The organism is Rickettsia endosymbiont of Halotydeus destructor, assembly GCF_049278075.1.
Classification (GTDB): Bacteria; Pseudomonadota; Alphaproteobacteria; order Rickettsiales; family Rickettsiaceae; genus Rickettsia.
The window spans coordinates 1-57,671 of record NZ_JAPNPB010000006.1 but is presented as its reverse complement, the minus strand read 5'-3'; the positions used below and the strand labels follow the sequence as shown (position 1 = coordinate 57,671).

The following is a 57,671-nucleotide window of genomic DNA, read 5'->3' as shown; positions in this document are numbered from 1 at the left end:
TCTGTCATTGCGAGGCGCTGTAAGCGGTGTGGCAATCTAGAAATAATAAATTTTATAATATTTCTTGCTCTTTTTCTTAGATTGCTGCGGAGATAGCAAGCATCTCCTCTCAATGATGGGGCAAGGTCGATCCACACAGCAATATTTTCTCATTTTCAAGGTATGGTACAAAATATAATCGTTTTATGAATTTATCTTCTTCTTTGCTTAATAATTCCGTACTAGGTAAAAAAACCAATTATGGTAATGACTACGATCCTACTTTATTATTTAAAATCCCTAGAATAACTAATAGAGAAGCATTAGGACTCAATAATAATATTATTCCATTTTTTGGCGTAGATATTTGGAATGCTTACGAAATTTCCTGGTTAAATCCAAAAGGCAAGCCTTGCGTGGCAACGGCTATTTTTTATATTCCTACTAACTCCCCTAATATTGTTGAATCAAAATCAGTTAAGTTATATTTAAATTCTTTTAATAATGCTGTAATTTCTTCTATGGAAGAACTACAGCAAATAATACTACAAGATTTAAGCACTGCAACTAATGCTCAAGTATCAGGGCGACTATTATCTTTAAATGAAAAAATAGAATTTGAGGACGTAAGCAGTAAAAATATCGATGATTTGGATGTAGAATGTAATATTTACGATCATCCTGATAGTAAGTTAATCGAATATGAAGATATTGACATTGAGGAAGAAATTAATTCAAATTTGTTAAAATCTAATTGTTTAGTCACTAATCAGCCTGACTGGGGGACAATAATAATAAAATATAAGGGTAAAAAGCTAAGGCATGATAGTATGCTAAAATATTTAGTATCCTTCAGAAACTGTAATGAGTTTGCTGAGCAATGTGCCGAGCGTATTTTTATGGATATTAAAAATGCAATAAACCCTACTTATCTATCCATATATATTAGATATACCAGACGCGGTGGAATTGATATTTGTCCCTATCGCTCTACGGACTCAAATTATACATTGCCAAGTAACAAAAGGCTGATTAGGCAGTGAATTAAGGCGCCTTGTTGCGTGGAACGAATTTTTGGTGTCACACCAGCGAAAGCTGGTATCTAACTTTTGTTATATTGTTAAGTATGTTCCCTCTTTCGAGCATTGTTCCGTGGATCGGTTTTTTCCGTCATTGCGAGGAAATTGCATAGCAATTGACGAAGTAATCTAGGCTCTGTAAACAAAATTTTAGTCTACAGAATTTTTATTATTTTTCTGGATTGCTTCGTCAAAATTTTTAATTTTTCTTTAGCTTAAGTGTAATAATATTAATCATAAAGATTAAATTCTCCTACGACTTCCATAGATTCATACACATCTATATAACCTAGGCACAAATTAAGATCATTTAGTAATTCTTGTTTATCTGAGACACTAACTTTTTTTGTCGTTATAGTATCTTTTACCGAATCAAGTTTATCATCAAACAGAGGTGGTTTATGCTCTAATAATTTTTTAAAGAAAGGCGCAACCTCTTTTGAAAGATTTGCTTTGCTACTATTTGTTACTAACTTATCTAATATTCTCAAATTCTCATTTTTATTATTTGGATTTAAATATCCTTGAGCTGCTAAATATTTTAAACAATCCATTTTATAATCGGCAAGCCATTCTGCTACTGAAATATTACTGCTATCTTTTACGTAAAAATTAAGTTTCATCCCTTTATCATATTGTTTTATAAGATTTTCTAAGTTTTTATTACCAAGCTCTAGTAACCAGTGCAAAAATGTAGATTCATATCCATTATTTGCTGTAATTTCTTTTTGTAATAGTGATTCAATATCTATTTTTTCTTGTTCAAATATTTTAGTAATTACTTCATTAGCTTCTTGCATGTATCTTATAAGCAAACTATCATCACGAGAAGGTGCGTTTTTAAGAGCGCTGAGTAATGCACCGTATTTAGTAATTATTTTATCCGCAACTGGAGAAAATATTTCTTTAGAATTTTCATCTATTTCTTTTAATATTATATCTTTTAACTTAGCATTTTTAAGTGCATCAAAAAATGTTTGTAAATTATTTAAAAATATTCCCTTAGAAATTAAAACATGACTTATTGCTTCTTTCTCTGTTATATGCGGTTGTTGCATAGTTACATCAAAAACATTTCTAGAAGCTTTTTGTTCTATTTCAGTAAGTTCTGGAAAATTTGGCAGGTTACTAAAATCCTCTACTAGTTTTGGGCTGTTTGCCCATACTGCCCATTGGAATAAGGTACAATCTGCAGAATCTTTTAATGTCCAGTTAGTAGTGGAGAAATTTTTCATTTTCTCAAATATTTTTAAAGTATATTCTTGTACAGCACTTTTTGGATTTACTGCTTGATATAATGCAGAAATTGCAGAAAACGGAGTAAGGTTTGTATTACTCATTACCTGCGTACCATTAATAATTAAAGCTTCTGTAGTTCCATCATTTACATTATCTTCATTCAATACATTATATGCAGGATCCAACTTCCCTGATTTTATTGCTCTAAGTGGGGTAGCTATTTTCTTATCGGTTAAAATTTTGTATATTTCTTCTTTCTGCCCGGCAGTCAAATGAGGCACTTCCATAGTTACATTAAAAGCGTTTCTAATAGTTTTTTGCTCTATTTCGATAAGTTCCGGCTTATTATCTAATAATTTTTTTAATGACTCTGTTGTTCCGCTCCACGCAAGCCACTCTGCAGTAGTATTACCGTTACCGTCTTTATCTTGCCAATCAGTTTTCTCCCATAAGAGCATTTTATCAACTGCTTTGTTGATACACGCTGTTATATTTTTTAATATAGGGCTTTGAAGAGGATCAAATATTCCATTTGAAGCAAAAGCAATTTGATTATAGGTATAATTACAACTATAGGCATAACATAAAGCTTCTAATATAGTTATATTTGGGGTTTGGAAGCGAATTATCTGACCATTTACATTCAGATCAAATGTTAAATCCGCTCTCAAATTCGCACTATCTTCAGTAATTCTAGAAACAGCATGGGTATATTTCCCTTGTTTTATAAAATCAAATGCCTCTTTGAATTCTTTCTCTCCTTTACTCATAAATCCCCTCTAATTTTTTATAAAATGCATTATACATGTATATTAACTATTTGTCAAAAGTATTTAATAAATTAAGATTTAATTAGGGAATAAAATTGTGATATGGACGAGTTTACAGCATATAAAATGGTATCATCCCGTGAGAGCATTGTTACGTGAATACCCAAACGTCATTGCGAACGACTGAAAGGAGTGCGGCAACCTAAAAAATAATAAAAACTTCGTCATTGCGAGGAGGCGTTGTTGCGTGGATCGAAAATTAACCTTTTTATGTCATTCCCGCGAAAGCGGGAATCCAGAAAAGCAAGATAAATCAAGCTTTTAATTTTAAAATCTAATACGTTTAATTATTAATTACTAGGTACACAGAACCTAGATTCCTGCTTTCGCAGGAATGACATAATCTATCCACGCAACAACGCCTTGCGAGTGGAGTGAAGCAATCTAGTTATAAGATTGCCGCGCCCTGACTATGTCTCTCCTTCAATGATGGAGTGAGGTCAATCCGCGCAACAATGCCTTCCTTGACTACGACCACAGGATCCGAAAAAAGTTTTGTTGAAAAGACTAGAGCCCGTGATTAAGTCACGGTATGACCCCGGAATGTTCTACACTTTTTGATCCGTTCTAATAGAAACAACGGTAGACATGCCGGGCATTAAGTTACTATTACTGGGAGATTCAAAGTCTATTAAGATAGGTACGCGTTGGACGATTTTGGTAAAATTACCGGTAGCGTTATCAGGCGGAATTAGAGTAAATTTTGAACCGGTCGCTGGTGAGATATTACGAATCTTTCCGTATATTACCTTTTTTGGTAAAGAATCAAATTGTATTTTTACTTTTAACCCTGGGCGGAATTTTTCTATTTGTGTTTCTTTAAAGTTAGCCTGTATATACATGGTTTTATCCTGGACAATCGAAAATAATATTCTGCCAGGAACTATATAATTTCCGACCTCTAAGCTACTGTTACTAAATATACCGGTTACAGGTGCAATAATTTTCGTATTCTCCAAACTTCTTTCCGTGATTTTTTTATTTTCCAATAATCCTTTAAAATTTTCCTCTTCCGCCGATTTTTCTAGCCCTAACAACAACAAATTTTGTTTAGCAATCTGTAATTCTAATTTTGCCTGATTATAATCGGTTTGTGCTTTTGCAAATAGATTTTTTGCATTGTCGAATGCTTTAGCACTAGCAAATTTTTCTCTATTTAATTCTTTAGTTCTAGCAAAATCGATAGACATAATATCAAAGCTTGTTTTTGCTAAACTTAATTCTTCTTCAGCTTGTGCTAATTGAATTTGTCCTATTAAAGTTTTTTGATCGATAATTTCTATATTTTTTATAGAAGAATTAATAGAAGCATTCAGAGAATTAAGCTTTGCTTTATAATCTCTGTCGTCAATTTCGGCAATTAGGTCACCTTTATTAACTTTAGTATTATTAGAAATTAACAGATTAGTCAAAACACCGTTAATCTCGGAACTTACATTTGATATATCAGCATCGATATAAGCATTATCGGTAGATTGTGTATTGACCCAAACATAAATACCATAAATAGTACTAATTAATGCTATAATAACTATCCCGAATAAATATTTAGCCAAAGGATGATTTTTGTATTTTTCAATATTCTGGGTGAAACTAAACATAATTATTTGTTACCAAGTTTTTGCTTAAAATAATAGCAAATCGGTATGGAAAAGAAATATATAATTGCTATTAACGGCAATGAATACCATGGATATATGATAAGATTTATAATAATGACTGCAAATAAAATCATTGCAAAGGATAAATATTCAGGTTTGATTTTTAAGTTTTTTGTTGAAATAGTCGGTAGTCTACTAGCGAGTAAAAAAGCTATTATCGCTAGATAGATATTAATGGTTATAGTGTGAATGCGGATATTTATATTTAGTAACGTACTAATCTCAAAATCTAACATCATCGGCATTAAAGCAAGTAATGCTCCGCAAGGTGCCGGTACGCCAGTAAAGAAATATTCTGCTCCTTTGTCAGGCTTAGGCTGAAAAATACTAGTATTAAAGCGTGCAAGTCGCAGTGCCATACATACGATAAATAGCAGCATCACAGCCCACGAGAATACTTTATACTCATATTGCTGAAAGGACCATAGATATATGAGATATGCTGGAGCCAGACCGAAATTAGCAAAATCACATAATGAATCAAGTTCTGCGCCAAATGGGCTCGTAGCATTCAACATCCTTGCAACCCTGCCGTCAATGCCGTCAATAATTGCCGCAGCTATAATGCAATATACTGCAATCTCCCACCTACCGTCCAAAGCAAATCTTAAAGAACTCACGCCTATAATAAGCCCTAACAGAGTAATAAAATTAGGAATTAATTTTATAAACGGAATAGGCTTACTTATTGTGACTTTACGTATTTTTAACAATTTACTACTCAATAATAATAATCGACGTCATACCGTGGCCCCGCCACGGTATCCAGAAAAAACCTTAATAAAAATCCTGGATCTAATTCATAAATCACGGGAGGCGTTGTTGCGTGGATCGAAAATTAACCTTTATGTCATTCCTGCGAAAGCGGGAATCCAGAAAAAGCAAGATAAATCAAGCTTTTAATTTTAAAATCTAATACGTTTAATTATTAATTACTAGATTCCTGCTTTCGCAGGAATGACATAATCTATCCACGCAACAACGCCATCACGGGATGACAGCATACTTATAATACTATTTTGATCTCTGCACAAATGACAAAGCTGTATAACCTTATATCCTTTCAAATTTAAATTCCGAGGTTTTTTTACGGCTGAAATCGGCAATAATTGTTTCACCGCCGATAGCAGTTTGACCTTTTCCCACAAGTAAAGCTGTCTTTAAAGGTAAATAAATATCTGCTCTACTGCCGAAGCGAATTATCCCGTATCTCTCTCCGGCTTTAACCTCTGTGCCTTCTTCTAAATCGCACACTATTCTTCGAGCTATTAACCCGGCTATCTGTACAAAAGCTATTTTCTGCCCGTTATTAGTTTCCATTAACACCGATTGACGCTCATTATAAACACTGGCCTTATCAAGCGAAGCATTAAAAAACTTACCAGGATTATAATGCAATGCTAAAATTTTTCCGCTAGCCGGCACTCTATTAACATGCACATTAAAAATATTAAGAAAAATACTAACCCTGATCATTTCTTCATCACCAAGACCTAGCTCAGCCGGCGGAATTGCTTCTTTTATTTCCTGAATTATTCCATCAGCAGGGCTTATTATTAAATCATCATTTATCGGCACGAAACGATCAGGGTTACGGAAAAAATATATACACCAGGCGGTTAGGATAAATCCTATACAACCGAGTTTACTATTAAAAGAAGCCAGTAAAAAGCTAACTACTGCAAAGCTTGCAATAAATATGTACCCTTCACGATGAATAATTTTAAAAAAATCGTTATATTGTTTCATTTTAATCTCTAAAAAGTTGTTGATGTTATTCCTAACTAAGGCGTTGCCGCGTGGATCGATTTCACTTCATCATTGCGAGGAGCTGTAAGCAGCCTGGCAATCTAAAGATAATAGATAGATTGCTTCGCTTCTCTCGCAATGACGATTAAATGCAATCATTTATCTTCTTCCTCTAAATCCTCTTCACCCTCCATTGTTTCCGAAGGTGTATTTTGCACCTCTTGAGCTGATCCAAGTGCATATACCGCTAAATCTTCAAGAGAGACATTGTTTTTTTTAGAAAGTTCGTGGAGTTTGCTTATTGCATCCATCACTTCTGCAGGTACGGTGCCACCTCGCTCTTTTGACAACCAGTCCGCTTGAAAGTGTAATGGATGATGGCCCTGTTCGGGTTCGCCTATATAAAATTTAAATTTTGACTTTTGACCGCCAAAATCACAATCAAACTCAAATACCTTAGTCATAATAAAATAAATTTGGTTATATTATTAATTATTAATGGTTTGTTACTAAAAACGCAAATCTAAAATGCTTTGTTACCAATAAAACTTTCTACCTAAACCTGTACAGCATATTTCAGATAGCTTGATACAAACAAATTTTTTAGGTCTCGCCTGTGTGCGCATATTTTAGTACGCTAGCTAACTCGCCTTTAAATTCATCTTGTTGAAACTAGGCGATCTAGAATCTTTCTTTGTCATTGCGAGCGAAGCAATCTATTTTTATTTAGATTGCCGCACTTTTTCTCGTCGCTTGCAATGACGAAACGAATTATCTTAAATTGCCGCGTCGTTGCTATCGCGGCTCTTCGTAATGACGTTGCTTTTTGTAAGGATTTCTATCCACGCAACAATACCTGTTTAAGATAATCGTTTGAAGCAATAAATTTATTGCCGTTATTTGCTACTGCGCCTCCCGCTTCCTTAATTATCAATTCAAATCCATGATATAAAGTATAATTTAACGAGGACAAATATATTATATCAATTTTACCTGATGCTAAAAGGATAGCAGAGTAACATGACGAGCCGAAATCTCTGGTATCATTTGCTGAAAAAAGAGGGTCGCTTAAATTATCGCTTATTATTAAAGCATTCTTTAAATCATTAATACCGGAAACTCTAAGCCGCGCACTTTTGTTACTTATGGAATTAAAGTTATCTCTTTCTACCCATGCCCCTTTACCTTTTTCGGCATAATATATTTCACCTAGAGCCGGAAAATGTATTATTGTAGATAAAGGAGTTAAACCTTCTCGTGTTCTTTTTAAATACGTTATCGATAAAGCAAAAAACGGTATGCTTCTTGCTAAATTATCTGGGCTGTCTATGGGTTGTACTAAAAAAGCAACTTCGCCGTTATTTTTATCGATCTCAAATAGATCATCCGGAAAAAATAGAGATTCCGAATATCTCTGCAATTCAGTTTGTAATAAAGTTTTTAATTTTGAATAAGATTTTTCGCAAAACCCTTTATTACCGACGCTTGTTCTTTGTAGCATTTCAAGTTCCAAAAAATCTCTTTGTAGAAATTTAACAGCTTTACGTGTAGCGCTTATTAGTAGATTTGTTATCGGTTGCATTTATATACTCGTTGTATTTCAAGAATTGCTCTTTCATTTTATCAGGGTCTCGTGTACTCACGTACTTATTGTACGCTCCCATCCTTTAGTTATCCATTGGCTCGCCCATCAAAATAAAATTCAATTCTTGAAATACTTAGAGTATACTATACATTAATAATTTATTTGGCCCGCTCGACAAAACTTATATCCTCAGTTTTGATAATAATTTTTTCGCCTGTTGTAAGATATTGCGGCACCATAACCCTAACGCCATTTGATAGAATTGCCGGCTTATATGAAGAGGTAACGGTTGATCCTTTAATTACCGGATCGGTTTGAATAATTTCAGCCGTAATTGTTGGCGGAAGCTCAATATTCAAAGGAGTATCTCCGTAAAACTCTATTTTTACCAGCATATTGTCGGTTAAAAGCGGTAATTTTTCACCTAAAATTTGTTTATCTATATTAATTTGTTCAAAAGTTACACTATTCATTAATACCAGCTTATTATCTTCAAAATAGAGAAATTGAAAATCTTGATACTCAAGCTCGGCTTTTTCAACATAATCGGATGAGCTAAAACGTTCATTAAGTTTGTTGCCCGTTTTTAGGTTTTTCATTTCCACTTGCACATAAGCACCGCCTTTACCGGGTTTAGTATGCTCGGGTTGCTTAAGCACGCTCCATAAATCATTGTTATATACTAATATATTACCAGTTCTGATTGAATTTGCCGAAATTTTCATATATATAATTACTAATAGATATCTTGAAAAATTATAAATATACAAATTATTCTTTTTAAAGACAAGAATTTAAATAATACTATTTTAACAACTTGGTTCATAAAATTTATGACGGCAAATATATTAGTAGTAGACGATATAGAGACAAATGTTAAATTATTAAAAGCAAAACTTTTAAACGAATATTATACAGTTTTCACTGCAAGCAGTGGTAAGGAAGCATTAAATATGCTTGAAAAAAATAAAATAGATGTAGTATTACTTGACGTTATGATGCCTGGAATGGACGGTTTTGAGGTATGTAAACAAATTAAAGCAAATCTCGATACCACTCATATACCTGTAGTGATGGTTACAGCACTTTCGGATGTAGAGGACCGCGTTCGAGGGTTAGAAGCAGGTGCTGATGAGTTTTTAACAAAACCTATAAATGATACGGCTCTTTTTGTAAGGCTTAAATCCTTATCTAGAATGAAAGTTTTAATCGATGAATTGAAACTTCGAAATGATACAAATGCTTTATTAGGTAGCCCGGCTATAGAAATGCAAGGTACTTTTAACGATAAAAAAATATTGTTAATTAATGATGATGTAGTACAGGCTAAAAATATCAAAAAAATGTTGCTAAAAATTTCTCCGAATGTGCAGGTAATAAACGAGTCCCTCGAGCTTGAAAGCATCCCGAAATATGTACCGGATTTAGTAATTATTAGTAGTACGCTTGAGAATGAAGATCCGCTAAGAGTTAGCGTAGCTTTAAAAGGTAAGTCGGAAATAAACGGAGTAGTATTAATTTTGTTGGTCGATGAAGAAAATTTGCCGATGGTTATGAAAGGAATGGAACTCGGAATTAACGATTATTTTATTTATCCTATTGAAGAGAATGAATTACTTGCCAGAATTAGAACGCAACTTCGTAGAAAACAATATCAAGATAATTTACGCAATGATCTTGAGCAAAGTGTAAATTTAGCGGCAAAAGACGGTTTAACCGGATTATTTAATCGACGTTATTTTGATATACATATAAATCAAATGTTAGAAAAAGCTAATGAAGATGGAACCAACTTGCATTTACTTATGTGTGATGTTGATGATTTCAAACATGTTAATGATACATACGGTCATCAAGCAGGTGATATAGTTTTAAAAACCGTCGCTCGTATCTTAAAAAATACTTTTAGAATAACCGATTTAATTGCTAGATTCGGAGGAGAAGAGTTTACTGTTCTTTTAAGTGATATGGATATGGAGCAAGCAATATATGCAGCAGAAAGAGCGAGAGTGAAAATTGAATGTATGGATTTTCAAATTGACGGACAAAAAGAACCTTTACATAAAACGATTTCTATCGGTGTTACGGAATATAAAAAAGGAGAAGCTATTACTGATTTTATTGAACGCTCGGATAAGGCGATGTATATGGCAAAAACATCAGGAAAAAATAAAGTAGTAAAATTGGTTTAATATAAATTTAAGATGATAAAAAAAACTCTTTCTCAGGAATATCGTAAACTACCTTATAGACCCGGGGTAGGTATGATGATAATAAATACCGATAACAAAATATTTGTTGGTAAAAGAGTCGATACTAAAATGTCAGCATGGCAAATGCCTCAAGGAGGTATAGTACCAGGAGAAACACCCAGTGTTGCAGCATTGCGGGAAATGTTGGAAGAAATCGGTAGCGATAAAGGACATATCATTGCCGAAAGTAAATGTTGGTATAGTTATGATGTTCCCCCGTCTCGGATACCGGAATTATGGGACGGTAATTTCCGAGGTCAAAAACAAAGATGGTTTCTAATTAGATTTACCGGCACTAACAACGATATTAACGTTAATACTAGTAACCCAGAATTTGAGCAATGGCGCTGGGCATCACTTAATGAACTGCTATCCATTATAATTCCTTTTAAACGTAAATTATATCAGGCGGTAGTAAAAGAATTCGGTTCCTTGGTTGAGAAATAAAACTTTCAATAAGCTCAAAAAGGATTTGTAATGCTATTACATGGATCGTTCACTATGTCATTTTCACTTTCAACGACTTTTTATTTTCATGTTATTTTGCTTTATTGCATAATTTATAAGCTCATCAATTAGAGAGTTCTTAATAGTATTCGCTATATGTTCACTTGAATTTTTGGCAATATTTTCAGCCACATTCTTGTCTAAGATTATCGACTTTACATAAGCAAAATAGACCTTATTACCTATCTGAAAAACCGGCGTATTATTATCAACTTTAGTTCTAAATATTGAGAGTAGTATCTCAGGAGATAATTTTATGTCATTCTCAATTTCTGATCTTATATAGCTTTGTTGACTTACCTCAATCCCTTGTAAGTTAAGGTTTTTTATATTTTCTTTCTCGGCTTTATATTCTTTTGCTAAATCCTTTATAGTTTGCAAATTAATATCGGCTAAATATTGTTTAGCTAAGGCTGTAGCAACTTGGTCTTTAATAGCAGAAAACTCAGGGGTCTTTGCCGGTTGAATCGCTTTCAACTCTACTAATATAAGGTAACTTTTATCTTCGGATTCTATAGGATAAGATAACTCACCTTCCACAAGTTCAAAAATACTATCAACATTCTCAGCAATTATTTTATTTTCAATCAGCTCTTCGTAACTTACGTAATTAACATTTTGCAACGGTAATTCGTATTTTTCGGCAATTTCGACTAAAGTTGAGCCGGCTGCTACGTCATCTTCTAAATTTTTCGCAAGCTCCATATTAAGTACATCAATTTTTTGACTAAGTAATAAATCGTATAATTGTTTTTCTACTTTCTCAAAAGCTTGGTCGCCAAATTCTTCTTTATTCTCGTTATAAAAACTTAATAATTCTTCTTTAGTTATATTAATCTTTTTTTGTAAATTTTGATTAGATATTTTAATATAAGAAAAGCTACGTTTTTCCGGTATTTCAAATAAATTTTTATTATTTTTATAAAAATCCTCTAGTTGCTGCTTATTCGGTACAGGAATTTTTAAATCTTTCGGTTTGTTTTTTAAATTTATTTGTAATAACTCAACATTTCTTTTTTCTGCCATATGATTAATGATGTTTTGTATCATTATTTTAGGCACATAAAAACTTTCTAAAAAACTACTAACGAGAATATTTTTTAAAGTTTTTTCTTTGAAATTTAATAAATATTCTTCTTCGTTGATATAAGAATTTCTAAAATAAGTTTTGAAAATTCTTATATCAAATACTCCTTGATCATTTTTAAAAGCGGGTGATTCTTTAACTAATGACGTGACGGTGTTGTCGCTTAAGTCAAAATCATAATAAGTAACTAAATAATCTAGAATATTATTATATATAAGCTTTCTCATAATTTGCTTATCAATATTCAACTGATTTATTTCTTCTTCACTTAAATTCGTACCCATTTGTTTTTGAATAGCGTTAATTTCCGTAGATTTTGCTTTTAGAAAATCTTCTCGGCTGATATTTTTAGCATGAGTAAAGGTAACGAAGTCGCCTCCGGATGCTTTAGGTAGTATATCTTTAATTCCCCATCCAACAAAGGCAAAAGCAATCATAGCAAATAAAACACGCATTACAAAACTATCGGCGGTTTTTCTAATATTATCGAGCATAAATTTTTTATTTAAAATATTTTATAATTAAAATAGTTCTGAAGAGCGTTATCTGCAAGCTATTTCGGTTTAAAAGTGATTATTTATAATTATTCAGAATATGCTACATAAGTTGCAAATAAGACAAAGCTAGTGTATGGTTAAGACCTGGAATTAGAAAATATAGGTTACTAATGATAAATATACTTCTTTTTATTCATATTGTCATTGCCGTTTTATTAATTATAGTTATTTTAATGCAACGTAGCGGCTCTGACGGTATAAGCGGGCTAAGCGGCGGTAATAATATGGGAGTAGTTAGCGCTAAAACGGTCGGTAATTTTCTTACTAAAAGCACTATGGTACTTGCAGCATTATTTTTGGTAAATGCCATAGTGCTTGCTAATCTTTCATCTAAAAAAAGACCTGATCTGGTTACTAAAATTAATCAAATAGATGAAAGCCAGAAAGGGAATAGTTTACCAATAGCGAAGTAATACAGGTCTTTCTATGTCATTCCCATTTAGCGTTGTGCAAGGAGCTATAAAAGGAGGAGTAGGTTATTCCTACTGCTCCTTATGTCATTCCCGCGAAAGCGGGAATCCAGGTTTTACTTTGTCATGCTGAACTTGTTTCAGCATCTCTTGCAAAAAGATCCTGAAATAAATTCAGGATGACTATAATTTCTCTGGATTCCCGCATTGAGCTAGGAATGACATACTATAAAACGTACCAATTTAAGTTAAAAATATATGCAAAAAATAGTAGCGCTGAAAAATATAAAAATAGGAAATGATCTGCCTTTTACTTTAATTGCCGGCCCTTGCCAAATTGAAAATTTAGATCATGCATTATTTTTAGCAGAGAAAATTATAAAATTAACTAGTAAACTCGGTATTCCGTTTATTTATAAATCCTCTTTTGATAAAGCTAATAGAACTTCAGCAAGTAGCGCTAGAGGTCTTGGAGCTGAACAAGGCTTAGAGGTGCTAGCTAAAGTAAAAGCCGCTTTTAATTGCCCTATCGTTACAGATGTCCATATGCCTGACCAATGTATTTTAGCAGCTGAGATTGTCGATATACTGCAAATACCAGCTTTTTTATGCCGACAAACCGACTTGCTACAAGCGGCAGCGCAAACTAAGAAGATAGTAAATGTTAAGAAAGGCCAGTTTTTAGCACCCTGGGATATGAAAAACGTTCACGCAAAATTGCAAGCTTTTGGTGCAGAAAATATTTTACTGACCGAACGAGGAGCGTGTTTTGGTTATAATAACCTTGTATCCGATATGCGTAGCCTTGCAATAATGGCGGAAACAAATGCTCCGGTAATTTTTGATGCTACTCACTCCGTGCAACAGCCGGGCGGTTTAGGTGGTAGTAGCGGCGGGCAGCGGAAATATGTTGAGTTATTAGCTAAGGCGGCTATAGCCGCCGGTGTTGCCGGTATTTATATGGAAGTACATCAAGATCCTGACAATGCACCAAGCGATGGGCCTTGCATGATTAGGCTTGATAACTTAGAATCCTTACTTGTTAAACTTAAAAGATATGATGAAATTACTAAAGAAGCAATTTACAGCTCTATTTTATAAGTGGTGTCATTTTTAGCAGCGGCATTGTTGCGCGGATACCTTCAATTATCATTGCGAGGAGGGGTGTAGTCCAGACGTGGCAATCTTATGATTAGATTGCTCCGCTCCGCTCGCGATGACGGCGCCTTTTAAATGCCGCTTGAGTCCAAATAATGCTCTACAATAATCAATAAAATCCTCCTAAAATTTCTTTCACTCAATTACCTTCATTAACTTATAATTCTTTTTACAATTAATCTAAAAAGCCTTGTAGTATTTTTATCATCAATTTAATTTTTTCTTTTTGTAATTATTGTTAATTGGTTGAATAAATAATTTTTAGTGCTATCAAACATATTATTTAAAAAATTATAATTTTGTTAATATGAATGAACAAATAACACAGGATCAAATAAATAGAGCTGCATGGGCTGCTTGCGATACGTTTCGCGGAGTAATGGATCCGACAAATTATAAGGATTACATTCTTGTGATGTTATTCGTCAAATATATCTCTGATATCTGGAAATATCACGTAGCTGAATATCAAGAGCGGTTTAACAATGATGAGTCTCTTATTCGTCGTTACTTAGAGAAGGAACGTTTTGTTTTACCGGAAGGAACTAGTTTTTACGATTTATTTGCTAAACGTAATGAGGCGAATATTGGAGAACTTATTAATATAGCCCTAGAGAAAATAGAAGAGGCAAATCGCTCTAAGTTAGCTGGAGTATTTCATAATATTAATTTTAATTCCGAATCTAGCCTTGGCAAAACAAAGGATCGTAATAATCGTTTAAAAAGTTTATTGGAGGATTTTAATAAACCAGCGTTGGATTTAAGTCCTAATCGAGTAAATGAAGACATTATAGGCGAATGTTATATTTATCTTATTTCAAATTTTGCATCTAATGCCGGTAAAAAAGCCGGCGAATACTATACTCCTGCGCAAGTATCACGCTTACTGGCCAGACTAGCAGCTCCAAAAGCCGGTGACATAATTTGCGATCCAGCTTGTGGTTCCGGTTCACTTCTAATATATGCCGCCGAAGAAGTGGGGAGTGATAATTATGCACTTTTTGGTCAGGAAAGAAACGGCTCTACTTGGGCATTAGCACGAATGAATATGTTTTTGCATGCAAAAGATAGCGCACGTATTGATTGGGGAGATACATTGAATAATCCTACTTTGCTTGAAGGAGGAGGTTTGATGAAATTTGACATTGTAGTTGCTAATCCGCCATTTAGTTTAGAAAAATGGGGGCATGAACACGCCGCTAATGACGAATATAAACGTTTTTGGCGTGGCGTTCCGCCTAAAAATAAAGGTGATTATGCTTTTATCAGCCATATGATTGAAACGACAAAGCCTCTTAAGGGACGTATAGCAGTAGTTGTACCGGAGGGCGTGCTATTTCGGGGTTCATCCGAAGGGCTAATAAGACGGCAGTTAATTGAAGAAAACTTGCTGGATACGGTAATAGGCTTGTCTGTTAATCTCTTTAGTACTACAGATATTTCTGTTGCTATTTTGATATTTGATCGTTCACGAGAAGTAGGGGGAGAAAATGAACAACGTCAAGATGTGTTATTTATCGACGCTAGCAAATTTTTTCGTGCAGGCAAGGGACAAAATTACTTAGAAGAGGAGCATATTACGAAAATTGTTAATACTTACCACGAACGTAAATCGGTCGATAAATATGCCTACCTAGCCGACATTGAAGAAATTCGCAAAAATAAATTTAACCTTCATATTCCCCTTTATGTGGATACATTTGAAGAGGAAGAGGAAATTGATATAGCAGAGTTACAAAAAGAAATTAACCAAATTGAAGATGAATTAGTAGATATACGCATCCAAATGGATGCTTATTTGAAAGAGCTGGGGATTGACGTGTGATGCAAGAAAAGTCAAAAGATAATAAAATGCAGGAAAGTGCTAGTCTTTTTGTTAAATTAGATGAAATTGTAGAAATAGTACCAAAAATGCCAAAAATATCTTCTGATACAGAAGTATCGTTTCTAGGTATGGTTGATATTTCAACTGAAGGAACGATTATAAATACTCATCGTTGTACGTACTCAAACCTATCAAAAGGATACTCTAAATTTCTTGAGGGAGATATATTAGTTGCAATAATTAGCCCTTGTTTTGAAAACGGTAAAGGTGCATTAGCTACCGGACTTATTAACGGAATAGGTCTTGGGAGCGGTCAATTTCATGTTCTTCGCGCAACTGAAAAAATTGACCCCTATATTTTACTAAATATAACTTTAAATAAAACTTTTAGAAAAAAAGGAAAATTAGAGATGGTCGGTACGACTGGTCGAAAAATGGTTCCATCATCCTTTATAAGAAATTATCAAATTTTTCTTCCTCCACTTTCTGAACAACAAAAAATTGCCTCTATCTTACGCACATGGGATAGAGCTATAGAAAGAACTAAACGCTTGATCGAGATAAGACAAAAATATCTTATTTTACTTACGAGATTATTAGTTTACGGTTATTTAAGAGTTGATAATAAAAAAACTACTAGCCGAATAAAGTATAAATGGTGCAGTGCTCCTAGTGATTGGAGTTTTTTTCTTATTAAAGATATTGCTGTGGGGCGTTCAGAATTTAATGTTAACAATAATGATTATACTGTACTTTCATGCTCAAAACATTATGGTTTTGTAAGATCATTAGATTTTTTTAAAAAACAAATTTTTAGTAAAAAGCTTACTAATTACAAAATAATTTATCGTAATGATTTTGGTTTTCCAAGTAACCATATTGAAGAAGGTTCTATTGGGTTACAAAATTTGGAAGATAAAGCGGTAGTAAGTCCAATTTATACTATTTTTACTCCTGATAATAAATATATTTATCACGATTTTCTTTTTCGTTTATTAAAAACAAAAACCTACATTCATATTTTTTGTGTTTTAACTACATCGTCAGTTGATCGTAGAGGAAAACTAAGCTGGACTGATTTTTCAAATATTGGGCTTTGCCTCCCTGATTTAATAGAGCAAAAAAAAATTAGTGAAATTCTTGTTAAACAAGAGAATTTAATTAATAATTTATCCCTTTATAAAAAAGCTCTTCAAAACCAAAAACAAGGTTTGATGCAAAAATTGTTAACCGGCCAATGGCGAGTGAGAGTGGAGGAGGATAAAATATAGATATGATAGAATATGGCGATTACATAATCTTTGTAGATGAGAGCGGGGATCACGGTTTAGAGTCTATCAATCAAGATTATCCTATTTTTGTACTGGTTTTAGTGATTATAAAAAAGAGCGATTATATTGCGAAAATAGTTCCGGCATTTATTAATTTTAAATTTAAATATTGGGGGCATACTCAAATTATTCTTCATGAGAATGAAATTCGCAAAGAAAAAAATCAATTTGGTTTATTACGTACTAATTCTATGTTACGAGCGCAGTTTTATGAAGATTTGACTATATTAATAGGAGATACACCCTTTGAATTTGTTGGAGCGGTGATAAAAAAAGAAGCGTTAATTAAAAAATATGCTTCTCCTTATAATCCTTATGAGATTGCTTTAAAATTCTGTCTAGAGGAATCTTTGGCAATACTTCTTGAGAAAGAACAAAAGGCTAAAACAATTCATTTAGTTGTGGAAGGAAGAGGAGCAAAAGAAGATAAAGAGCTAGAATTAGAATTTCGGCGTATTTGTAATAATCAACGTGGTTGGGGTTATAAAGATATCGATTTTTCTTTAATACCTTTTAATATGGTTTGTACGGATAAAAAATGCAACTCGACAGGTTTGCAGTTAGCTGATTTAATTGCTCGCCCTATTGGTTTATCGATATTGCGACCTTCGCAAAAAAATAGAGTATTTGAGGGGATTCAAGCAAAATGTAGGTCTCTAAAATGTTTTCCGCAACGTTAAACCGAAGGGCACCGGATAACCCAATACCCTACTGTCGACCGGGAAAAGCCCAATCCTTATTTTTAGTAATACACGAAATTTTTTAATATAGGAAGGCCTTAAATATATTATTTTTATAAATGTCTTAAAAGCGGTTAAAAACTATGACCTCTAAGCCTAATGAAAAAGTTGCTTCTCAAATACCGGCTATGATATCGCTGATTACGTTTGGCTATATACCTATTTCACAAGAAGAGGTGCAAAAAAAACGTGGTAAATTAAGCAATGTGCTGCTTGAAGATATATTAATAGAAAAAACCTTAGAATTTAATAATTTTACCTACCGTGAAAAAATCTACAATTTTGACATAGAAGACGCTAAAGAAGCAATACGCAAACTTAAACTCTCCTCTGCTCCACAAAACTGTTTAATGGAGGCTAATCAAAAAATTTATGATGATTTAATTTTAGGTACTAGTATCGAAAAAACTATTGACGGTACTCGAAAAAGCTTCTCTTTTAAATATATTGATTGGGATAATACTCACAATAATATTTACCATGCAACGGTTGAAATGAGAGTATCATGCACTGATTCCTCTAAAACTCGTCGTTGTGATATTGTATTATTCGTTAACGGCATCCCTCTTGTTATGATTGAAAATAAAAAGTCTGATATTTCTATTGAGCAAGCTATTTCTCAACAAATACGTAATCAGGGAGCGGAAGAAATCCCTCAACTTTTTCATTACGCTCAGCTATTACTCGCCGTTAGTACCAATGAAGTAAAATACGGCACAGTTAATACTCCAAAAAAACATTGGCAAATTTGGCACGATACGGAAGATAAAGAGGAAGATATTTACAAACTTATCAACCGACCTTTGACAAATGAAGAAAAACTAGTACTTTTTTCTGGAGAATTTGCATCTGAAAAAACTAATTTTGAGAAAAAACAAATACAAGGTTTTTTCAAGGTTACGGCGCAAGATCGTGGACTTTATGCATTATGTCGTCCTGAGCGTTTACTTGAAATTATCCATGATTTTTGTATTTTTGACGGGCGAATAAAAAAATTAGCACGTTATCCTCAATTTTTTGGCGTACGTGCTGCTATGCAGAGAGTAAACCAGCTTGATGAAACAAGGAGGAGAGAAGGCGGAGTAATATGGCATACGCAAGGTACTGGTAAATCTCTAACTATGGTAATGCTTACTAAAGCATTAATTAAAAATATAAATAATGCTCGTATTATTCTGGTTACTGATCGTACTGATCTTGATAACCAACTTAAAAATACATTTAAATCTTGTGAATTTAAACCGGTATGTGCCGCTTCAGGAAAAGATTTAATTCAATTAATTAAAGATAAAAAGACCCTCATAACCACGGTAATTAATAAGTTTAACACGACTAAATTTAATATAGTCATGAATAGCTGGAATTTTAAAGATGAAGATAATAATATTTTCGTGCTTGTTGATGAGGGGCATCGTACTCAAGCCGGCCTTTTCGCTGAAGAGATGCGGCGTATTTTACCGAAAGCTTGCTATATAGGATTTACTGGTACACCTCTTTTAAAAGGAGAAAAAACCAGTACAAGAAAATTTGGTGGGTTTATTCATACATATACCATAGAAGAGGCTGTACGTGACGGCGTTATAGTTCCTTTAATTTATGAAAGTCGAAATGTTGGTCAAAAACTTGGCAGCGACGTAATTGATGAATGGTTTGAGCGTGTTGTTAAAGGGTTAAGTAACGACGAAAAAAATATTTTGAAATCAAAATTTGCTTGTGCTTCCAAATTGTCACAAACCAAACAAACTATTTATGCTAAAGCTGTCGATATTTCAGAACATTATCGGCAAACACACCAAGGAACAGGTCTTAAAGCTCAATTAGTAGCTCCTTCAAAAGCTGCCGCTATTCGCTTTAAAAATTTTATCGACGATATAGGTCACGTAACATGTGAAGTTATCATTTCCCCGCCCGATGATCGTGAAGATAATGAGGAAGTGGATCGTACTTCCAAAAACTTTGTTCAGACTTTTTGGAAAGATATGATGAACAAATATAAAACGGAAGCAAAGTACAATAACAAAATAATTGAAGATTTTAAAGAAGCTAGCGACCCTGAAATTTTAATTGTCGTCTCAAAATTACTAACCGGTTTTGATGCTCCGCGTAACACCGTTCTTTATATATGTAAGCGGTTAAAAGAACACACTCTTTTGCAAGCAATTGCTCGTGTAAATCGTTTATTTGAAGAAGAGAATAATAACCTCAAACAACACGGATATATAATCGATTATGAAGGATTACTTGGAAATTTGCATAAAACGCTTAATAAATATCATGCTCTTAAAAATTTTGACGAAGAAGATTTAAAGGGTGCCTTGTATGATATTCAAAAAAAATTGGAAGAAATTCCCCAGTTACATCAAGATATTTGGGATATTTTTGCAAGCGTACCAAATAAATCTGATACTGAACAATTACAGCAACATCTAGCCGATAATTTTATTAGGAAAGATTTTTATTTAAAACTACAAAAATTTACTTCTTATATGAGTATCGCTTTAGTTTCTGAAAAAGCCCATAAAATTTTTCCTGAAAAGCTAAATATGTTTTGTCTCGACTGGCATAATTTTAAAGAGCTTAAAAAAGCAGTACAAAATCGTTACCAAGATATATTTAATACCAAGGAATATGAGCCAAAAATTCTTAACCTTCTTGACGATCATATTATGGCGTCCCCTGCTTATACTATTATTGAAAAAGTTAATATCCACGATCCAACTCAGCTTGCGGCAATTATAGCAAAGCAAGGAATAAGTGATTTAGCGAAAGCCGATCTTATTACTGCAGCAATGAAAAATAATATTGACGAGCACCAAGATGCAGCTCCTGCGCTTTATCAAAAATTTTCTGAAATTTTGAATGAAATAATTGAGAAAAATCGTAAGAAACGTTTAAATGAAAAGGATATTCTAAAAAAAGCTCTACTTGATAAAGATTATTTAACGGAGCTACATGGTTTAGCTAAAGAAGGTCCTACAGGGTATTTTGCTCAAACATTTCCTGCCAAAATACGTGATAACCCTGATGCTCAAGCATTTTACGCTGAGTTACTACCGCATATGGAGGAATTTCATCGAAATGATCAGGACATAATAGCGACAATTGCATTAGATACGCTTGACATTATTAAACCCCATTTAATTGTTTGTTGGGAAACAAACGAAGAAAAGTCAAAAACAATATCTAAAGAATTATATAATTATTTTCTTGAAGTTTTGAAGAAAAAAATGTTAATTCCTACTCCTCTTACTCCTCTTACTCCTACTGAAATAGACAAAATTTTTGATGCGTTAATGAGCATTTGTAAAAAAAGATTTCCTGGCAAATAACTAGTTTGGTTTTTTCTATTTCTCAAAAAATTTGTGTAAAAAAACAAATCAACCTATAAATAGTTCATCAAATTTACTTAATATATCGACTTATTACTCTCAAATGATACAATTTTATTCTTATCTATATAAAGCTCTAAGCGGTAATATTCTTAGTGCAAACTAATAATTGAGAGAAAATATGGCAGATGAGGACGATATAATCCCTGGTTTCGTTAAACCGGAAATAGTAGATAGAATAGTTAAAGGAGAGGTAACGGCAAAGGATGTCGCAGTACTTAGAGATAGCTTCGCCACTAAACCGAAAGAACGAGCTAGCTTTGTTGAAGCATTGAGCAATAATTTAAGTGACGATGCTATCCATAAATTAAATTCCATGGTAATGCGAGAAGCAAATAACTTATTACCGCCGGATGATCCAAATTTTCAATGTCGAACTGCCGATACTAAGATTTTTCAAGAATTATTACAAGTAGAAGCTGAGCGTTCGGGAATGAAAGGTGCATTTAATGACAAAGGCGAATATGTAGCCCCTAAAATATCTCCGGCAATTGAAGACCATTATGCTACCTTAGCAGATAAAGGAGGATTTTATGAAAAACGTGCAGCTTTGTCCGGAGATGCGGTAGAGGTACGAACAGCAAAATCTGTGGGCTTTATGCTTGATGCTCCACTTGCAAGGAAAACAGAGTATTATAATAAATTATCCCCTGATACACAATATGTTTTAGAAGATCAAATAAGAAATAAAGAACCTCTTTCTAGCAAACCAAAACATACAGAAATAGTTAAATCTGACTCATTAACCCCTGCAGAACTTGAAACAAAAACCAATGATATTACAAAGGTTTTTCTACAACCTTTAGCAAATACAATAATCGCGCAGTCTTTAAAAAATTTAGAAGGAAAAGAATTTTCTATAGATGCCGAACATAAAGAGAAAATTACTAAAATATTATCAGAGACTTTACAACAGATGCCTGCCGAAGATTTAGCAAAGCATAAAGCTGAGTTAATCGGCTCAATATCGCAAGAATTAGAAAAAAAACAAACCACATTATCAAAGGTTACTCATGCCTTTAATAAATCCTCTTCTTATCATATTTCCACGGAAAATGTTAAAAAACTTGCAGAAAAAGTAACCACTCAATATAAGGCGCCTGAAAAAGAACAACCGATAAAAGATATTATAACACAAAAACCGATACAAATCCCGTCACCCAAAAAAGAAAATGACCAAAGCAAATCTAAAAATAGTATTAAAGACAGAATAACTGCAAAAGTAGCTAGTATGAGAAACACCCTAAATAATATTGCTCCTGCAGCTAAACAAGTTAATGCTGTCCGAAATGCAGCCCTGGGGAAAACAACAAACCGGAAACAAGGAAAAGATGAAGGAAGAGGACGATAATTTGTTTCGGGAATTTGTTTCAAGAGATTAGTAAACAAGTGTTGTTGTTGTGTTTAAGGAAAGTAGTAGTAGGCCATTCCCGTGTCCACTATGTCATTCCCGCGTAGGCGGGAATCCAGAAAAATACTTTCTAAATCACCCTTGAATTTATTTCAGGATCTACTATAAAAGGCGCGACAAGTTTATTCACCCTGACAAAGAAAAGCCTGGATTCCCGCCTACGCGGGAATGACATAGGATGCTTAAATGACATACTGTTGTTTTTACTGAATCACGCAATAATGCTCCTTCACTCGGCAAAGACGATAGCTATTACCGTGTCTTGAATATACAGTATATCATTTTACTCCTGCTCCGACATTCATCGATAAACTTGCCGAAACAAATTTTTCTAAATCACCGTCAAGGACGCCTTTAGTATCAGAAGTTTCATGGCTGGTGCGCAAATCTTTTACCATTTGATACGGCTGCAGCACATATGATCTAATTTGATGCCCCCAACTATTATCGGTTTTGGCGGCATTTTGTTCGTTAACACTATCGGTCCGTTTTTGTAGTTCCTGCTCATACAGTTTTGCTTTGAGCATTTTCATTGCTTCATCTTTATTTTTATGCTGTGATCTGCCGCTTTGGCATTGAGTTACCGTATTGGTCGGTAAATGAGTGATACGAACGGCCGAATCAGTAGTATTAACATGTTGCCCTCCGGCCCCCGATGATCTATAAGTATCGATCCGTAAATCCTTATCATCAATAACAATCGTTATACTGTCGTCAATTTCCGGATATACCCAGCTGCTGGCAAAGCTGGTCATTCTTTTGCCGGCAGCATTAAAAGGTGATATTCTAACTAATCGGTGAACGCCTGCTTCGGTTCTAAACCATCCATAAGCTTGGTGGCCTATCATCTTAATAGTACATGATTTTATGCCGGCTTCCTCGCCGTTAATCAAGTTAATTATCTCAGTTTTAAATCCTAAACGCTCGGCAAAGCGCAAATACATTCGCATCATAATAGATGCCCAGTCGTGGCTTTCCGTGCCGCCGGCACCGGCGTTAATTTCTAAGAAACAATTATTATTATCCGCTTCGCCTGAAAACAAACAAGCAACCTCAAATTTCTCGGCAACAGCACTTAATTTTTGTAAGTCTTTCTCTATTTGATTAAGCGTTGCAGTATCATCCTCAATACCTGCCAACTCTTCAAATTCTAAAACATCATTTAAATCAGTTTTAAGCTTATAAAAAGAATTTAATTTTTCTTCTAAAATACTTTTTTCTTTCGAAAGCTTTTGAGCATTAGCTCGGTCATTCCATAACTCGGGTTTTGCTACTAGTTCTTCCAATTCAGTAAGTCTTGCCGTAGAAGCTTCTAAGTCAAAGCGACCTCTTGAGCAATTCTAAAGATTGCTCAATTTTTTTTACATAAGTTTCAATTTCAGCACGCATTATTTTTTCCTGTTATAAGATTTTGTTTTGTTATATATTGAATGTCATTCTCGCGAAAGCGGGAATCCAGAAAAAATACTTTCTATGTCATCCTGAATTTATTTCAGGATCTAACTAAAAAGATGCTGAAACAAGTTCAGCATGACAAAAAAGGCTAGATTCCCGCCTTTAGCTAGGAGTGACATAGAAAAGCAGTTACAACAATAAACCGAATCATACCACATATATCATGAACAATCAAAAATTTATCCGAAACTTTTCAATTATTGCTCATATCGATCATGGTAAATCCACTTTAGCAGACAGGTTAATCGAGCATTGCGGCGGCTTGCAATCGAGGGAAATGAGCCATCAAGTGCTAGACTCGATGGATATAGAAAAAGAACGCGGTATTACTATTAAAGCGCAAACCGTTAGGCTAGTGTATAAAGCCAAAGACGGCAATAATTATTATTTGAACTTAATGGACACTCCGGGGCATGTCGATTTTGCTTATGAAGTGAGTAGATCGCTTGCCGCATGTGAAGGGTCATTATTAGTAGTTGATAGTAGCCAAGGGGTAGAAGCGCAGACTCTTGCAAATGTTTATCAAGCAATTGAAAATAATCATGAAATTATACCGGTACTTAATAAGATTGATTTACCGGCAGCGGAACCTGAGCAAGTTAAACAGCAAATAGAGGATATAATAGGTATTGATGCCAGTGATGCGGTATTAATTTCTGCAAAAAGTGGTATCGGTATAGAAGAGGTATTAGAAGCTATTGTCCAAAGACTACCCGCTCCGAAGGAGAGTGAAAGCGATATTTTGAAAGCATTATTAGTGGATAGTTGGTATGACCCATATCTTGGTGTGGTTATCTTGGTTAGAATAATTGACGGGGTTTTGCGTAAAAATATGCGCATAAAAATGATGGCAACGAATTCTAGCTATATAGTGGAAAATGTCGGTTATTTTACTCCGAAAAAACATATCTCCGATGTTTTATATGCCGGAGAAATTGGCTTTTTTACTGCTGCAATCAAGCAAGTTGCTGACTGTAAAGTAGGGGATACTATAACCGATGAGAAAAAACCATGTCTTACGCCTTTGCCTGGTTTTAAACCAAATTTACCGGTCGTATTTTGCGGTTTATACCCAACAGACAGCGCAGAATTCGAGCATTTAAAGGATTCTCTCGCCAAGCTACGCCTAAATGATGCAAGTTTTGAATTTGAAATGGAGAGTTCATCGGCTTTAGGCGTTGGTTTTAGATGCGGGTTTTTAGGATTGTTACATTTGGAGATTATCCAAGAACGCTTAATGCGTGAGTTTGATTTAGAAATGATTACTACTGCGCCAAGTGTAATATATAAAATTCAGCTGCGAGACGGTGAAAGTTTTGAGATTCACAACCCCGCAGATTTACCAGATATACAAAAAATCGAATCCATGGAAGAACCTTGGATCAAGGCAACAATAATGGTACCCGATGAATTTTTAGGAGCTGTTTTATCGTTATGTACTGAAAAAAGAGGCATGCAACTAGACCATGGCTATATAGCCAATAGAGCGAGATTAATCTATAAATTACCTCTAAATGAAATAGTTTATGATTTTTACGATCGTCTTAAAAGCTGTTCAAAAGGCTATGCTAGCTTCGAGTGGCAAATGGATAGCTACCAGCCCAGTGAGCTTGTTAAACTAGGAATTTTAGTAAACAGCGAAGTGGTGGACGCTCTTTCAACAATCGTGCATCGCACACGTGCCGAACAGAGAGGCAGAGCATTATGCGAGCGTCTTAAAGATTTGATACCGAGACAGCAAATCGATATAGCCATTCAGGCATCGATCGGCAGCAGAATAATAGCGCGAGAAACTATTAAAGCGCTTCGTAAGGACGTAACTTCTAAATGTTACGGTGGCGATATAACTCGTAAACGTAAGCTCCTTGAAAAACAAAAAGCTGGTAAAAAGAAGATGCGGCAATATGGTAATATCGACATTCCTCAATCCGCTTTTATCGCTGCTCTGAAAATCGGTAAGGAGTAGTTTGTCATTGCGAACATTTGTGCTGAGCGGGGTAGTCTAGAATATCGTATTCGTCATTGCGCGGAGTCGTTAGGAGACGTGGCAATCTAAAAAGGATAAATTGCGTAATATTTTCTCTAGATTGCCACGTCGGGGCTATCCCCCTCCTCGCAATGACGTTTGAGATGTCCATGCAACAATATCTTATAAGAATGGCCTCAAAAATTTCTTAAAAACTTTAAAAATTTTTCTGGACTTGAGAATATAATAATTATATAAACTTATACAAAATAAATGCAGCTAAATTCAAAAAGATTCAGGCAAGATGAATTTGAGGGTGAGTCTGCGCAGCGTACTTGAGTACGTGAGCACAGGCGAATCCAGAAAAATTCGCCTTTATCAAGCTTTTTGAATGACGCTGTAAAAGGGCTCGTAGCTCAGTTGGTTAGAGCACGCCGCTCATAACGGTGTGGTCGCAGGTTCAAGTCCTGCCGAGCCCACCATTCGCCATTTTTTGGTATTTCTACAAAGATATCGAAGGGCGGACGCAGCATAAAGTCAAGCTTTTCGCCGTTTAAAGAAAGGTTAGAGAATACCAAATTTACTAAATTCCTTTTTCCTCAATAATTCTTCTCTTCGGGAATAAAATTTACTATCTTATTCCAGCCAAAATAATAACATTTTTCAAAATAAGCTGTTGCCTGGTGCAAAAAACGATTTTCATACTTGGTTAAATTACGTAATATTATATCCGAGCCGTCATTTTTATAAGTGATGACTATAATAAGTTTTGCGGCGATTAAAGTACCGAATACCGCCTACATTATTGTGTTAGCCGAAGTGTTTAAAAGATTATCGTCAATTATGACAGTGAGGGGTTTGTTATGGCAGGTGCTTATACGATGAATTAGCTTAACAAAAGAACGATAATCATAAGAGCCTTTAGCTTGAATAATTTTTAATATTTTGAGTTTTTCTTTTTTGCAGCTAATGGCTAGCTTTTGCCTAAGCTGTTCACTTTCAAATCCATAAGGTGGGTGCAAGAAAATTATTGCTTTGGAAGCCGGTAATATAGAGTTTGGAGTTGATTGATTGGTCATATTAATGTTCCCTTTTTAATAAAACTTAAATTGCTTAAGTTTGAACCACCAAAAATTGCTTTAAGGTGGTCGGGGGTTCGAAAAACCGTGAGTAACAGCTATGATAAGTTTTAGGTTTAAAGCATGCGCTTTAGACCTTGTACATGCCTACCATCTCCCCGACCATGATAAAGTCGAGGATTACATAATTTTATGGTCTATGAAAACCATACTCACAGAGGTTTCGAAACCCCGGAATAGTTTTGCAACTACTCCGATGGTGATTTTATATAACTCTCATAAAAAGTCAACCAAGCTTTATTATTTTTTCGGCAATGCTACAACTCATAAATATGTGACATATCTGAAACAACTATTGATTTATTAGGTAAAATCAAGTATGTTGCCTTTACTATTTAATAGTTAACGATTAACTTATAAATTAAGTATAGTAACTCGAAAATTAATTAATCACGTTTCACTTTTTAATGAATTATAATAAAAAGAAAGCTGTATAAATAATTATTTACTAACTTGTTTAATCTCCTCGGAAGTTTCTAATTAATTTATATTTTGCCCCATTCTTTACGAAACCACTCAATTTCTATAAACATAAACTCATATGCTTTGAAGTTTTTTCGTAACCAAACCTCAAAGGCAAAATATAATATTTTCAATATATCTTTTTTAAAATCTAAGTTTAAGTTTTTCGTTAAATATCAAGTAGTAAGCTAGCTAATTTTATTAATTAACATAAATACTTAAGGATTAAATATATGCCAATACAAATAAGTGAAATAAATAATGAACCTCCTGCTCACAAAACCATAGGAATAAAACCTCCTAAATTAAATATGGAAATGTCGGATCAGGATTATAATAAACTATGTGAAGCTATGGATAATGGAACATTACAGGAATTCGTTACAAAATATAAAACAGAAAATTCTTTATTTACAAATGATGAGGTAATTGCTCTAGGTCTTTTTAAAGCTCTTAATAAAAAAGAAATAACTCTGCTTTCTGACCTTGAAAAACCAGGACAATTATTATTTACTAATTTAGATCAAAATATTTACCCTTTAATTATTTCTGATGTGCATGGAGATAATGCTATTTCATATGCTTTAAAAAACTTTATATGTATTAGTTATATATCAAGTTATATCGGCATATTAAAAGATAAAGGAGAGATAGCTAATAAATTTATTCTTGGTAAGGAATTAATAAAAGAAATAGCAATAGGAATTAAAAATTGTTCAATTTCAATACCTCCAACTTCACTTATAAAAGATATGATTGAGCCAATATATACCAGTGAAAGTGTTGAAGAATTAAGGAAATGTATAGGCGTAGATTGGTTAGAAACTTATTATATTTAATGTACTGCTATATTATCAAATTTTCTTGAATCAATAACATTAAAACATGGTAAATTTATGAGCAAACAACACTTAGGAGAAATTCGTAAAAATTTAGCACCATTGGAAAATAGTTTAGCAAGTTTGGGAAATGATGGAGTAAAATATGTAAGTAGGTTAGAAAATGTTCAAGGACATAAAAATAAGGAATTAAGCTGTTTAAATGAACTTGCTGTATTATGTCCTTCTTCGCCATATGCCGCCTTAGCATTAAGAGGTAATAAATTGTATGTTGCTCAAAATAATCGTACACCAGGAGTAATAGATAAAGAAAAGCTAAAAGAAATTTTAAAAGAACAACACGCGTTTGCGGATTTATCACAATTGGTATCAGGTGAAATAGAAATAGAAATAGTACGCTATAATCCAGATGGTCGCCATGCAGATATGGAAGCTGTTTCAAAAGCTATAGAAAGTAATAAATTAACCAACGAATTTGAACAAAACATTAATGAAGAACGTAATAAGCCTATCTATTTAGGGCTTGCACGTTTTGATGATACGGGTAAAAATATACCTCATGATCCTGCAAGTTGTGGGTCATGTTTTGCAAGTATTGAAGCATTGAATAAAAATGGTTATAATGTCAGGGTTACACTAGCAACTCCTTATAATTTTCCTAGTAATTTCTATAAAATATCTTCTTTAATATTAAACGATCCAATTATATTTAATGATTACCTTGGGGTGCTAAAAGAAAGTACTAATATATTATTAGAGAGGTTAAAGGATGAAAAAGCTTCATATGTACAATACAGAGTTCATGATGATAAAAGAGAAACTTCCGAAAAATTGAAAAGAGTAGAATATGAAAAACTTTATGATGAAATTTCTAAGGACGCCAGAAATTGGAAATATGCTGATTACTCCAAATTTTCTAAAGAATTAAGAGAATATATTACGGTTGCAGAAAATGCTATAAATCAAGTAGAAATAGCGGAAGCTAACGTTGCAGGTTTAGTACAAAAACAAAGAGAGGCAAAAGAGAAAATTTTAACTGCTATGAAAAAAGTTGAGGGATATGAAACCTTAAAAAATAATGTAAATATTGTAGATAAGGAAAAAGCAAGTAAAAATATAAATGCGATAAATGAATATATCAAGGAATATGATAAAATTATTATTAAAGCAGACAATGCCAATGGAGTATTTAAGCGTGCTGCTCCTGGGCAAAAAAACAACACAAAAAAAAGTCTAGAATCACATCAGAAGCAGCTAAAAGAGTTAAGAGAAAAATTTTCTTTTCTTTTGCCAAAAAGAGAAATAAGTTTAGAGTTTGAAAGCGAGAAAGAAAATTTAGAAAGTGAGAAGAAAGATTTAGAAAAAGAACAGAAAAAACTAAAAGCTAATGTAAAAAATTTAAATGAAATAGTTAAAGAAACGCTAGCCTCAACAGGAGCGTCAAATGTTCAGGAACTTGATAGTGCAATTGATACACTTAGAAAAGCAAAAGAATTTTATGAGGTGGGGAGCTATGCGGAAGCATTAAATGCTATTAACAATAATAAAGTTTTAAATAATAATATTAATACCCAAATATCTAGTGGTATTACAGCAACTACTAGAACCACTACAACCACCGCAACGACAAATCCAAATCTTAATAGTAATCTCCTTCGCGCTGAAAAAGAAAACCTAACTAATTCTCTTCTACAAGAAGAATTAAACCGCAATGGAAAGTACAATTTAAATGATCGTTTGGCTGCCGGAAATGACAGTAATGAGTTGCTGAATAAATTTGATAGGGAAGCAGTAATTACAGCGAATATAGATATCAAAGCAATAGATGCCAAAAAATCTGCAGAAATCGGTTCCGTGGAAATTAGAGCGGAGCATAATCATTTAATTAATCACGCTGATAATACTAAAGCACTAATCGCTGAAATCCAGAATGGTAAAATTGATAAAAATACAGTCATAGCCATTGAGCGTAAGCAATATGGTGATAATCTCGGTATGAAAGACGTAATTAAGATAGCCAACATACTGGAACATAACGAAAAAAATCCTGATAATCCTTTAAAACTACCTGAAGAGTTAGAGAACACGCCAATATTTCAGGATGCACTTTTATATAAAGCAGCTAAAGAAAATGGCATTAAGGTAATTAGTTTAGAGGGTAAGAATTTGGAACATCTAAAAGATTCACCGCTTCATAATGAAAATCGTGAACAATATATGACTGACGTAATTAATGAGGTTCGCAGTAAAGGCTATAATGTAATTGCTAGCGTCGGCTCTGCTCACGTAGCTAATTTAGAAAAAGCTTTAGAAAATCAGCAAAAACACGATATAAGATTTAACCATATATCTAGAAAACTAAGGCAAGAAGCTTTAAATATTCCTAAAGCAATTCCGGCAAAAATAGTAAGCATGAGGGAAGTAAAGAAAAGCAATAATACGTCATGGCAAGATTTAGTAACCAGCCAATCGACAAAAAAGACGCAAGTTGGGAGAAATTAGTAGTTACCCAAACACTATTAAAATCGCCATGACGATTAAGGTATATCCACGCAGACAATGCCTCCTCGCCCTAACGCTTCTTGCGGCCCCCCAACAACTAAAGTTGTTTCTCAAAAAATTTCCTAGTCAGATATACAGATTATCACCTTACTGAATCTTACAACAATATTCTCATAACTATTATCTTAATTTTTAATGCTTCTTTATTAACGTCATATTTAATTTCTTAATCCTTTCCTTCTTTTTTTATTTGACTTGTTACCGAGATACTTATAGTTATTTTAGTAAATGTAAAGTTAACTTATAGTTAACATATATTAATAAACTATAAGTAAAAAGGAAGTTATGTTTACGCAAGCTAAATCAACAAAAACAACGTTAAGTGAGTTATTAATAAAATGGTTAGAAAAAGAAGGATTTATCGAACAAGCTAATAGTTTAAGAGATGGAGCAACTACTCTTAATCTTCCCTGCAAGGAAATAGGAGATGCAGAAACTAAGCATATCGCCGAGGCTTTGAAAACTAATACTACTCTTACTGAGCTTAATCTTAGCTATAATAAAATAGGGGATGAAGGAGCTATAGCTATAGGTGATGGGTTTAATGATATGGCTCTAACTTCTCTTAATCTAGAAAATAATTATATAGGGGATGAAGGAGCTATAGCTATAGGCAGAGGGCTTAAAAATAACACTATTCTCACTTCTCTTAACCTTCACTATAATCAAATAGGATATGAAGGAGCTATAGCTATAGGTGAGGGACTTAAAAGTAATATGGCTCTCAATTCTCTCAATCTTTGGTACAATGAAATAGAAGAGGAAGGAGCGATAGCTATAATCGAAAGAATTAAAAATAATATGGCCTTAACTTCTCTTAACTTGGGGAGGAATAAAATAAAAAAAGAAGCAGCTATAGCTATAATCGAAAGAATTAAAGATAATATGGCTTTAACTTCTCTTAACCTGGGGGAGGTTCAAATAGGAGATGTAAAGAAAGCAATAGAAGAAAAAACTAATTACAATAAGGCATTATTTCAAAAATTGACTTCATTAATAAGCCACTATTTTTTAAAGGAAGAAGTCACCAAGGAAAATATGAATGTAGATTATGCTTTTAAAGTTTTAACTGTTAATAAATTTTATAAAGTAGTCAATAAAAAATTATTAAAAGAAAATTTACAGAAGCAAGGAGTTATTGATGCTAACTTCGCATTAGAAAAAGTAGATAATCTTATCAGAATGAAACCTTTTACTATTGCCGGGGTGTGTAAAAATATACAACCAGATACCGAGCTTGCTACTCCTTCAGAAAAGAATAAGTATGTAGGACACATATCAGAATTATCATCTGAATTGATAGTATATATTACATCTTATTTAGATAGCACGCCTTGGGGTTTAGAGGTTAAGGTTCTTAAAGATAAGCTGCTTTTGAATTACCCGAAATTGCTAAAGTTGATGTTGAAAGAATTTACTTTAGAAAAAACAGTAGAGTTAAGCAACAAATTAAGCCTAGATTTAATAACTCAAGCACTCAGTAGTGAATACGATGAAGGCGAGGAACTTATATTGGGCGGTTTGATGAGTTTAGAATATCCTGAAGCACTGGTGGGCTAATTTATATTAGCAGTACAAAAGAGAAAGAGGAGTTTGCTCCCCATCATGTAACTAGATTTTTGTTACGATGACGCCATAATCTTGGTTGATAGAAAAACTGTTGTGTATTGCAGTTCTGTACGTTATATTAAATGGGAATACGGCGGCCCACCATCCTTTTAATATTCAAAATGATTAACCTTAAAACACTTTCCTGGTATCTTTTTAGATCGTATTGCGGGTATTTCCTTACCATATTATTCCTGTTAACTGGTATATTAGTTATTGCAAATATTTTTGATCTTTTACAGAAGTTTAAAAATATTTATATTCCATTTCATTTTTTTTGGCGGTTCACGCTATATAAAATTCCTTATTTGTTAAGCCAGGTAGCGTCCCTGATAAGTTTTATTGCTATGTTGTTTTTCCTTAAAAATTTGACGAAAAACAATGAATTAATAACAATTTTATCTAGTGGGGTTCATATTTGGCGTATTCTTGTTATTCCGGTATTTACAGTATTAATTTTAGGTATAGGATTCACCGCCATACTGGACCCTATAGGTGCTTTAGGTTTACAAAAATATGAGGTATTAGAAACAAAATTGTTAAAAAAAAGGGTTAATGAAGTTACTGTATCTAAATCCGGCTTACTAGTTTTTGAATCTTATCAAGGAAATAATCACCAAAAGAATAATTATCAAAGAAATAATCAAATAATTCAAACTCAATCTATTAATTTAGCCGCAAGAAGATTAAATAATGTTACGATTTTATTAATCGGTAGCGATAACTCTTTTCTTAAAAGAATTGATGCGAAGTATGCTATAGCAAAAGAGGGGAGCTTAGATTTAAATCAGGTAAAAGTTTTTACCGGTACAGAACATAAAAATTATGATAGCTTAACTATTCCGACAAATTTATCAATTGATCATTTAGCTGAAAATTTTCCCGCTCCTGAAATGGTTTCTATTTGGAAATTACCAGAATTGATTAAACAATTATTAAAGTCCGGCGTACCGGTTATTAATTATCAAATTTATTATTATAAGCAATTATTTAAACCTATCATGATGATCGCAACGGTTATTTTGGCAAGTTGTTTCATTAGCCTCAGGCAGCGAGATAATTCTCAGGAGAAAATATTAATAATTGGTTTATTTGTAGGGTTTATAGTATATTCATTATCAGAAATTTTACTTAAAATACTTGCTTATAATAGTTTATCTCTTATTACCGCTATTTTATTACCTAGTATGTTAATATTTTTTATAAGTAACTTTATTATTTTACATTATAAAGAAATTTAAAATGCAAATTTATAATATTTTACTTTATTTTTATCGAAATATTAGAGTAATATTTTTTCTTATAATTTAAAGTTAGAATTTCGGAGCAAAAATAAAATGTTAACAAAATTTTGGGGAAGGTTTTCCTCAGACATGGCTATTGATCTTGGTACGGCTAATACCGTAGTATACGTAAAAGGTAGAGGCATCGTTCTTAATGAACCTTCCGTAGTAGCCTTAATAAAAAAGAAAGGTTATTTTGAGCCTTACGCTTTTGGTCACGAAGCAAAGATGATGCTAGGACGAACGCCAACGGATATTGAAGCAAAAAGGCCGTTAAAAGACGGAGTCATTGCCGATTTTAAAGGTGCTGAAGAAATGATTAAGTATTTTATTAAAACAGTACATAACCGTCGTTCTTTCTTCGGTCCAATAATTATAGTATGCGTTCCTTCCGGTTCCACTCCGGTTGAACGCCGAGCAATTCAGGAGGCAGCTGAAAGCGCCGGTGGTAGAGATGTATTCTTAATTGAAGAACCGATGGCTGCGGCAATAGGTGCGGGTTTACCGGTTACGGAGGCTACCGGTTCAATGATTGTCGATATCGGAGGAGGTACTACGGAAGTCGCGGTTTTATCGCTTGGTGGTATAGTATACGCAAGATCGGTAAGAGTAGGCGGTGATAAAATGGATGAAGCTATTATTTCTTACATAAGAAGGCATTATAATTTATTAATTGGAGAAGCTACAGCAGAAAAGATAAAGCAGGAAATTGGCACGGCTTATGTAGATGAAAATGTCGAGCCTAGAATGATGGAAATTAAAGGACGAGATTTAATTTACGGTATCCCTAAAGAAATGGTATTAAATGAAAAACAAATTGCTGATAGCTTAGTTGAGCCGGTGAATCAAATTATTGAAGCGGTAAAAGTTGCTTTAGAATGTACTCCGCCGGAATTATCTTCTGATATTGTGGATAAAGGAATTGTTTTAACCGGTGGTGGGGCTTTACTGCGAAATCTTGACTATGTGCTTAGTGAGGCTACTAAACTACCGGTAATAGTAGCAGATCAAGCTCTTTCATGTGTTGCGCTTGGCACAGGACAGGTACTTGAGGATTTTGCAAAATTGAAACATGTGTTATTTAAGCAGGATTAGAAAATGGCAATAATTGCTAATAGAGTAAGGAATTCGTCAAATATTTCAGAATTTACTAAATCTATAACAATTTTTTCTAAACATTTTTTTATTTTATTCTTTCTTATTTTGTCATTATACTTATTCGTTACTGGGCCAAAAAAATTTTCTAATATATCGCTCGAGATAACCGGAGGAGCTTTATCGATCGGTTTAAAGATTTATGAAAATATATTTGACTATATAAATGGCATAACTCATAAATTAGTTTATTTTCAGGATTTAGCCAAAAAAAATATTGAGTTGCAGCTTGAGATCGCGAAATTACAGCATATGCAGAATAATATAGATGCTATAAGAGCCGAAAATATTGCCCTAAGGAATCTTTTGACGGTTACTAAGGAAGAGGAATTTGTGCATGTAACAGCTAAATTATTAAGCGTTTCGTTAAATCCTTTTTCTAAAAGTGCTTTAATAGCTGCGGGGAAAAAACATGGCATAGAAGTTGATCAAGTTGTTATTAATGCTGAAGGATTAGTAGGGCGGGTGACAGAGGTAAGTAATAATTATTCTAAGATTATGTTAATTAATGATGTAAATTCGAGAATTCCTATTACTGCGGGCTCATCCAGAGAAAAGGGTATTTTAGCCGGTAACGGTAATGGTGGTAAAATATTATATTTACCGGACAACCACTTAATTCAAAAGGATGAGAAAATAATAACTTCCGGGCATGGAAATATCTATCCTTCCGGAATTTTATTGGGTTATGCTGACAAGGTAACGGAAAAAGATATAACTGTCAGCATGGTCGTTGATTTATCCAAAACTGAATTTGTGCAAATATTATTACCAAAAGAGTAGGGAAGTTGATGTTATTTTTGTGTAGTATTGTTGCGAGAATAACAGACCCGTCATTGCGAGCGACCTTCGGTTGCGCGGCAATCTAAAACTCTCTACTTTCATTGTGAGCGAAGCGAAGAGTAATCTAATTATTTTTTTCTAGATTGCCGCGTCGGCATGAAATGCCTCCTCGCAATGACGGTATTTTTTGCAAAGTTTTTGCTTAATTCAGTAATGCTTTACAAGAATGACATAGAACACACTAAATATATGAATAAGAAATATTTTGGTTTATTAGGTGAATATATATGTATTATTATCTATAAGTTAAAATTTTATCGGATTCTACATCATCGAAAACGTTATTATGTAGGAGAAATTGACATCATAGCGTTACGTAATAAAGAGATAGTTTTTATTGAGGTAAAAGCCAGAAATTCTAAAATTGATGATAAAATTCTATCATTAACGCAACAAAAAAGAATTAAAAATGCTGCAGGGTTATTTTTAAGTATTAACTCTAAATATAGCAGTTATAACGTTAGGTTTGATTTAATAATTATTAGGCCGTATAAACTACCAGTAATTATTAAAAACGCCTGGTAAATACTGTTTCTTTTAAGAGCTGCTTTTTAATTTTATCGGAGATTTACGTCCTAGCTATTAAATTATAGGTTGTGGGCGCTTACTCCTCAAAATAAAATGAGAGTTTTTAAAATATTTCACGTATAATCCCTAATGCCAATGTATCATAATATAAATAGTTATCTTAATATGTCACTTGCTACTAAAATAAAAAAATTTCTTGAAAAAAAGTTTGAAGAACATAATTTAAAACGTAAAGATTTTGTACAGGAAAGTAAAATTCCTTATAGTACCGTTACTAGAATCATGAAAGCTACAGCTGAAAGTGGTCGAGAATTTAATCCTGAAATAGACACGATACTAAAAATAGCTGATTACTTCAATTCTACTATGGATGAAGTAATAGGTAGAGAGATAACAATGCAAGAAGAAAATAATTAAAACCAAAAACTCTATTTATTCTCTGCTTTCAGCCTTTCTAAAACATCTTGTGCATGATTTTTTACATCTACGGCAGGCCAGATATGAAGAATTTTACCTTGGGTATCAATTAAAAAAGTTGCCCTATTAATTCCCATATATTTTTTACCGAACATTGATTTTTGAACCCACACGCCGTACTGCTCGCACATATCGGAATTAGCATCAGAAGCGAGTTCAAACTCTAAACAATATTTTTCTTTAAATTTATTGTGTGAGTTCAAATTATCTTTTGACACTCCGATAATTACGGCGTTTAATTTTTCAAATTCCGGTTTTAATTTATTAAAATCCCGAGCTTCGATAGTACAACCTGGAGTATCGTCTTTTGGGTAAAAATATAGTATAATAAATTTTCCTTTTAGGTCTGATAAGTTGACATTTTTATTGTCGCTTATCGGTATTGAAAAATCAAATGCAACATCTCCAATTTTTAACGTCATAAAATCTCCACAAATTGTTTAATAATATTAAAATTTTATAAGTATATAATATAATAAATCTTAATAAAAACATTTGTAGTTTTTCTATCGATAATTTTTTGTAGCTGTTGCTTTTTTATATGATTTAACTTATTCTTAATTTACAATATTATTTTTCAACAATGAGGTTACTATGAAAACTATAGGTAAAGCAATTGAAGAATTACAGAACACTCTTAAAGATTCTGCTGAAATTATTGCTGCTGAATTTAATAAAAAATGTCATGAAATAGCTAGTAATTTGTCCACTAAAATAGACGAGTTGGAAGAACATGCTAAAAATACAAAAGATAGTTCTTTAGATACGATAAAAGAGCAGTATGCTAATATAAAAGAAAATATGGAAGAATATAAAGAGGAGACTAGTGATAAGGCAGAAAAATATCGCCAAGCTCTGGTGGAAAAGCTCGATGCGTTAAGTAAAAAAATTGAAAACTATAATAAAAAATAAAAATTTGGAGTTTTAAAATGAAAAATAAAATCTTACTAGCACTTGCAACGACTGCTACTTTAGTATTTGCTTCCAACGCTTTTTCTTCAGCAACTGCGCAAAATCAAAATAAGGAAGCAAGCGTAGCAGCTACTCAAACTAAAACAATAACCGAAAATCTTCAAGAGTTGAAGGATAATTTAAAGGATTTAGCAGTAACCGGCGCAGATAAATTTAATCAGGGCCTTGGTGATACTTATGCTCAACTATCTGCTCAGATTAGTGAAATTCAAGTCAATTTGAAGGATAAAAAAGACAAGGGAGCTAAAAAGTTACAGGAGTCAATGAATCACCTAAACAAAAAAATGGAAGCATATAAGAAAGCTAGCGCTGAAAAACAGGAAGAAATGCGCAGCCATATTATTAATAAACTAGAAAAATTAAATAAAAATATTAGCGAGTATAACGAAAAAACAAAAGCAAGTTCGTAATTCGATGTCATTCCCTCGAAAGAGGAATATTGTTGTATGGCTCGATTTTTCAGCCGTCATTGCGAGCGGAGCGAAGCAATCTAATGATAAGATTGTCACGTCGGCGCGAGGCGCCTCCTCGCAATGACTGTGAGAGTCTTAGATTGGCACGTCGAGACTACCCCTCTCCTCGCAATGACGTAATGGGTTACACTCCTCGCAATGACGGTCTTTTTGTAATGATTCCGATCTACGCGGGCAATGCCTTCATGGAAGAGCGCTGTATATCACCTTTTATAAATTGAGTACTATATGACTATTACCAAAGAAAAAATTACGGCTATGTTAAATACAAGATTGGGGTTATCGAAGAATTTGTGTGAAGAAATTGTTAATTCTATATTTTCCAATATTTTAAAAATAGCATTAGAGCAAAAATTAATTTTAAAGAATTTTGGTAGTTTTGAAACTAATGAGAAAAAACCACGTCCAGGAAGAGATTTTCATACTAAATTACCTGTTATTATAAATTCAAAAAAAGTGATACGCTTTATTCCATCGGGCAACTTAAAAACATTAGTTAACGAGGTTAACAAGAAAAATGTTTGAAAAGTTATTAGCGAAAAAATATTACTCAACCAATGAGGCAACAAAATTTTTAAATATTTTTCCTTATCAATTGAGATATTTAGAAGCTAATATTCTTAATTTATCTGGTTATAAAATAAAAAATAGAAAATACTATACTAACGACGATATTAAACTTCTTGAAGACTATATTGCTAACAATAAAAAAATACCCATAAAACAAAATATTCAACAAATATCTTATAGAATCGACATGTTAATTAAAAATTTTAATATTTTAGCTACTGATATTACCGAATTTCTTGCGACGCAAACGAAGATTTTACTCTAATTCAAACAAGAACCTAGAAAATACTTATATTTGTTATTGTAAGCAATTGTTGTATGGATAACTTATACTTTGCTTTTTCTCTCTGGATTAGCTACAGCGTCAAAAGAGGTCTTGCCATGATGTTGTGGGTACCCACAACCACAATGTTGAACAACTTAAATAGTTTATATTAAAAAGAGCGTCCTTTTGGCTTCAAAGGCTTTTTATTTTGCTTATTTAATTCTTTATTAGGTATATTAATGTTATGTTTAAATTTTTGTGCATGTTCTTTTATTTGCATAAGTGATTGCTGCGCTTCATTAGTCAATTTACTTAAAAATGCTGGTATTTTTTGCTCGTCCTTTTTAAGTAAGTTGGGAGCTTCCTCAGTTAGTAACTTTATCTCTTGTAATGACCCCTTAACTTCTCTGCCGACTACTTCATCTAAAAAAACTTTTTTATAATCTGCAAGTGCTACAACCGCTTTACTATTAAGAGTGCTTGTTTTACCGTCTAAAAAGCTTCTAAGTACTGTGTCACTACAACCTATTTTTCTACTCAACTCATATGAGTTTAACTTTTCTTCTTCTAACGTCTTATTTATGAAATTTCTTAAATGCTTACTATACTCTCCTCTTACATATTTTTTATCGACGTTGTTCATTATTATTTCTTCTCGCAAAATTTATCTTTAGGAGTCTTGAAACTTACAAAAAGTGAACGAATTTATAGCTTTGAAATTACCTATCTATTTAAGTCGTTAGCTATATGGATTTCTACAAAACTTAAAACATTGTTTTCTTTAATATATAGCTAATAAGCCATGAATAGAAGAGATTTATATAGAAATTATTGAATTTAATTATTAATTAAAAATCTTTACTAACAGTGTCATATTTAAACAATAATGCCTAATATTTCAAATAGATTATGTAAGTTACAAATTGCTTTTTCAGTGTATTGATCATTTATTAAAAGAGAAATTTTAATTTCCGATATTTGGACCATTGTTACTATTATGTTATCTTTTTCTAATTGTGATAATATAGTTTCAAGTAGATTAGGATCATTTTTAATACCGTAGCCGATAATTGAAATTACGGCAATTTCAGTATCAAAAACAAACTCATTTATTTGATTATTATTTTTTAAATCAACGAGTAAATTTTGTAAATTATTTTTATCAGCTAAGTTTGTTATAAAATTATATTGTTTTTTATACTGAATATCCTGCATCAATTCAATATGACTGTTGCTTGCAGCAATCATACTGCCTATTTTAATAAAACTTATTTTCGGAGTTTTTATTGATATCTTTAGTAGATTTTTATTAGAGGTGATACCGGTAATTATTCTATTTTCCATAATTTTATCTCTCGAAGTAATTAATGTACCGCTCGTTTCCGGCGAAAACGATGAAAGAATACGCATTGAGATTTGGTAACGCTGTATGATTTCTGCAGCTCTTGCATGTAATATTTTTGCGCCGCTAGAGGCGAATTCAAGCATTTCTTCAAAATTTATAGCGTTTATTTTTTTTGCACTCGGAACAATTCTCGGGTCCGTACTAAATACTCCCTCAACGTCTGTATATATATCGCACCTATCAGCCTTCATTGCAGCAGCAATTAAAGCTGCGCTAGTATCTGATCCCCCTCTACCTAACGTAGAAAGTCTGTTATAATAACTGATACCTTGAAAGCCAGCAATTACTGGAGTGATATTAAGATTCAAGCATTCTTTTAATAAAGAAGTAGATATTGATTCGACTAAAGCTTTGCTGTAATTATTATTAGTTACAATAGGTAATTGCCAGGCAAATATTGATCTAGCTTTTACTTTTTCCTCCTGTAATTTTAAAGAAACTAAAGAAGCGGTAACAGTCTCGCCGCTAGAAAGAGCAGCGTCATATTCTGCAAGTTGATCGGGGTTGCTTAGATGGGATACTTCATTACATAAGGTAATTAGTTGATTTGTTACCCCTGCCATAGCAGAGACGACTACTATTACCTGATTATTTTGTATAAGTTCGGACTTAATTATAGGAATAATGGCTTTTATTCTATCGATGTTAGCAACGGAAGTACCGCCAAATTTTTGAATTATTAAGGCCATAAATCATGTAAGCCTTTTATGGAGAGGAGTATAGAAGTTATTATATTTGTTAACTTAAAAATTATGTTGTTATGATATTAAATTATATGCCGTGCCATGGTTTGATTATGGTATTCAACAAAGTCTTATATAAATACGGTAGGCAATTAAACCTATTATTGTACAAACCAAAGAACTTGCATTATTTTACAAGCATCGCCAAATAGTAAGAAAAACAAGTACTGCGGTCAAGCCGCAGTACTGCAACGTCTCACTAAGCTGCCTTTATGCACTTACTTTTTCTTCTTTGGCATTAACATTAACAAATTTTTGATCTTTTTTAGTTATAAATTCGACCAAGCCTTCTATCAATGCAAATATAGTATGATCCTTACCAAGCCCGACATTCTTCCCAGGATGAATTTTGGTCCCGCGTTGTCTAACAATGATGTTGCCAGGGATAACATATTGACCGTCGGCTTTTTTTGCACCTAGCCTTCGTCCAGCTGAATCTCTTCCGTTTCTAGAACTACCGCCAGCTTTTTTGGTTGCCATTTTATAATTCCTTTATTTCTACTATTATTGTTTAGTAATATCTAATATTTTTAACTCTGTTAATTCCTGTCTGTGACCGGCTTTACGACGATAATTTTTTCTACGCTTTTTCTTAAAGACAATAATTTTATTATCTTTAAATTGGTTAGTAATTTCAGCGGTAACGCAAGCCCCTTTTACTAGTGGTGTTCCGATAAAAGATGGTTTTGAATTTTCGCCTAACATCAAAACCTGATCAAGCTGAATTTTTGAACCTAGCTCACCTTCAATTTTTTCCACCTTAATGACACTATTTGCGCCAACTTTGTATTGTTTTCCACCTGCTTTTATGACTGCGAACATGAAAAATATCTCTTTAAAAAATTATAAATACTTACGGTATCATATTATTATATTAGGAATTAGTCAACAGAAACTATTAAACGAAATGTAAATATAAAACGCATTAATGAGTCCAACCGATTAGTATAAATATAATAGTATACTGAATTACAGCAGCAAATATAGCAGCGACTATATCATCCAGTATAATGCCGGTAGCACCTTTGATGTTACGGTCAAGCCAATTAATGGGCCACGGCTTTATTATATCAAAAATGCGAAATAAGCAAAATGGTAAAATAAACAATACTACTATATTAACTGTTAACGGGTTTAAATATTTTACTAAATTTGATTCGCCGACAAATATTACTGAAAAAAAACAAAGAATTAAAGTCAATATTTGTCCGATTACTTCATCTATTACGACTTCTTTTGGGTCTTCTTGCTTGTTATATTCTATATATATTTTAGTAAAATAATATCCTGGTATTAATAACATCACCCATGCACCGAAAGTCATTATAAATAAAGTGACAAGCTGTGCTTCGCCAAGAGTAAATGTAGGAAATGAAAAAATGATTTTACTGGTAATGGTAAAATACATAAAGATATAATATAGCGGAAAAGCTGCTAATGAACCAAAAGTACCGGGGCAGTATCTAATTTTTCCTATATAAAAAAAAGTTGCAAAAAACTCCGCAATTTGTTTTTTAGTAAACATTTCCCCTCATGTCTTTATATATTAAATATATTAAATTCATATTTAAGTAATTATAATTTATACTAGATCAATACTATAAAATATTATACAATAATTTTTTATCACTTTAATAAGAAATTAATATAATGGGAATGAGTTTTAGTCATCTTTTAATAATTTTATTGATTATTTTTGTATTGTTCGGTGCAGGTAAATTACCTCAGGTTATGGCAGATTTAGCTAAAGGTCTCAAGGCTTTTAAAGAAGGTATGAAGGATAAAGACAAAGATGATTTGGAAGATAAGTAACATTTTACACACATACGATATTATTCTTGGAATATATTGTTGCGTTAGGTAAGTTAAAACGCACTCTATGTCATTCCCGTGAAAACGGGAATCCAGAAAAAATACTTAAAATAAACAAAATTACATAAAATTTATATTTAATTTGTTAAATACTTTTCCTGATTCCTGCCTTCGCGGGAATGACATAGAGAACTCGTTCCACACAACAATATATTCTCGCAATGGCGAGATAAATTTGAGCTGTATAACAGCGCCTAAGTTGTGCTAGAGTAACATCATTAAAAAAACCAAATGAGATACTTAATTGTTACAACTACTACAGCTGTTACTACCTTTATTTTTCTCGGCTGAATCCTCAAGTTTCTTACCGCCTGCCTGCATATCTTTTCCGACACCTTGCATTGTATTGCAAGCATTAGTTAAAAAAGCTACAGTAATTAATGTAAAAGTAATAAGTATTGAACGCATATTATTAGCCTCTTTAAATTTAAGTTTTGAAAAAGAATTTTATTAATCAAATAAAAATTTGTCAATTTAAATTTTATATTTACAAGCGCTATATTAATTGTATGTTTGACCCATTTCACAAGGAGGAGAATTACTAGTCCTAAATGTTACTGAGTTGATCTATACTACAAGCGCTGGTAAAAAAGCTGTTAATATCACTGCTAAAATTTTAACCATCAAGCGCATAATTTATAAATTAATTAGAAACTTCTTTAGTAGCGTAATTTAAAACTAGTATACCAAATAAAGCTGATAACAAAGAGGCTATTATTACAGCTATTCTCATAGCATTGGAAGGGCAGCCTGATTCAAAAGTCATACTACCGATAAATAAACTCAAAGTAAAACCGATGCCGCCAAGAATTGCTATAGCATAAAATTTTAACCACGACGTATTTTGTGGTAAGACACAAAATTTTAACCGAACAAATGGGTATGAAAATAACATAATACCTAATTGTTTACCGATAAATAATCCGAATATTACTCCAAAAGTTACGCTAGAACATACGCTTTTAAACGAAAAATATTTTAAAACAATACCGGAATTCATAAATACAAATAGAGGTAAAATAAAATAATTTACGAAAGGACGTATTAATTCTTCTAATTTTTTAAAAGAAATATTAATACCGCCCTCTGTATTAACGGGGATGAAAAGAGCAATAATAGCACCGCATAATGTACCGTGAACACCTGCCTCAACCATGCTAATCCATAACAATAACCCTATTGCCATATAATAAAAGGTTTTTTGTACCTGATAATAGTTAAGTAACGATAAAATAATTATAATCCCCAAAGAAGCACCCAGTGCTGCTACCGAGATCGTTTTAGTATAGAATAAAGCAAGTATAATTAAGGCAAAAGCATCGTCAATTAATGAAAATCCAATAATAAAAGCTCTAAGCTCTAAAGAGGTATAGCGATTGAAAAAAGATAAAATACCCAGTACAAAAGCGGTGTCAGTTGCTATTGGAATAGCCCAACCTTTTAACGTCGGTTGATTATAATTAAAGTATACGTAAATTAATGCCGGTGCTACTACTCCCCCTAGAGCTGCCGCACTTGGTAATATTAATTTCTTTTTATTTTTATATTCTCCTTCTACTAAGTGAAATTTCATCTCTAAGCCAATTAATAAAAAGAAAAACGTCATGAAACCGTCATTAATCAATTCTATAAAAGTAGTTTGTAGGCTTAAACTTCCTATCGATAAGAATATATCGCTATAGATGAAGGCAATATAATATTCATTCAGAAAACTGTTGTTGCTAATGACTAGCGCCAAAGCGAATGTTATAATAAGTAATATACCGGAAAAAGTGCCGGCTTGTATTAGTTCTTTTAATTTATTATTTATAGACATAATTTATTATGGGTGATCTTTGTTGGATTAGATAATATTTTAAGTTTATCAAGAAAGTCAAAGCTACTATGCTTTTATAATAATATTTTATATAATAGTGAGATAATTTTAATTATTATTTTCAAAGTTATATAAAAGGTTTCAGATAGGGTAATCGCTTTATATTACGGTTTATTCATTATTAGCAATGCAAATTTAGGATAAGAGATAATATTAATGCACATCAGCTATTTTAAAAAATTAATTAGTTTTGAGTCGGTAACGCCGAATAGCGCGGGTGCTATTGAGTATATTGAAAAGTTACTGCAAGAAAGTGGTTTCCAAACCGAAATAAAAATATTTGGCGATTCTGAAAGCGAGCAAGTTACTAATTTGTATGCTGTTTATGGCACTAATAAACCAAATATTTGTTTTGTCGGTCATGTGGACGTCGTGCCTGCCGGTGATGCTGCACTTTGGCATGCCTCACCTTTCCTAGCACATATAATTGACGATAAAATATATGGCAGGGGTGCGGTTGATATGAAAGGCTCTATCGCCTGTTTTTTAGCGGCAAGTTTGGATTTTATAAAGAGTAATCCAAAACTTAACGGCTCGATTAGTTTTTTAATTACCAGCGATGAAGAGGGCGAAGCAAAATACGGCACTAAAGAAATGTTAAAGCATATCTATAGTCAAGGTCATAAAATTGATTTTGCCATTGTTGGTGAGCCGACAAATGAAGAAGAAATAGGTGATACGATAAAAATAGGTAGACGTGGCAGCGTTAATTTTAACTTAAATATCCAAGGTAAAGAAGGGCATGTTGCTTATCCTCATAAAGCTAATAATCCTTTGCCTTGCTTAATAAAAATATTGAACGAGTTAACAAATATAAAGCTTGATGAAGGAACAGAATTTTTCCAAAGTTCAAATCTTGAAATGACGAATATCAATGTCGGCAATAATACTTCAAACGTAATTCCGGCAAGTACGGAAGCACATTTCAATATACGTTTTAATAATTTACATAGTGCAAAAATTTTAGCACAATTAGTGGAAGAAATTATTAAACGATACTGCGAAAAATATAAAGTGGATTATAAGCTAGAATATAGTAGTTCTTCTGATAGCTTTATTCAAAATCCTAATAATGCAATAAAAGAATTTGCTGATATAGTAGAGAGAACATTAAAAATAAAGCCCGAATTTTCTACAAGCGGTGGTACGTCAGATGCAAGATTCGTTAAAGATTACTGCTCGGTTGTTGAATTTGGTTTATTGTCGGAAATGGCGCATAAAATTAATGAATGTACAAAAATTACTGATTTACAAAAATTATATGATGTGTATTATAATTCTTTGAGAAAATTCTTAGCTTAAGAAGTTTTGCGGATGTGATGGAACTGGTAGACATGCAAGATTTAGGTTCTTGTGCCGCAAGGCGTGGGGGTTCAAGTCCCTTCATCCGTACCATAATATTTATAATTATTAGTTGACGAGATTATTAGAATGCAAGTTACCGTACTGAAAAACGAAGGATTAGATTTTCATGCAAAAATTTCAATTCCTTCAGATGAAATTAACAATGAGATTCAGAAAGAATTGCTAAGTTTAACGACAAAGGTTAAATTGGCAGGTTTTCGTGCCGGTAAAATACCTATTGCAATCGTCAAACAAAAATACGGAAAATCAGTCAGGCAAGATGTAATTGAGCATAAGATCAATCATAATGTTAATCATGTTATTGAAGATAAAAAGTTAAATATTATCGGTAAACCAAAGATCGAAAATTTGCAAAATGAAAATGACAAAGATTTAGAGTTTACTTTAAAATTAGAATTGTTGCCTGAAATTACAGTTCCTGATTTTACAAAAATTTCTATTGATAGACCAAAGTTAATAGTGAAGGAAGATGACGTTACCGAACAAATTAATAAGCTTGCCGAATTAACAAAAAGCTATAGTAAAGAAAGTACTGCAAAGATTAAAAAAGGCGATCAAGTTACTATTGATGCAGTCGGATATATGAACGATGAAATTTTTGAGGGTAGTAAACTTACTGATCATAAATTAGTAATCGGTAGTAATAGTCTTATTCCAGGTTTTGAAAAACAATTAATCGGCGCAAAAATCGGAAGTGAAGTAGAAGTAAACGTAACTTTCCCAAGCGACTACCATGCTAAAGATATCGCCGGTAAACCTGCTCGTTTCGTAGTAGTGATAAAAGCTGTACATATTGCAGAGCCTACAATTGTTAATGATGAATTTGCCAAAAAATTTCATGCTAATAGCTTGGAAGAACTGCGTGGGCATTTTACAAAAAAGATAGAAAGTGAGGCAGAAGAAGCAATTAATACTATAATGAAAATGAATTTATTTGATAAGTTAGAAAAATTGTTAAATTTTAATGTACCAGAATCTTTACTTGAGCAAGAAAAAAATATTTTAAAATCTGAAACCGATCAAAGTGGAGCTAATAACAACGGCGAGGATGAAGCATTATTCAAAGATAAATCGCCGAAAGAAGTAAACGAATATTATAATAAATTAGCTCTGCGTCGTGTGAGAATTGGCTTGATGCTAGCTGAGTACGTGAAAATTAAAGATTTAAAAATAGAGCCGGATGATCTTAAAGCCGTAATTATGTCTCAAGCACGTAACTTTCCAGGACAGGAAAATATGATATTTGATTTTTACAAAAACAACCCCAAGGCAGTTGAACAGTTAAAAGGGCCAGCGTTAGAAGAAAAAGCCGTTCGACACATTTTTGAAAAAGAAGTAAAGCTTGTTGAAAAAAATTATACTAGAAACGAATTAGAAAAATTTTTAGAAGCGGAAGAACAACGCACAATCAACATATAGTTTGAGCGTTAACCAACGCACTGCTAAGGTGTTGCGTGGCTTCAATTTTCCTCGTCATTGCGAGGAGGCATTATAATGCCAACGTGGCAATCTTATGAAGTTAGCTAGATTGCTTCGCTTCGCTCGCAATAACGGCAAGAGTCTTAGATTGCCATGTTGTTGCTATCGCAACTCCTTGCAATGATGTGGTTTTTCTAAATACCGTAGGAGGGGCCTCGGTGTGACAACGAACGCTTTACAAAAACCGATCATATAACAATGCTCCTTACGTTGCTAAAGCTGTATGATTCAAAACTACATATTCTTTAGTAATAATAGGAAAGAAAATTTTAGTGAACGGTAATAACTCTGTCTTTTGATCGCTAAACTCTATTTCTATTATATCACCGGCACCAAAATTAAAAATATTTTTGACTTTTCCGATAGGGTTTAATAATTGATCAAGTACGGGCAAATTTTGTAAATCCGTTATATAAAATTCATCTTCTTCTAAAGGTAGAAATTCCTCTCTTAGGCAAAATAATTTATAACCTTTTAAATTAGCAGCATCTTCTCTATTAGATATTTTGTTAAATTTACAAATTAAATTTCCTTGAGAATTTTGGTTAATTAATTTAATATTAGTATCTTTCCCTGATTCATTTGTTAATTGCATAGCGGTAATTTTTACCTTTGGATTGGTAAAAGATTTTATAATAACATTTCCCTGGATACCATGAGGCGACGTTATTACACCAACTAAAATTAAATTTTGTGAGGAGGTCATTAATTTGCCTTTGAATTTTAACAATTATAGATAATAATAGTTATACACTCTGCAAATTTCAAGAATTGCTTTTTCATTTTGATCTTAAAATTCGCGTACGCGCCATTAAGTATAAGCTGCGTGCAATTCACCCTTCAAAATAAAATCTAATTCTTAAAATACTTAAAGTACATAAAAGTTTTTTATACTTATTATAAATTAAATGACATGATAAAAAAAATAATTGCTATTATTACAATTAGCCTTTCGTTATTAATATTTATAATATTTAGCGCTTCATTTCTTATTAATTCTAATTCTATAGGCAAAAATTTTATTGCTAATTTCGGTATTACTGCTACGAATATTGGAAAAATAACGATAATTAAATTTCCTTTTCCTTATTTGGTTATTGAATCAATAAAAGAAGAAGAAAAAATAGAATTAGAAAAAATAGAAGTTCATTTTTCGCTTTGGTCGTTTTTACGCTTTAAACCAAAAATTAGCCATCTTAATGTGTTAGATGCTAAAATCTATTCACAAAATAATAAATTAAGTATTTATGATCACGAGCAATTAATAAATAATTTTCTAAAATCTAATTTAAAAGATATAGATATTAATATTACTAATTTAAATATTATTAATAAGCAAGATTATTCTATACTGAATTTTACTAATTGCTCATTATACAAAAAAAATAGCTTATCTTCTAATACTGTATTTAAAGCATATAATAATAATATAGGAGATATTTCAGGTTCTATTAAACAAAATAACGAGTTTATAGATTTCAACCTTAATGTTGATAATAACAATTATATTTTTAAATTAGTACAAGTTTATAAAAATCTTAACTTAGAAATTAAGCTGGAAAGCGGCACTGGCGAATATGAAATAAAGAATATATCTTCTTTGCTGTATAATATTTTGCCGGATTTAAATTATGTATTGAACAAGTTTAAACAGAACGCTCCTATAAACGTTAAATTTAATATTTATGCCTTGGAAGATATATTGCAGCTAAAAGATATCACGATAAATGCACCTTTTATTTCAGGTGGCGGAATGATGAATATTAGTAAAAACAATAAAGTTGCGAGTCTTATTACCCTACATTTTCCTAAAATAGATATAAATTCTCTTCTTAACTCGAATATACCTGATCAATTTAGTAATCCTTATTTTAATTCACGCTTTGATTTTGCTGATAAATTATTAAAAATCGATATTAATATTGATGAAATAATTTTAAGTAATAACGAAGCATTGAATAAAATACTATTTTCTTCTAACTTGATAGGAGGAGTTTTAAAAGTAGAAGAGTTTGCCGGTACGATTAAATCAGGAGGGCAATTTAAGCTTACGGGTGACGTAACACAGAATACAATAAGAAGCATGTTTGATGGCAAAATTTATTTAGCTCATAACAACTTAAATATTTTATTAGATACTTTAGGGTTTAGCGGTGCAACAATAAAAGAAAATGTACCGTTTACAGTATCGTCCGATTTAAAATTAACTTTAATAGATTTATATTTAAGAAATTTTTTATTGAAAACCGATGACCTTGATATAATAGGTGATATATCTACTAAATTTATCGCTTCTATTCCTCATGTAAATGCTGCTTTAAATTTTTCTCTGCTTGATTTAAGTAAACAAAACTATCCTATAATTTCGCCAATTTTTGCGTTTATTGAAAACTTAACTCAAGGCATGAAAAATCTAGATTATCTAAATAAATTTATTCCAATAAGGACTTTAAATTGTTTAGCTAATTTGGATTTTACTATAGATAACATAATTTTTGCCGACAATTCATTTGAGAAAGTAAATTTATTAGCAAATATATCACCTGCTAACCTTAAAATTAATAATTTAGATATTCGTACAGGCAATAATTATATATCGACTAGTTGGAATTTAGAGGCAGCAAGCTTACAACCTGTATTAACTGTAGGAATAAAAGACGGGGTTTTTGAAACTAATTTTTTACATCCCGCTTCCTTATTGGCTTTAAGAAATAAGCTGTTTAACGATTATAGTTTAGATAAAATTTCATTAAATATTTCCGGAAAATTGGCTAAATTATCTCAAAATGATTTAACGCTAGAAAATTTAATATTTTCTTTAGCAAATGATAAAAATTTGTTCAAAATAAATAATATAGAAGCAAATATGCTGAACGGTAAATTTCAAGGAACAGGAAATATTTTGCTAGATCCTAATTCTATTAATTTTGTTTATGCACTCAATACGATTGACTTAACAGGATTATCGGCTCTTTTGCCTAAAATATTTCCACCTTTAAGCGGTAAGGGTAGTATAAACGGTAATTTTTCAACTAACGGTAATGATTTACAAAATCAATTATATAACCTTACTACTCAATCACAATTTGCCATAAATAATATTACAGTTAACAATTTTTCTATCGACTCTTTTATAGAAAAAATTAATTCACAAAATTATAACTCCCAAAATCTTGATAATGATTTAAAAACCGTGTCACAAGGATCAAATATAATTAATGCTGTACAGGGAAATATTGAATTACAAAAAGGTATTGTTCTTTTAAAGAATGTAGCTTTCACTACCCAATATAGTTCCGGTGCTGCATCTATGGCTGTAAATATATATAATTTTAATATGGATTTATCATCCATTTTATCTTTTTATATTCCAAATATTACGCCTAATGCAAATGATCCGAATAATAAAAATATCCAGACAAATCTTGGTATGAAAATTCAAGGCAGTATTTTTAATCCGAAGCAAATTATCGATAGTAGTGAGTTAAAAAAATTATTCCTAATACCGGAAGCGTCAATAAAAAATTCTGTTACTAAACAATGAATTAAAAATAGGTACTAATATGATTAAAACAAAATCTATAGAAGAAAATATAAGTTTTGAAACAGCACTTGCTGAATTAGAAGAAATAGTAAAAAATATAGATAACGGTCAAGAAACTTTAGAATCGGCAGTTAATAATTTTGAAAGGGGGGTTTTATTGAAAAACTATTGTGAGAAAAAGTTACAGGAAGCACGTTTGAAAATCGAAAAAATTACCAAATTCGCAGATTCTACTATAGCTTTGGAAGAAATAGAGCTGTAGAACAAGGAACTTTGTTGCGTGACTACTAAAACCGTCATTGCGAGCATTTGCTCGGAACGCGGCAATCTAGAAAATAGTCATCCTGAATTTATTTCAGGATCTTTTTGCAAGAGATGCTGAACCAAGTTCAGCATGACGAAGACTGGATCGCCACGTCGGGACTACGTTCCTCCTCGCAATGAAGACGTTTTTGCTAAGTCTGCAGCAACGCATAAAAAAATGAGCAATATATGATGTTAGATAACATAATTGATTTTCTCTATAGCATTCATAATATTACTTTATTTCTGATAATAAATATTATTTTGATGAGTTTCTGTATAATTTGCTTTTCTTTTATAAAATATATTATTCCCAATCATTTTCAAAAAGAAGAGCTCGGTAGTTTAGGTGGGTTTTTATCTGGCGTAGTAGGTAGTATGTATGCGGTATCCACAGGCTTTGTTTTAATTTATTTGCTCGGTAATTTTAATAAAGCTCAGGATATGGTGGCGTCTGAGGCAATAATATTGATGAGGCTTGCGGATATTGTAAACTGGCTTCCGCCTTCGGTTGAGTCAGATATAATAAAAGCAGATATTTTTATTGCTCTTGAGGAGTATACCGACAGTATTATTAAAGATGAATGGGATATAATGAAAAATGGTGATAGAGTAAGTAATGAAGCACTTTATTATTTAAAACATATTCTTAAGCGTATGAATTTTTATAAAGCAAATGACCCAACACAATTATTCATCAAACAAAAAATATTTAATGATATTCAAGAACTTCATACAGTGCGGTATAATAGAATTAAAATGTCATATTTTTCTTTAAATGTTCAATATTGGGTTATTATATTTATAATGACAGCAATTAATTTAATGTTTGTTTGTATGCTAGGTACTAAACTCTATCTCCATAAAATTTCAGTAATGTTAGTTTGCATAACCTCAGCTTCAATGATATTCTTATTATTTATCTTAGATAAACCTTTTAGAGGAGAATTTGCAGTTAATCAAATCGATTTACAAAACGCCGTTTCTTATATAAAGCAATTAAATAGGTATTAATATGACAGTTAAGGTAGTTATTATATATTATAGCGGATACGGACATACCGCTAAAGTGGCGGAAGCAGTACATAAAGGAGTAAGCGAAACAGACGCTAGCAGTTCTTTAATACAAATTAGTAAAAATAATTTAAATAATATTGATTGGGATTCGCTAGATGCAGCGGATGCAATTATTTTCGGCGCACCGACTTATATGGGCAGTATAGCAGGACCATTTAAAGTATTTATGGATGCTACATCCATTAAATGGGGCGAGCAAAAATGGAAAGATAAAATAGCTGCCGGTTTTACTAATTCTGCTTCTTATTCTGGAGATAAGCTTTGCAGTATTCAACAGCTATTTCATTTAGCTATGCAACATGGAATGATTTGGGTAGGACAGGGAGAAAATGCTCCGCAATTTGCCGATCACGAAATGCCGAATCACGATATCACTAATCGTTTAGGTAGTTGGTCTGGTCTTATGACACAAGCTAATCATAAATCATCTCCTGATATGGCGCCTCCGTCAGGTGATCTAACAACTGCTATTTTATTTGGCAAGAGGGTTGTAAATATCACAAAAAAGCTGCACGGGATTTAATATAACGGTTTTGTTGTAGAACTTAAATTTGCGAATTTATTCTTTGCGCTCTTATGTCATTCCCGTGAAAACGGGAATCCAGACTTTTCTTTGTCATGCTGAACAAGTTTGCCGCATTTTTTTGTAATCTGGATTCCCGTTTTCACGGGAATGACATACTATGCTTCTTTCTCAGGTCATGTAAACACACTTAATACCCCTTAAAGTGATAATTTTGATATTTCTCGATCATTCTAGTAACTGATTTTTCTAAAGGAAATTCGATAGGAGAATAAGAAATAAATGCAAGCCACTTTAATTCATTCGCCTCGTCATTCTTTATAAAATTATCATTACCAATTGTTTTTAGTAAAAATCTTATATCATAATGGTAATGTGCCGATTCCTTATGATTTTCAGGGATGAAGTGAATATCTATATCATAAATTTTTGTACTTATCGGTTCAATTTCCTCAATACCTGATTCCTCTTTAGCCTCTTTAATAGCAATTGCTAATACATCGCCATTGCCGTCACAATGGCCTCCAGGTTGTAACCATTTATTTAACTTATTGTGATGCATTAGTAGAAATTTTGTTTTGTCTGCATTAAGCAAAAAAGCTGAGGCGGTAAAATGACCTATTGTTAATTCTCTACTAAATGGATTTTCGTAATTATTTAAAAACTCTAGCATTTTTATTCTGCTTTCTGTTTCTTCGGGGTAATCGCTATTATAGTTTAATAGTTTGCTATGTAATTCCATAGTATTTACAATTGTTGATGATGTTGTTGTGTGGATACCAAAGCCATCATGACGAAACACGAAGGCGTTGTTACATGGCCCGGCTTTTTCATTGTCATCTCGCGACTTAAGAAAAAATAGACAAATAATGTACATTATAAGTTGTATTTCTGGATATCCTAAACGTTCTCGGTGTCATTCCCTCGAAAGAGGGAATCTACTTAATAACATATAGTAAGTTAGATGCCAGCTTTCGCTGGTATAACACCAAATTTGCTCCATGCAACAATGCCTAGTAGGAATGACATAACACCCGCCTCTCAAGCAGTAAGATTTAAAAGAATTTCGTCATTAAGTTCCTTGGCAGCAGATAATTCTATATCAAGCGCAGAGAATATTTTAACTAAAGCGCAGGATAAGTCATTAATCATTTTATCAGTATGTGCAGGTGTCGGGATAATCCTTAAACGTTCTGTACCTCTTGGTACAGTTGGAAAATTAATGTGTTGAACGTAAATACCATATTCAGTAAGTAGCATATCGGAAGCTTTACTAGCTTTGATCGAATTACCGATAATTATCGGAATAATATGGCTATCATTTTTTAAATACGGAATATTGAAACGATCAAAAGAATTTTTAAGCTTAGCAACGACTTGCTGATGTTTACTACGTTCTTCACTTGATTCTTTAAGATGTTTAATACTAGTTGTGGCAGCGGCAGAAATAACCGGTGGTAATGAGGTGGTAAAAATAAAACCCGAGGCCGTAAGCCTTATAGCATCGACTAACTGGTGGTTTGCTGTAATATATCCTCCGATAGTGCCGTAAGCTTTACCAAGCGTACCTTGAATAATATCAATTTCATGACTGCAATCAAGAAGCTCCGCAATACCGCCACCACGCTTGCCGTATAACCCGACAGTGTGAACTTCGTCAATAAAAGTTAAAGCATTATATTTTTTAGCCAAACGAATTATCTCTTTAATAGGTGAAAAAAGACCGTCCATAGAATATGCCGATTCAAAAACGATGATTTTCGGCCGGTTAATATCAACAGTTTGTAATAATTCTTCAAGATGCAGAGTATCTAAATGCCGATATATGTATTTCTCGGCTTTAGAGTTTGAAATACCGGTAATAATCGATGCATGATTTAATTCATCCGAAAAAAACACTAAATTAGGTATAATTTTAGCAAGGCTAGTAAGCGTTGTATCATTTGCTACATAACCGGAAGTAAAGACTAATGCCGATTCCTTATTATGTAAATCAGCGAGTTCTTGTTCTAATTCAACAATAGAGCTATTATTGCCGCCGATATTTCGTGTACCCCCCGAACCGACCCCGTATTTTAATAAAGCGTCTACAGAAGCTGCAATAACGCTTTTGTGTTTGCTCATACCTAAATAGTCATTAATGCACCACATTACTATCTCTTTATCGCCGCATCGAGCGAGGGGAAAATTATCTGCTTGCCGCTTTAGCTGCTTAAATTCTCTGTATCTTCCCTCGTTTTTAATTTTGTCGATATGACTGCTAAATATAGTATCGTAAACCATTAAGACTATTTTATTTAAATTTGAATTTTGATGATTTTACCCTAAAATTAAATAAGTTTAAAGTTATAATTAATTTTATATTAGATAACCTTAAAATATAGCTTGTTTTATTAAACTAGTCAGACTAGTATTATAATATATTTTAACGTTATTTTATAGCTTTATATGAAACAGTGGCAAATGCAAGAAGCAAAAGCAAAACTAAGCGAAGTAATACAAAAAGCAGTTAATGAAGGGCCTCAAGGAATTAGCGTTAGAGGAAAAACAACAGCAATTATATTATCAACAAAGCAATATATTGCTTTAACTTCTCCTAAATCTTCTCTTGTGGAATTTTTAAAAAACTCTCCATTATTTGGAGAAGAATTTGTTTTTGAAAGAGATAAAAGTCCTTGTCGAAAAATCGAGTTGTGATTATGAGTTATTTAATTGATACAAATGTAATTTGCGAGCTTATTAAGATAAAACGAAATGAGCAGGTAGTAGAATGGTTTAAGTGTGTGCAAGATCGAGATTTATATTTAAGTGTTTTGACTATAGGAGAAATACGTAAAGGAATCAGCAAAACTATAGAAGTAAAAAAGAAAGAAAAAATACGTATGTGGCTAGAGCAAGATTTAACTGCATGGTTTGCTGATCGTATTTTACCTATTGATCCGCAAGTAGCTAATAAGTGGGGAATGTTGCAAGCTTTATCAAGTAAAACTCTACCGGCTATTGATAGCTTAATCGCCGCAACCGCTTTACACTTTGATCTTTTACTAGTAACACGTAACATTAAAGATTTTCATTATGCGGGGCTTAAGGTTATTAATCCTTTTGATTTATAAGTATATTGCTTACATATTATAGGTTCTGTGTACCTAATTAAATTATTGGATTTATATATTGTTTATGTTAATATGGCTTATAAATTAAATAAATTATACGGTATTGATATGAATTTAAAAACTATCCTTTTATTACTTACAACTTTTACTTCTTCTCTAAGTTATGCCGATACCAACACATCGGTCACGCCGACAGCTACTCCTAACGATCAATCTAATAGCGAGGCTTCTACTATTCCAGCAAGTACGGAACTTAGCTTTGTTAATGTATGGGCAAGGCCAGCAAGCAGTACTACAGGTAAAGTTGGTAATTCTGCTATGTATTTAGTAATTCAAAACGATACGGATGCTAGTTATAATTTAATAAACGCCTCATCGGATATTGCTAATAAAGTAGAAATCCATCAAACTTTTACTGATGAGAAAGGTGTTAGCAAAATGGTGAAAGTAGACAAGCTTTTAATACCTGCTAAAACCAGCGTAGAGCTTAAGCCAGGCGGAGCGCATATAATGCTTAATAATTTGAAACAATCTTTAAAAATAGGAGATGAATTTAAAGTATCATTATTTTTTGATAACGCTCCTGCAACAACAATTAAAGTAAAAGTCTCAGATAGCGCACCAACGCAGTAAAAATATTGTTTGAACATCAGAAGCGTCATTATGAAAAAGTGGTTGCATGGCTCGATTTGTTACCGTCATTGCGAGAAGAAACTTTAGTTTCGACGTGGCAATCTCTCAGATTTCAAGAGATTGCCACGTCGCTACGCTCCTCGCAATGACGTTTAGAGTACTCCATGCAACAACACCCGTATCTCCTAGGCTCTGTACACCTAATTAAAATAAATCTAATTTTGGTTCTTTTTTGTTGCAAATTATAAGATTTTTTTGAAATAAGAATAACTATTCCAGCAAAAATCTTATTAATTTTCACTAAAAATTAACTCAAAATTATAATAATTCAATTAGGTGTACAGAGCCTAGC

The 57,671-nt window shown here is 32.7% G+C and carries 54 protein-coding genes and 2 tRNA genes; 35 read left to right on the top strand and 21 right to left on the bottom strand.

The features are described from left to right. The first annotated feature begins 185 nt into the window (after positions 1-185). Positions 186-1,022, top strand: a complete 837-nt coding sequence (queF, locus tag OTR29_RS05840) for an NADPH-dependent 7-cyano-7-deazaguanine reductase QueF (protein ID WP_422229927.1) — start codon at positions 186-188, stop codon at positions 1,020-1,022. Between the two features lie 266 nt (positions 1,023-1,288). On the opposite strand, the gene OTR29_RS05835 is transcribed toward queF, so the two are convergent. The 7 genes from OTR29_RS05835 to efp form a co-directional block, all read right to left on the bottom strand. Beyond that, the gene (locus tag OTR29_RS05835) at positions 1,289-3,067 is read right to left on the bottom strand and encodes a hypothetical protein (protein WP_422229925.1); all 1,779 of its coding nucleotides are present in this window, start codon (positions 3,065-3,067) and stop codon (positions 1,289-1,291) included. A gap of 608 nt (positions 3,068-3,675) precedes the next feature. Next, complete coding sequence (locus OTR29_RS05830; protein WP_422229923.1) at positions 3,676-4,728, bottom strand: HlyD family secretion protein; 1,053 nt, start codon at positions 4,726-4,728, stop codon at positions 3,676-3,678. Between the two features lie 2 nt (positions 4,729-4,730). Beyond that, entirely contained in the window at positions 4,731-5,501 is a 771-nt protein-coding gene (locus tag OTR29_RS05825; protein WP_422229921.1) for a CDP-alcohol phosphatidyltransferase family protein, read from the bottom strand. 340 nt (positions 5,502-5,841) lie between these two features. Next, positions 5,842-6,537 (bottom strand): phosphatidylserine decarboxylase, encoded by a 696-nt coding sequence (locus OTR29_RS05820; protein ID WP_422229919.1) that lies wholly within the window; start codon positions 6,535-6,537, stop codon positions 5,842-5,844. A 155-nt stretch (positions 6,538-6,692) separates the two neighbouring features. After that, complete coding sequence (locus OTR29_RS05815; RefSeq protein ID WP_422229917.1) at positions 6,693-7,001, bottom strand: DUF2610 domain-containing protein; 309 nt, start codon at positions 6,999-7,001, stop codon at positions 6,693-6,695. A 374-nt stretch (positions 7,002-7,375) separates the two neighbouring features. Next, positions 7,376-8,119, bottom strand: a complete 744-nt coding sequence (locus OTR29_RS05810; protein ID WP_422229915.1) for an inositol monophosphatase family protein — start codon at positions 8,117-8,119, stop codon at positions 7,376-7,378. A 161-nt stretch (positions 8,120-8,280) separates the two neighbouring features. Continuing rightward, the gene (efp, locus tag OTR29_RS05805) at positions 8,281-8,847 is read right to left on the bottom strand and encodes an elongation factor P (protein ID WP_422229971.1); all 567 of its coding nucleotides are present in this window, start codon (positions 8,845-8,847) and stop codon (positions 8,281-8,283) included. 108 nt (positions 8,848-8,955) lie between these two features. Here efp and OTR29_RS05800 point away from each other — a divergent pair, with 108 nt between their 5' ends. Together OTR29_RS05800 and OTR29_RS05795 are read left to right on the top strand one after the other, a co-directional pair. Then, entirely contained in the window at positions 8,956-10,314 is a 1,359-nt protein-coding gene (locus OTR29_RS05800; protein WP_422229913.1) for a PleD family two-component system response regulator, read from the top strand. Positions 10,315-10,326: 12 nt separating this feature from the next. Next, positions 10,327-10,821 carry an RNA pyrophosphohydrolase gene (locus OTR29_RS05795; protein ID WP_422229911.1) on the top strand — a complete coding sequence of 165 codons (495 nt, stop codon included), beginning with the start codon at positions 10,327-10,329 and terminating at the stop codon, positions 10,819-10,821. 69 nt (positions 10,822-10,890) lie between these two features. On the opposite strand, the gene OTR29_RS05790 is transcribed toward OTR29_RS05795, so the two are convergent. Further along, positions 10,891-12,462, bottom strand: a complete 1,572-nt coding sequence (locus OTR29_RS05790; RefSeq protein ID WP_422229909.1) for a SurA N-terminal domain-containing protein — start codon at positions 12,460-12,462, stop codon at positions 10,891-10,893. 173 nt (positions 12,463-12,635) lie between these two features. On the opposite strand from OTR29_RS05790, the gene secG reads away from it, so the two are divergent. The 7 genes from secG (at position 12,636) to OTR29_RS05755 (ending at position 22,729) form a co-directional block, all read left to right on the top strand. Beyond that, on the top strand, positions 12,636-12,938 hold the full coding sequence (secG, locus tag OTR29_RS05785) for a preprotein translocase subunit SecG (RefSeq protein WP_422229907.1): 303 nt from the start codon (positions 12,636-12,638) through the stop codon (positions 12,936-12,938). A gap of 255 nt (positions 12,939-13,193) precedes the next feature. Further along, on the top strand, positions 13,194-14,036 hold the full coding sequence (gene kdsA, locus OTR29_RS05780) for a 3-deoxy-8-phosphooctulonate synthase (protein WP_422229905.1): 843 nt from the start codon (positions 13,194-13,196) through the stop codon (positions 14,034-14,036). Positions 14,037-14,400: 364 nt separating this feature from the next. Beyond that, on the top strand, positions 14,401-15,918 hold the full coding sequence (locus OTR29_RS05775) for a type I restriction-modification system subunit M (RefSeq protein WP_422229903.1): 1,518 nt from the start codon (positions 14,401-14,403) through the stop codon (positions 15,916-15,918). Beyond that, positions 15,918-17,189, top strand: a complete 1,272-nt coding sequence (locus OTR29_RS05770; RefSeq protein WP_422229901.1) for a restriction endonuclease subunit S — start codon at positions 15,918-15,920, stop codon at positions 17,187-17,189. The genes OTR29_RS05775 and OTR29_RS05770 overlap by 1 nt, the downstream gene beginning before the upstream one ends. Positions 17,190-17,191: 2 nt before the next feature. Beyond that, positions 17,192-17,929 carry a DUF3800 domain-containing protein gene (locus tag OTR29_RS05765; RefSeq protein WP_422229900.1) on the top strand — a complete coding sequence of 246 codons (738 nt, stop codon included), beginning with the start codon at positions 17,192-17,194 and terminating at the stop codon, positions 17,927-17,929. A 143-nt stretch (positions 17,930-18,072) separates the two neighbouring features. After that, positions 18,073-21,318, top strand: a complete 3,246-nt coding sequence (locus OTR29_RS05760) for a type I restriction endonuclease subunit R (RefSeq protein ID WP_422229898.1) — start codon at positions 18,073-18,075, stop codon at positions 21,316-21,318. A gap of 181 nt (positions 21,319-21,499) precedes the next feature. After that, positions 21,500-22,729, top strand: a complete 1,230-nt coding sequence (locus OTR29_RS05755; RefSeq protein WP_422229896.1) for a DUF5410 family protein — start codon at positions 21,500-21,502, stop codon at positions 22,727-22,729. Positions 22,730-23,067: 338 nt separating this feature from the next. Here OTR29_RS05755 and prfB read toward each other — a convergent pair. Then, positions 23,068-24,178 (bottom strand): peptide chain release factor 2 gene (prfB, locus tag OTR29_RS05750; RefSeq protein ID WP_422229894.1). Its coding sequence is split into 2 segments (ribosomal slippage): positions 23,068-24,108 and positions 24,110-24,178, totalling 1,110 coding nucleotides; the frame shifts between segments, so codons are not numbered across the junction. A 229-nt stretch (positions 24,179-24,407) separates the two neighbouring features. Here prfB and lepA point away from each other — a divergent pair. Together lepA and OTR29_RS05740 are read left to right on the top strand one after the other, a co-directional pair. Beyond that, on the top strand, positions 24,408-26,210 hold the full coding sequence (gene lepA / locus OTR29_RS05745) for a translation elongation factor 4 (protein WP_422229892.1): 1,803 nt from the start codon (positions 24,408-24,410) through the stop codon (positions 26,208-26,210). 405 nt (positions 26,211-26,615) lie between these two features. Beyond that, positions 26,616-26,692, top strand: a tRNA-Ile gene (locus tag OTR29_RS05740). A gap of 315 nt (positions 26,693-27,007) precedes the next feature. Here OTR29_RS05740 and OTR29_RS05735 read toward each other — a convergent pair. Then, on the bottom strand, positions 27,008-27,289 hold the full coding sequence (locus tag OTR29_RS05735; protein ID WP_422229890.1) for a hypothetical protein: 282 nt from the start codon (positions 27,287-27,289) through the stop codon (positions 27,008-27,010). A 755-nt stretch (positions 27,290-28,044) separates the two neighbouring features. On the opposite strand from OTR29_RS05735, the gene OTR29_RS05730 reads away from it, so the two are divergent. The 8 genes from OTR29_RS05730 (at position 28,045) to OTR29_RS05695 (ending at position 37,046) form a co-directional block, all read left to right on the top strand. After that, complete coding sequence (locus OTR29_RS05730) at positions 28,045-28,650, top strand: hypothetical protein (protein WP_422229888.1); 606 nt, start codon at positions 28,045-28,047, stop codon at positions 28,648-28,650. Positions 28,651-28,707: 57 nt separating this feature from the next. Continuing rightward, positions 28,708-31,152 (top strand): hypothetical protein, encoded by a 2,445-nt coding sequence (locus OTR29_RS05725; RefSeq protein ID WP_422229886.1) that lies wholly within the window; start codon positions 28,708-28,710, stop codon positions 31,150-31,152. 345 nt (positions 31,153-31,497) lie between these two features. Further along, complete coding sequence (locus OTR29_RS05720; RefSeq protein ID WP_422229884.1) at positions 31,498-32,772, top strand: leucine-rich repeat domain-containing protein; 1,275 nt, start codon at positions 31,498-31,500, stop codon at positions 32,770-32,772. A gap of 170 nt (positions 32,773-32,942) precedes the next feature. Beyond that, entirely contained in the window at positions 32,943-34,061 is a 1,119-nt protein-coding gene (locus OTR29_RS05715) for an LptF/LptG family permease (RefSeq protein ID WP_422229882.1), read from the top strand. A gap of 96 nt (positions 34,062-34,157) precedes the next feature. Then, positions 34,158-35,198, top strand: coding sequence for a rod shape-determining protein (locus tag OTR29_RS05710; protein ID WP_422229881.1), 1,041 nt, complete (start codon positions 34,158-34,160; stop codon positions 35,196-35,198). A gap of 3 nt (positions 35,199-35,201) precedes the next feature. Continuing rightward, complete coding sequence (mreC, locus tag OTR29_RS05705; protein ID WP_422229880.1) at positions 35,202-36,041, top strand: rod shape-determining protein MreC; 840 nt, start codon at positions 35,202-35,204, stop codon at positions 36,039-36,041. Positions 36,042-36,290: 249 nt separating this feature from the next. Next, positions 36,291-36,626 carry a YraN family protein gene (locus OTR29_RS05700; RefSeq protein ID WP_422229879.1) on the top strand — a complete coding sequence of 112 codons (336 nt, stop codon included), beginning with the start codon at positions 36,291-36,293 and terminating at the stop codon, positions 36,624-36,626. 138 nt (positions 36,627-36,764) lie between these two features. Beyond that, entirely contained in the window at positions 36,765-37,046 is a 282-nt protein-coding gene (locus tag OTR29_RS05695) for a helix-turn-helix domain-containing protein (protein WP_422229878.1), read from the top strand. 11 nt (positions 37,047-37,057) lie between these two features. Here OTR29_RS05695 and bcp read toward each other — a convergent pair whose 3' ends face one another. Continuing rightward, the gene (gene bcp, locus OTR29_RS05690; protein WP_422229876.1) at positions 37,058-37,528 is read right to left on the bottom strand and encodes a thioredoxin-dependent thiol peroxidase; all 471 of its coding nucleotides are present in this window, start codon (positions 37,526-37,528) and stop codon (positions 37,058-37,060) included. Between the two features lie 172 nt (positions 37,529-37,700). On the opposite strand from bcp, the gene OTR29_RS05685 reads away from it, so the two are divergent. From OTR29_RS05685 to OTR29_RS05670, 4 genes are all read left to right on the top strand, one after another. After that, entirely contained in the window at positions 37,701-38,018 is a 318-nt protein-coding gene (locus OTR29_RS05685) for a hypothetical protein (protein ID WP_422229874.1), read from the top strand. A gap of 17 nt (positions 38,019-38,035) precedes the next feature. Then, positions 38,036-38,488 carry a hypothetical protein gene (locus OTR29_RS05680; RefSeq protein WP_422229872.1) on the top strand — a complete coding sequence of 151 codons (453 nt, stop codon included), beginning with the start codon at positions 38,036-38,038 and terminating at the stop codon, positions 38,486-38,488. Positions 38,489-38,779: 291 nt separating this feature from the next. After that, positions 38,780-39,076 (top strand): HU family DNA-binding protein, encoded by a 297-nt coding sequence (locus tag OTR29_RS05675; protein WP_422229870.1) that lies wholly within the window; start codon positions 38,780-38,782, stop codon positions 39,074-39,076. Continuing rightward, entirely contained in the window at positions 39,069-39,386 is a 318-nt protein-coding gene (locus OTR29_RS05670) for a hypothetical protein (RefSeq protein WP_422229868.1), read from the top strand. The genes OTR29_RS05675 and OTR29_RS05670 overlap by 8 nt, the downstream gene beginning before the upstream one ends. A 169-nt stretch (positions 39,387-39,555) precedes the next feature. On the opposite strand, the gene OTR29_RS05665 is transcribed toward OTR29_RS05670, so the two are convergent. The 5 genes from OTR29_RS05665 to OTR29_RS05645 all read right to left on the bottom strand — a co-directional run bounded on the left by OTR29_RS05665 (position 39,556) and on the right by OTR29_RS05645 (position 43,059). Then, positions 39,556-40,029: a hypothetical protein gene (locus tag OTR29_RS05665; protein ID WP_422229866.1), complete on the bottom strand. Its 474-nt coding sequence runs from the start codon at positions 40,027-40,029 to the stop codon at positions 39,556-39,558. 233 nt (positions 40,030-40,262) lie between these two features. Beyond that, positions 40,263-41,480, bottom strand: a complete 1,218-nt coding sequence (locus OTR29_RS05660) for an aspartate kinase (protein WP_422229864.1) — start codon at positions 41,478-41,480, stop codon at positions 40,263-40,265. A 264-nt stretch (positions 41,481-41,744) separates the two neighbouring features. Beyond that, complete coding sequence (gene rpmA, locus OTR29_RS05655) at positions 41,745-42,014, bottom strand: 50S ribosomal protein L27 (protein WP_422229862.1); 270 nt, start codon at positions 42,012-42,014, stop codon at positions 41,745-41,747. Between the two features lie 24 nt (positions 42,015-42,038). Then, positions 42,039-42,356, bottom strand: a complete 318-nt coding sequence (rplU, locus tag OTR29_RS05650; RefSeq protein WP_422229860.1) for a 50S ribosomal protein L21 — start codon at positions 42,354-42,356, stop codon at positions 42,039-42,041. A 103-nt stretch (positions 42,357-42,459) separates the two neighbouring features. After that, positions 42,460-43,059: a phosphatidylglycerophosphatase A family protein gene (locus OTR29_RS05645; RefSeq protein WP_422229858.1), complete on the bottom strand. Its 600-nt coding sequence runs from the start codon at positions 43,057-43,059 to the stop codon at positions 42,460-42,462. A gap of 125 nt (positions 43,060-43,184) precedes the next feature. On the opposite strand from OTR29_RS05645, the gene tatA reads away from it, so the two are divergent. After that, positions 43,185-43,346, top strand: a complete 162-nt coding sequence (gene tatA / locus OTR29_RS05640; protein ID WP_422229856.1) for a twin-arginine translocase TatA — start codon at positions 43,185-43,187, stop codon at positions 43,344-43,346. 300 nt (positions 43,347-43,646) lie between these two features. Here tatA and OTR29_RS05635 read toward each other — a convergent pair whose 3' ends face one another. Together OTR29_RS05635 and nhaA are read right to left on the bottom strand one after the other, a co-directional pair. Continuing rightward, complete coding sequence (locus OTR29_RS05635) at positions 43,647-43,814, bottom strand: entericidin A/B family lipoprotein (RefSeq protein ID WP_422229854.1); 168 nt, start codon at positions 43,812-43,814, stop codon at positions 43,647-43,649. A gap of 235 nt (positions 43,815-44,049) precedes the next feature. Further along, the gene (nhaA, locus tag OTR29_RS05630; protein WP_422229852.1) at positions 44,050-45,222 is read right to left on the bottom strand and encodes a Na+/H+ antiporter NhaA; all 1,173 of its coding nucleotides are present in this window, start codon (positions 45,220-45,222) and stop codon (positions 44,050-44,052) included. A 216-nt stretch (positions 45,223-45,438) separates the two neighbouring features. Between nhaA and dapE the strand changes: the two genes are divergently transcribed. The 3 genes from dapE (at position 45,439) to tig (ending at position 48,066) form a co-directional block, all read left to right on the top strand. After that, a complete protein-coding gene (dapE, locus tag OTR29_RS05625; RefSeq protein ID WP_422229850.1) occupies positions 45,439-46,584 on the top strand; it encodes a succinyl-diaminopimelate desuccinylase in 1,146 nt (381 codons plus the stop codon). An 8-nt stretch (positions 46,585-46,592) separates the two neighbouring features. After that, positions 46,593-46,677 (top strand) — tRNA-Leu (locus OTR29_RS05620). A gap of 36 nt (positions 46,678-46,713) precedes the next feature. Next, positions 46,714-48,066, top strand: coding sequence for a trigger factor (tig, locus tag OTR29_RS05615; protein ID WP_422229848.1), 1,353 nt, complete (start codon positions 46,714-46,716; stop codon positions 48,064-48,066). A gap of 265 nt (positions 48,067-48,331) precedes the next feature. On the opposite strand, the gene rimM is transcribed toward tig, so the two are convergent. Beyond that, on the bottom strand, positions 48,332-48,832 hold the full coding sequence (gene rimM, locus OTR29_RS05610; protein WP_422229847.1) for a ribosome maturation factor RimM: 501 nt from the start codon (positions 48,830-48,832) through the stop codon (positions 48,332-48,334). A gap of 207 nt (positions 48,833-49,039) precedes the next feature. On the opposite strand from rimM, the gene OTR29_RS05605 reads away from it, so the two are divergent. The 4 genes from OTR29_RS05605 to OTR29_RS05590 all read left to right on the top strand — a co-directional run bounded on the left by OTR29_RS05605 (position 49,040) and on the right by OTR29_RS05590 (position 53,573). Next, a complete protein-coding gene (locus OTR29_RS05605; RefSeq protein WP_422229845.1) occupies positions 49,040-51,670 on the top strand; it encodes an AsmA family protein in 2,631 nt (876 codons plus the stop codon). Between the two features lie 19 nt (positions 51,671-51,689). After that, entirely contained in the window at positions 51,690-51,932 is a 243-nt protein-coding gene (locus OTR29_RS05600) for an exodeoxyribonuclease VII small subunit (RefSeq protein WP_422229844.1), read from the top strand. A 308-nt stretch (positions 51,933-52,240) separates the two neighbouring features. Next, positions 52,241-52,987, top strand: coding sequence for a bestrophin-like domain (locus tag OTR29_RS05595; protein WP_422229969.1), 747 nt, complete (start codon positions 52,241-52,243; stop codon positions 52,985-52,987). Between the two features lies 1 nt (position 52,988). Continuing rightward, the gene (locus tag OTR29_RS05590) at positions 52,989-53,573 is read left to right on the top strand and encodes a flavodoxin family protein (protein WP_422229842.1); all 585 of its coding nucleotides are present in this window, start codon (positions 52,989-52,991) and stop codon (positions 53,571-53,573) included. A gap of 190 nt (positions 53,574-53,763) precedes the next feature. Here the strand turns inward: OTR29_RS05590 and OTR29_RS05585 are convergent, their stop codons facing one another. Both OTR29_RS05585 and hemA read right to left on the bottom strand, forming a co-directional pair. After that, a complete protein-coding gene (locus tag OTR29_RS05585) occupies positions 53,764-54,315 on the bottom strand; it encodes an NUDIX hydrolase (protein WP_422229841.1) in 552 nt (183 codons plus the stop codon). A 299-nt stretch (positions 54,316-54,614) separates the two neighbouring features. Further along, positions 54,615-55,856 (bottom strand): 5-aminolevulinate synthase, encoded by a 1,242-nt coding sequence (hemA, locus tag OTR29_RS05580; protein ID WP_422229839.1) that lies wholly within the window; start codon positions 55,854-55,856, stop codon positions 54,615-54,617. Positions 55,857-56,021: 165 nt separating this feature from the next. Between hemA and OTR29_RS05575 the strand changes: the two genes are divergently transcribed. From OTR29_RS05575 to OTR29_RS05565, 3 genes are read left to right on the top strand one after another with little or no spacing between them, the layout of a single operon-like run. Then, positions 56,022-56,270, top strand: coding sequence for a type II toxin-antitoxin system Phd/YefM family antitoxin (locus OTR29_RS05575; protein WP_422229837.1), 249 nt, complete (start codon positions 56,022-56,024; stop codon positions 56,268-56,270). A gap of 2 nt (positions 56,271-56,272) precedes the next feature. After that, positions 56,273-56,686, top strand: a complete 414-nt coding sequence (locus tag OTR29_RS05570) for a type II toxin-antitoxin system VapC family toxin (RefSeq protein ID WP_422229835.1) — start codon at positions 56,273-56,275, stop codon at positions 56,684-56,686. Positions 56,687-56,713: 27 nt separating this feature from the next. Continuing rightward, a complete protein-coding gene (locus tag OTR29_RS05565) occupies positions 56,714-57,319 on the top strand; it encodes a copper chaperone PCu(A)C (protein WP_422229833.1) in 606 nt (201 codons plus the stop codon). The last annotated feature ends 352 nt before the right edge of the window (positions 57,320-57,671 follow it).

Bases quoted from the DNA above. Each gene is read 5' to 3' on its own strand.
- queF (WP_422229927.1), top strand. From the start codon at position 186: ATGAATTTATCTTCTTCTTTGCTTAATAATTCCGTACTAGGTAAAAAA.
- OTR29_RS05835 (WP_422229925.1), bottom strand. From the start codon at position 3,067: ATGAGTAAAGGAGAGAAAGAATTCAAAGAGGCATTTGATTTTATAAAA.
- OTR29_RS05830 (WP_422229923.1), bottom strand. From the start codon at position 4,728: ATGTTTAGTTTCACCCAGAATATTGAAAAATACAAAAATCATCCTTTG.
- OTR29_RS05820 (WP_422229919.1), bottom strand. From the start codon at position 6,537: ATGAAACAATATAACGATTTTTTTAAAATTATTCATCGTGAAGGGTAC.
- OTR29_RS05815 (WP_422229917.1), bottom strand. From the start codon at position 7,001: ATGACTAAGGTATTTGAGTTTGATTGTGATTTTGGCGGTCAAAAGTCA.
- OTR29_RS05810 (WP_422229915.1), bottom strand. From the start codon at position 8,119: ATGCAACCGATAACAAATCTACTAATAAGCGCTACACGTAAAGCTGTT.
- efp (WP_422229971.1), bottom strand. From the start codon at position 8,847: ATGAAAATTTCGGCAAATTCAATCAGAACTGGTAATATATTAGTATAT.
- OTR29_RS05800 (WP_422229913.1), top strand. From the start codon at position 8,956: ATGACGGCAAATATATTAGTAGTAGACGATATAGAGACAAATGTTAAA.
- OTR29_RS05795 (WP_422229911.1), top strand. From the start codon at position 10,327: ATGATAAAAAAAACTCTTTCTCAGGAATATCGTAAACTACCTTATAGA.
- OTR29_RS05790 (WP_422229909.1), bottom strand. From the start codon at position 12,462: ATGCTCGATAATATTAGAAAAACCGCCGATAGTTTTGTAATGCGTGTT.
- secG (WP_422229907.1), top strand. From the start codon at position 12,636: ATGATAAATATACTTCTTTTTATTCATATTGTCATTGCCGTTTTATTA.
- kdsA (WP_422229905.1), top strand. From the start codon at position 13,194: ATGCAAAAAATAGTAGCGCTGAAAAATATAAAAATAGGAAATGATCTG.
- OTR29_RS05775 (WP_422229903.1), top strand. From the start codon at position 14,401: ATGAATGAACAAATAACACAGGATCAAATAAATAGAGCTGCATGGGCT.
- OTR29_RS05770 (WP_422229901.1), top strand. From the start codon at position 15,918: ATGCAAGAAAAGTCAAAAGATAATAAAATGCAGGAAAGTGCTAGTCTT.
- OTR29_RS05765 (WP_422229900.1), top strand. From the start codon at position 17,192: ATGATAGAATATGGCGATTACATAATCTTTGTAGATGAGAGCGGGGAT.
- OTR29_RS05760 (WP_422229898.1), top strand. From the start codon at position 18,073: ATGACCTCTAAGCCTAATGAAAAAGTTGCTTCTCAAATACCGGCTATG.
- OTR29_RS05755 (WP_422229896.1), top strand. From the start codon at position 21,500: ATGGCAGATGAGGACGATATAATCCCTGGTTTCGTTAAACCGGAAATA.
- lepA (WP_422229892.1), top strand. From the start codon at position 24,408: ATGAACAATCAAAAATTTATCCGAAACTTTTCAATTATTGCTCATATC.
- OTR29_RS05735 (WP_422229890.1), bottom strand. From the start codon at position 27,289: ATGACCAATCAATCAACTCCAAACTCTATATTACCGGCTTCCAAAGCA.
- OTR29_RS05730 (WP_422229888.1), top strand. From the start codon at position 28,045: ATGCCAATACAAATAAGTGAAATAAATAATGAACCTCCTGCTCACAAA.
- OTR29_RS05725 (WP_422229886.1), top strand. From the start codon at position 28,708: ATGAGCAAACAACACTTAGGAGAAATTCGTAAAAATTTAGCACCATTG.
- OTR29_RS05720 (WP_422229884.1), top strand. From the start codon at position 31,498: ATGTTTACGCAAGCTAAATCAACAAAAACAACGTTAAGTGAGTTATTA.
- OTR29_RS05715 (WP_422229882.1), top strand. From the start codon at position 32,943: ATGATTAACCTTAAAACACTTTCCTGGTATCTTTTTAGATCGTATTGC.
- OTR29_RS05710 (WP_422229881.1), top strand. From the start codon at position 34,158: ATGTTAACAAAATTTTGGGGAAGGTTTTCCTCAGACATGGCTATTGAT.
- mreC (WP_422229880.1), top strand. From the start codon at position 35,202: ATGGCAATAATTGCTAATAGAGTAAGGAATTCGTCAAATATTTCAGAA.
- OTR29_RS05700 (WP_422229879.1), top strand. From the start codon at position 36,291: ATGAATAAGAAATATTTTGGTTTATTAGGTGAATATATATGTATTATT.
- OTR29_RS05695 (WP_422229878.1), top strand. From the start codon at position 36,765: ATGTATCATAATATAAATAGTTATCTTAATATGTCACTTGCTACTAAA.
- bcp (WP_422229876.1), bottom strand. From the start codon at position 37,528: ATGACGTTAAAAATTGGAGATGTTGCATTTGATTTTTCAATACCGATA.
- OTR29_RS05685 (WP_422229874.1), top strand. From the start codon at position 37,701: ATGAAAACTATAGGTAAAGCAATTGAAGAATTACAGAACACTCTTAAA.
- OTR29_RS05680 (WP_422229872.1), top strand. From the start codon at position 38,036: ATGAAAAATAAAATCTTACTAGCACTTGCAACGACTGCTACTTTAGTA.
- OTR29_RS05675 (WP_422229870.1), top strand. From the start codon at position 38,780: ATGACTATTACCAAAGAAAAAATTACGGCTATGTTAAATACAAGATTG.
- OTR29_RS05670 (WP_422229868.1), top strand. From the start codon at position 39,069: ATGTTTGAAAAGTTATTAGCGAAAAAATATTACTCAACCAATGAGGCA.
- OTR29_RS05665 (WP_422229866.1), bottom strand. From the start codon at position 40,029: ATGAACAACGTCGATAAAAAATATGTAAGAGGAGAGTATAGTAAGCAT.
- OTR29_RS05660 (WP_422229864.1), bottom strand. From the start codon at position 41,480: ATGGCCTTAATAATTCAAAAATTTGGCGGTACTTCCGTTGCTAACATC.
- rpmA (WP_422229862.1), bottom strand. From the start codon at position 42,014: ATGGCAACCAAAAAAGCTGGCGGTAGTTCTAGAAACGGAAGAGATTCA.
- rplU (WP_422229860.1), bottom strand. From the start codon at position 42,356: ATGTTCGCAGTCATAAAAGCAGGTGGAAAACAATACAAAGTTGGCGCA.
- OTR29_RS05645 (WP_422229858.1), bottom strand. From the start codon at position 43,059: ATGTTTACTAAAAAACAAATTGCGGAGTTTTTTGCAACTTTTTTTTAT.
- tatA (WP_422229856.1), top strand. From the start codon at position 43,185: ATGGGAATGAGTTTTAGTCATCTTTTAATAATTTTATTGATTATTTTT.
- OTR29_RS05635 (WP_422229854.1), bottom strand. From the start codon at position 43,814: ATGCGTTCAATACTTATTACTTTTACATTAATTACTGTAGCTTTTTTA.
- nhaA (WP_422229852.1), bottom strand. From the start codon at position 45,222: ATGTCTATAAATAATAAATTAAAAGAACTAATACAAGCCGGCACTTTT.
- dapE (WP_422229850.1), top strand. From the start codon at position 45,439: ATGCACATCAGCTATTTTAAAAAATTAATTAGTTTTGAGTCGGTAACG.
- tig (WP_422229848.1), top strand. From the start codon at position 46,714: ATGCAAGTTACCGTACTGAAAAACGAAGGATTAGATTTTCATGCAAAA.
- rimM (WP_422229847.1), bottom strand. From the start codon at position 48,832: ATGACCTCCTCACAAAATTTAATTTTAGTTGGTGTAATAACGTCGCCT.
- OTR29_RS05605 (WP_422229845.1), top strand. From the start codon at position 49,040: ATGATAAAAAAAATAATTGCTATTATTACAATTAGCCTTTCGTTATTA.
- OTR29_RS05600 (WP_422229844.1), top strand. From the start codon at position 51,690: ATGATTAAAACAAAATCTATAGAAGAAAATATAAGTTTTGAAACAGCA.
- OTR29_RS05595 (WP_422229969.1), top strand. From the start codon at position 52,241: ATGAGTTTCTGTATAATTTGCTTTTCTTTTATAAAATATATTATTCCC.
- OTR29_RS05590 (WP_422229842.1), top strand. From the start codon at position 52,989: ATGACAGTTAAGGTAGTTATTATATATTATAGCGGATACGGACATACC.
- OTR29_RS05585 (WP_422229841.1), bottom strand. From the start codon at position 54,315: ATGGAATTACATAGCAAACTATTAAACTATAATAGCGATTACCCCGAA.
- hemA (WP_422229839.1), bottom strand. From the start codon at position 55,856: ATGGTTTACGATACTATATTTAGCAGTCATATCGACAAAATTAAAAAC.
- OTR29_RS05575 (WP_422229837.1), top strand. From the start codon at position 56,022: ATGAAACAGTGGCAAATGCAAGAAGCAAAAGCAAAACTAAGCGAAGTA.
- OTR29_RS05570 (WP_422229835.1), top strand. From the start codon at position 56,273: ATGAGTTATTTAATTGATACAAATGTAATTTGCGAGCTTATTAAGATA.